This is a genomic window from Bradyrhizobium sp. KZN70725 (assembly GCF_055264925.1).
Window position 1 is genome coordinate 57672 of sequence record NZ_JBUYWT010000026.1, and the last position, 52354, is coordinate 110025.

General features: G+C 57.3%; 39 protein-coding genes and 2 pseudogenes. 20 read left to right on the forward strand and 21 right to left on the reverse strand.

Going from position 1 to position 52354, the window contains the following annotated elements; genetic code table 11:
* Positions 1–953 precede the first annotated feature (953 nt).
* Positions 954–1670 carry an AAA family ATPase gene (locus ACZBJS_RS23735; RefSeq protein ID WP_463439324.1) on the forward strand — a complete coding sequence of 239 codons (717 nt, stop codon included), beginning with the start codon at positions 954–956 and terminating at the stop codon, positions 1668–1670.
* Between the two features lie 147 nt (positions 1671–1817).
* Here ACZBJS_RS23735 and ACZBJS_RS23740 read toward each other — a convergent pair whose 3' ends face one another.
* Positions 1818–3332, reverse strand: coding sequence for an ISNCY family transposase (locus ACZBJS_RS23740; RefSeq protein WP_463439325.1), 1515 nt, complete (start codon positions 3330–3332; stop codon positions 1818–1820).
* A gap of 405 nt (positions 3333–3737) precedes the next feature.
* On the opposite strand from ACZBJS_RS23740, the gene ACZBJS_RS23745 reads away from it, so the two are divergent.
* Both ACZBJS_RS23745 and ACZBJS_RS23750 read left to right on the forward strand, forming a co-directional pair.
* Positions 3738–4682 (forward strand): hypothetical protein, encoded by a 945-nt coding sequence (locus ACZBJS_RS23745; RefSeq protein ID WP_463439326.1) that lies wholly within the window; start codon positions 3738–3740, stop codon positions 4680–4682.
* Positions 4679–6274, forward strand: a complete 1596-nt coding sequence (locus ACZBJS_RS23750) for a S8 family serine peptidase (protein ID WP_463439362.1) — start codon at positions 4679–4681, stop codon at positions 6272–6274. Before ACZBJS_RS23745 ends, ACZBJS_RS23750 begins: the two co-directional genes overlap by 4 nt.
* A gap of 453 nt (positions 6275–6727) precedes the next feature.
* Here the strand turns inward: ACZBJS_RS23750 and ACZBJS_RS23755 are convergent, their stop codons facing one another.
* The 8 genes from ACZBJS_RS23755 to ACZBJS_RS23790 all read right to left on the reverse strand — a co-directional run bounded on the left by ACZBJS_RS23755 (position 6728) and on the right by ACZBJS_RS23790 (position 18190).
* A complete protein-coding gene (locus tag ACZBJS_RS23755; RefSeq protein WP_463439327.1) occupies positions 6728–7420 on the reverse strand; it encodes an HAD family hydrolase in 693 nt (230 codons plus the stop codon).
* Positions 7421–7430: 10 nt separating this feature from the next.
* Positions 7431–9002, reverse strand: coding sequence for an amidophosphoribosyltransferase (locus ACZBJS_RS23760; RefSeq protein WP_463439328.1), 1572 nt, complete (start codon positions 9000–9002; stop codon positions 7431–7433).
* A gap of 1211 nt (positions 9003–10213) precedes the next feature.
* Positions 10214–11113 (reverse strand): hypothetical protein, encoded by a 900-nt coding sequence (locus tag ACZBJS_RS23765; protein ID WP_463439329.1) that lies wholly within the window; start codon positions 11111–11113, stop codon positions 10214–10216.
* Positions 11110–12078, reverse strand: coding sequence for a toll/interleukin-1 receptor domain-containing protein (locus ACZBJS_RS23770; RefSeq protein WP_463439330.1), 969 nt, complete (start codon positions 12076–12078; stop codon positions 11110–11112). Before ACZBJS_RS23770 ends, ACZBJS_RS23765 begins: the two co-directional genes overlap by 4 nt.
* Positions 12079–12257: 179 nt before the next feature.
* On the reverse strand, positions 12258–14363 hold the full coding sequence (locus ACZBJS_RS23775) for a hypothetical protein (protein WP_463439331.1): 2106 nt from the start codon (positions 14361–14363) through the stop codon (positions 12258–12260).
* Positions 14364–14596: 233 nt separating this feature from the next.
* Positions 14597–15484, reverse strand: coding sequence for a hypothetical protein (locus tag ACZBJS_RS23780; protein WP_463439332.1), 888 nt, complete (start codon positions 15482–15484; stop codon positions 14597–14599).
* A 231-nt stretch (positions 15485–15715) separates the two neighbouring features.
* Entirely contained in the window at positions 15716–17032 is a 1317-nt protein-coding gene (locus tag ACZBJS_RS23785) for a phosphoribosyltransferase (RefSeq protein ID WP_463439333.1), read from the reverse strand.
* A 3-nt stretch (positions 17033–17035) separates the two neighbouring features.
* Positions 17036–18190 (reverse strand): hypothetical protein, encoded by a 1155-nt coding sequence (locus tag ACZBJS_RS23790; RefSeq protein WP_463439334.1) that lies wholly within the window; start codon positions 18188–18190, stop codon positions 17036–17038.
* A gap of 296 nt (positions 18191–18486) precedes the next feature.
* Here ACZBJS_RS23790 and ACZBJS_RS23795 point away from each other — a divergent pair.
* Positions 18487–18822: pseudogene (locus ACZBJS_RS23795) on the forward strand (hypothetical protein); the annotation flags it as partial.
* A gap of 129 nt (positions 18823–18951) precedes the next feature.
* Here ACZBJS_RS23795 and ACZBJS_RS23800 read toward each other — a convergent pair.
* From ACZBJS_RS23800 to ACZBJS_RS23810, 3 genes are all read right to left on the reverse strand, one after another.
* Positions 18952–19821, reverse strand: a complete 870-nt coding sequence (locus tag ACZBJS_RS23800; RefSeq protein WP_463439335.1) for a hypothetical protein — start codon at positions 19819–19821, stop codon at positions 18952–18954.
* 327 nt (positions 19822–20148) lie between these two features.
* On the reverse strand, positions 20149–20388 hold the full coding sequence (locus ACZBJS_RS23805) for a hypothetical protein (protein WP_463439336.1): 240 nt from the start codon (positions 20386–20388) through the stop codon (positions 20149–20151).
* A 31-nt stretch (positions 20389–20419) separates the two neighbouring features.
* Positions 20420–21229, reverse strand: coding sequence for a hypothetical protein (locus ACZBJS_RS23810; protein ID WP_463439337.1), 810 nt, complete (start codon positions 21227–21229; stop codon positions 20420–20422).
* 399 nt (positions 21230–21628) lie between these two features.
* Here ACZBJS_RS23810 and ACZBJS_RS23815 point away from each other — a divergent pair, with 399 nt between their 5' ends.
* Positions 21629–21832: a P-loop NTPase fold protein gene (locus ACZBJS_RS23815; protein WP_463439363.1), complete on the forward strand. Its 204-nt coding sequence runs from the start codon at positions 21629–21631 to the stop codon at positions 21830–21832.
* Positions 21833–22648: 816 nt separating this feature from the next.
* The gene (locus ACZBJS_RS23820; RefSeq protein ID WP_463439338.1) at positions 22649–26326 is read left to right on the forward strand and encodes an SIR2 family NAD-dependent protein deacylase; all 3678 of its coding nucleotides are present in this window, start codon (positions 22649–22651) and stop codon (positions 26324–26326) included.
* Positions 26327–26430: 104 nt separating this feature from the next.
* Here ACZBJS_RS23820 and ACZBJS_RS23825 read toward each other — a convergent pair whose 3' ends face one another.
* Together ACZBJS_RS23825 and ACZBJS_RS23830 are read right to left on the reverse strand one after the other, a co-directional pair.
* Entirely contained in the window at positions 26431–27348 is a 918-nt protein-coding gene (locus ACZBJS_RS23825) for a nucleotidyl transferase AbiEii/AbiGii toxin family protein (RefSeq protein WP_463439339.1), read from the reverse strand.
* Positions 27335–28192: a type IV toxin-antitoxin system AbiEi family antitoxin domain-containing protein gene (locus ACZBJS_RS23830; protein WP_463439340.1), complete on the reverse strand. Its 858-nt coding sequence runs from the start codon at positions 28190–28192 to the stop codon at positions 27335–27337. The genes ACZBJS_RS23825 and ACZBJS_RS23830 overlap by 14 nt, the downstream gene beginning before the upstream one ends.
* A 159-nt stretch (positions 28193–28351) precedes the next feature.
* On the opposite strand from ACZBJS_RS23830, the gene ACZBJS_RS23835 reads away from it, so the two are divergent.
* The 3 genes from ACZBJS_RS23835 to ACZBJS_RS23845 are packed head-to-tail and all read left to right on the forward strand — an operon-like array spanning position 28352 to position 30929.
* Complete coding sequence (locus tag ACZBJS_RS23835) at positions 28352–29281, forward strand: hypothetical protein (RefSeq protein WP_463439341.1); 930 nt, start codon at positions 28352–28354, stop codon at positions 29279–29281.
* On the forward strand, positions 29278–29823 hold the full coding sequence (locus ACZBJS_RS23840; RefSeq protein ID WP_463439342.1) for a hypothetical protein: 546 nt from the start codon (positions 29278–29280) through the stop codon (positions 29821–29823). Before ACZBJS_RS23835 ends, ACZBJS_RS23840 begins: the two co-directional genes overlap by 4 nt.
* 20 nt (positions 29824–29843) lie before the next feature.
* Positions 29844–30929: a hypothetical protein gene (locus ACZBJS_RS23845; protein WP_463439343.1), complete on the forward strand. Its 1086-nt coding sequence runs from the start codon at positions 29844–29846 to the stop codon at positions 30927–30929.
* A 493-nt stretch (positions 30930–31422) separates the two neighbouring features.
* Here ACZBJS_RS23845 and ACZBJS_RS23850 read toward each other — a convergent pair whose 3' ends face one another.
* The 5 genes from ACZBJS_RS23850 to ACZBJS_RS23870 form a co-directional block, all read right to left on the reverse strand.
* On the reverse strand, positions 31423–31890 hold the full coding sequence (locus ACZBJS_RS23850) for a hypothetical protein (protein ID WP_463439344.1): 468 nt from the start codon (positions 31888–31890) through the stop codon (positions 31423–31425).
* A 71-nt stretch (positions 31891–31961) separates the two neighbouring features.
* A complete protein-coding gene (locus ACZBJS_RS23855; RefSeq protein ID WP_463439345.1) occupies positions 31962–32153 on the reverse strand; it encodes a hypothetical protein in 192 nt (63 codons plus the stop codon).
* A 52-nt stretch (positions 32154–32205) separates the two neighbouring features.
* Positions 32206–33846: a hypothetical protein gene (locus ACZBJS_RS23860; protein WP_463439346.1), complete on the reverse strand. Its 1641-nt coding sequence runs from the start codon at positions 33844–33846 to the stop codon at positions 32206–32208.
* A 27-nt stretch (positions 33847–33873) separates the two neighbouring features.
* The gene (locus tag ACZBJS_RS23865) at positions 33874–37155 is read right to left on the reverse strand and encodes a DEAD/DEAH box helicase (RefSeq protein ID WP_463439347.1); all 3282 of its coding nucleotides are present in this window, start codon (positions 37153–37155) and stop codon (positions 33874–33876) included.
* Positions 37148–38002 (reverse strand): hypothetical protein, encoded by an 855-nt coding sequence (locus ACZBJS_RS23870; protein WP_463439348.1) that lies wholly within the window; start codon positions 38000–38002, stop codon positions 37148–37150. Before ACZBJS_RS23870 ends, ACZBJS_RS23865 begins: the two co-directional genes overlap by 8 nt.
* 292 nt (positions 38003–38294) lie before the next feature.
* Here ACZBJS_RS23870 and ACZBJS_RS23875 point away from each other — a divergent pair, with 292 nt between their 5' ends.
* The 5 genes from ACZBJS_RS23875 to ACZBJS_RS23895 all read left to right on the forward strand — a co-directional run bounded on the left by ACZBJS_RS23875 (position 38295) and on the right by ACZBJS_RS23895 (position 44768).
* Positions 38295–39116 carry a type IV toxin-antitoxin system AbiEi family antitoxin domain-containing protein gene (locus tag ACZBJS_RS23875; RefSeq protein ID WP_463439349.1) on the forward strand — a complete coding sequence of 274 codons (822 nt, stop codon included), beginning with the start codon at positions 38295–38297 and terminating at the stop codon, positions 39114–39116.
* Positions 39117–39124: 8 nt separating this feature from the next.
* Positions 39125–42289, forward strand: a complete 3165-nt coding sequence (locus tag ACZBJS_RS23880) for a nucleotidyl transferase AbiEii/AbiGii toxin family protein (protein WP_463439350.1) — start codon at positions 39125–39127, stop codon at positions 42287–42289.
* 354 nt (positions 42290–42643) lie between these two features.
* A complete protein-coding gene (locus ACZBJS_RS23885) occupies positions 42644–43183 on the forward strand; it encodes a hypothetical protein (RefSeq protein WP_463439351.1) in 540 nt (179 codons plus the stop codon).
* Positions 43183–43533, forward strand: coding sequence for a hypothetical protein (locus ACZBJS_RS23890; RefSeq protein ID WP_463439352.1), 351 nt, complete (start codon positions 43183–43185; stop codon positions 43531–43533). Before ACZBJS_RS23885 ends, ACZBJS_RS23890 begins: the two co-directional genes overlap by 1 nt.
* The gene (locus tag ACZBJS_RS23895) at positions 43530–44768 is read left to right on the forward strand and encodes a hypothetical protein (RefSeq protein WP_463439353.1); all 1239 of its coding nucleotides are present in this window, start codon (positions 43530–43532) and stop codon (positions 44766–44768) included. Before ACZBJS_RS23890 ends, ACZBJS_RS23895 begins: the two co-directional genes overlap by 4 nt.
* Positions 44769–45592: 824 nt before the next feature.
* Here the strand turns inward: ACZBJS_RS23895 and ACZBJS_RS23900 are convergent.
* On the reverse strand, positions 45593–47251 hold the full coding sequence (locus tag ACZBJS_RS23900) for a DUF6119 family protein (RefSeq protein ID WP_463439354.1): 1659 nt from the start codon (positions 47249–47251) through the stop codon (positions 45593–45595).
* An 876-nt stretch (positions 47252–48127) separates the two neighbouring features.
* On the opposite strand from ACZBJS_RS23900, the gene ACZBJS_RS23905 reads away from it, so the two are divergent.
* From ACZBJS_RS23905 to ACZBJS_RS23925, 5 genes and pseudogenes are all read left to right on the forward strand, one after another.
* Entirely contained in the window at positions 48128–48370 is a 243-nt protein-coding gene (locus ACZBJS_RS23905; RefSeq protein ID WP_463439355.1) for a hypothetical protein, read from the forward strand.
* A gap of 245 nt (positions 48371–48615) precedes the next feature.
* Complete coding sequence (locus tag ACZBJS_RS23910; RefSeq protein ID WP_463439356.1) at positions 48616–48996, forward strand: helix-turn-helix domain-containing protein; 381 nt, start codon at positions 48616–48618, stop codon at positions 48994–48996.
* Positions 48997–49768: 772 nt separating this feature from the next.
* Entirely contained in the window at positions 49769–50407 is a 639-nt protein-coding gene (locus tag ACZBJS_RS23915) for a hypothetical protein (protein ID WP_463439357.1), read from the forward strand.
* Positions 50397–50987 carry a nucleotidyl transferase AbiEii/AbiGii toxin family protein gene (locus ACZBJS_RS23920; protein WP_463439358.1) on the forward strand — a complete coding sequence of 197 codons (591 nt, stop codon included), beginning with the start codon at positions 50397–50399 and terminating at the stop codon, positions 50985–50987. Before ACZBJS_RS23915 ends, ACZBJS_RS23920 begins: the two co-directional genes overlap by 11 nt.
* Positions 50963–51154 (forward strand): annotated as a pseudogene (locus ACZBJS_RS23925) (IS481 family transposase); the annotation flags it as partial. The gene ACZBJS_RS23920 and the pseudogene ACZBJS_RS23925, both read left to right, overlap by 25 nt.
* A 249-nt stretch (positions 51155–51403) precedes the next feature.
* Here ACZBJS_RS23925 and ACZBJS_RS23930 read toward each other — a convergent pair.
* On the reverse strand, positions 51404–51841 hold the full coding sequence (locus tag ACZBJS_RS23930; RefSeq protein ID WP_463439359.1) for a PD-(D/E)XK nuclease domain-containing protein: 438 nt from the start codon (positions 51839–51841) through the stop codon (positions 51404–51406).
* A gap of 213 nt (positions 51842–52054) precedes the next feature.
* Between ACZBJS_RS23930 and ACZBJS_RS23935 the strand changes: the two genes are divergently transcribed.
* A partial coding sequence (locus ACZBJS_RS23935; RefSeq protein ID WP_463439360.1) for a transposase occupies positions 52055–52354 on the forward strand: 300 nt, incomplete at its 3' end.

Below are 52354 nucleotides of genomic sequence, written 5' to 3' on the forward strand. Positions count from 1 at the left end.
GGGTGATATGGCCTTGCACTTCAGCCGCGTCGAGACTGGCGATCTGAAAATTTGGATCGCAAGCAGCGACGACTATTCATTTGTTATAGCAACGAGAGCTGAAGTGGACCTGGGTTGCATGGAGCGCACTGCTTCGTTGCGTCACATCGCGCCAATTTTCTGAACAAGCCAGCAACTCAGGTGCCAGATCGCCCTTCGAGACGTCGCTGAAGCCGGGCGGGGCTGCAACGCGTTCCTCGGCCTGATTATTTGATTATTGAGGGAGACGACCCGAGCACAGGTCGAGTGCGGCCCGAAAGGCCAAGAAGCCAAATGTAAGCAACAAGACGGCGATCGGACGGCTGGAGCGCTGTCCGGATCGCTGCCTAAGCCAATCCAACAGCGGAAAGTCAGCCGCGGCGCCGGGAGGTGCTTCTGGCGCCCTGTCAAACGACAGCCGTAGATCGCGCCCTGATCCGAAGGACCGACAGGCCGCCAGAGGCAACACGTCAAATACAATGACGTCCGCCATCACCCGGGAGCTCGAGGGCAGGCAGTGCAATAAGCAGTTTGTTCAACAAGGCCGCCCTACCCTTCGGGTCGACCGTTTCTTTCATTCGACAAGATAGATGCCCCAGGGCCGCCTTCCCTGGCAAAGGCCACATACCGCTGCAATTATTGCCGCCGTGCGCCCAAATTTGGGTGGAAGTGCCGCTTAGGTCCGGCAGTCGGGTTCCGATCTTGAGGGCGCCTACCGGACGCCCGACGGCTCCAGCTAGGCCGACTCTAGCATGCCATGAGCGGCTGACATTTTTCCTATCATTTTCAATATCTTAATCTGGATCTATGATGCTCCAGTGGACGCTCAGCCGACGAATCAACTAGCCAGAAAGCCGGTCAGCGTCCGTTGTTCACAGGGAAGCGTCTTTCGTAGCGGTGTCGCCACGCTAGAATATCCATTTAGGTTGTCCACCATGGCCAAGAGCGACCTCCTCATCTCACTCGTGCGAGCCGGCGCCGCCGGCGATAAGCCCATGCTGCGTTCGACGGTCGAAGCGCTCGTGGCCGATGAGCGCGCCAAAAGCCATCACGCAGTCGCAGATAGGCTCGAACGGGCGTTACAAGCGGTCGCCGTTACGCCGCCGAGCTCGACCACATCTCAGCGATCCGCTCACGCCAGCGGCCGCGATACGATCTTGGAAGTCACAGCGCGCATTTCGATTGACGACCTGGTATTGCCGCTTCCGGCAAGGGCCGAAGGACTTCAATTAATCGAAGAACACGTACGTGCTGATGTACTTCGAGCCAATGGATACGAGCCGCGGCATCGAATTCTGCTATCTGGCCCTCCCGGAAACGGCAAGACATCCTTTGCGGAAGCGATTGCTGAAGGGCTCGCCCTACCGTTCTTTGTCGTTCGCTACGACGCGCTGGTTGGGAGTTACTTAGGCGAAACGAACGCGCGCCTTCGCACCCTCTTCGACTACGCGCGCACTCAACCGTGCGTCCTGTTTTTCGATGAGTTCGATGCGATTGGCAAGGAACGTGGAGATGACCATGAGACTGGAGAAATCAAGCGCGTCGTTTCGTTCTTATTGATGCAAATTGATAAGCTTCCAAGCTACGTCGTTACAATCGCGGCAACCAATCATGCCGAATTGCTCGATAGTGCGCGGCGGCGATCAGGGTGAGACTTCGTATTGCCTCACATGTCGATGCTCCCGAGTGCGATCGGTTGCCTCATTTATTTTGCTCCCGGCTTGGGTTGAGGAGGAGGCCGGGTGCGGAGATGGCCGGGGTTTCGGAGCGCCCGGCCTCCTCCGCTGGCACCTGGCACATCATTGGGGTGTTGTGACCTCATACCCCGGAAGCGTTTCCTCCGTAGGAACGAACAGTAACGCGTTCGCTTGCTCGCTGCGCCAGGATTTAAGTCGACGTTGAAGCGTTCGAAGAAGCTTGTTCGGATAGGCTCCAGGATATTCCACCTGCAACCGGGAGAGCAGTTCGCTGCCAGTCCGCCAAGGTTCGACTTCAAACCATTTTCGCAAATCTGGCGTTGCCCTGATGAGCGGGTCGGGACGGCGCCGGCCTCTCTTCGCTTTCACGATCGGCCGATCCGTCGGTCGCATAGCTCCGTCCTTCCAGGCGGTTCGTAGACTTGCCAGAAAGAGATCAATCGATTGCGATGCCGCAGCAGGATTGACGATTGGCTGGGTATCCGCAAGCCCCGCGAGGCGTTCCTGCGCGCCGCGGATATCGCGCAACAACGCGACCGGGTCGAGAGCAGCATAGATTTCTTGGAGTTGGGCGCGAACCGCGTCGGGCGTGCGGGCGTCGGCGGCCAAGCGCTGGTGTGGTGTTGCCGGCGCGCTGTATGTCTTGCGCACACGCGCACCGTCGCGCTGCTTGGCTATCAATTTGAACGAGGGTTGGAAGAAGTTCACGAACAGGCGCGCCGATCGATAGAGTTCAGCCAGCAGCTTGGCCGCTTCCAGGCCCTCGAACCGACGATAGCCGACCATCCTACGCACGACGGCGCCGTTCTTCTGCTCGACGAACGCCTGGTCATTCTTTCGGTAGGGCCGGCAACGCGTGAAGACGATGTCGGCCGCCTCGCAGTAGGCTTTCAGCGTCTCGTTCATGAACACGGTATCATTGTCAGTATCGAGGCCGAGCAGCGCAAAAGGCAATTGTTTGCGCAATTCCGTCAGCACCGTGCTCAACAGCGTCTGTTCGCGCACGATCAGAGGAGCGCACTCCGTCCAACCGGTAGCAATGTCGGTGAGCACGAGGGTCTGGATGAAGCTGCCGCGCGCAGATGGACCGCTATGCGCGACAAGGTCGGCCTCGACGAATCCCGGCGCCGGATCATTCCAATCTGCCGACGTCCTTATTGGAACACTGCGACGCAACGAGTGCGTCGCGTGCCGCCGGCGCTTGCGACCTAATTCTTCTCGGACCCGCACCAATGCGCGGTCGATCGTCGCAGCGCTCATCGCCAAAAGTTTGTCGCGGATCTCGGGGGCAAGGTCGAGGTGGCCGTGCCGTTCCATCGCCTCAATCAGCGCAGGCACTAACGCCTTCAGCCGCTTCCCGCAGATCCGGTCTGACGCCTCCCAAAGGAGCACGAGCGCGTTGTGTTCTGCCTCATTATAGACTCGACGTCGCGCCCGTCGGCCTGGGCGTGCGTCTTCCTGACCTCGAAGTAGTCGCATCGCATGCTTGCGATGGAATCCGGTGATGTCGACGAACTCGTCCAATATCCGCGCCTTCTTCGCGCGATCCGAACGCCGATAGCGCGCGCCTGCTGCCGCCGTCAGTTCCTTCCGCGTTGCCATGCTTAGCCACCCCATCTTCGCCCCCGCTCGTTCCCGATCCAAGGGAGCAATTTACGTGAGGCAACGGCTCAGCATCCGGTAACAATTAGGGCGAGGCAATGCGCGCTCTCATCCTGATTGTCGCGCTATACGATAGGGCCGTCTGGCGTCGCTTTCAGTTGAAACTCTCATTCCCAGCGCCGCAGATTGCGGAAATCGCTCGTTTTATAGAACGCGTCGTTGCGGGCTGGCCGGAGCAGCCAACAATGACAGCTAGCGAGCTCGCGCAAAGAATTGAAGCGACCTCATACGCCGAAGTGTTGGATTTCCTCCAGAATGTCAGGCGCCGGCAAATCTTGGGTTTGGGGGAGGTCTCAACAGACTCTGCGCTTTCATCCGAGTTCGAAAATTGGTCATCACGAGTAAAGCCAGAGAACATTTATGGTGGGCGATCCAACGAAGCCGTTGCTGCGGCTCCAGCCGGGCAACCAAGAAGCAAGACCGACCGGCAGACAACAGAACATACCTAAGCCCGCCCCCTTTTCTCCGGCTGCTCAGAACGCTGTGTTCGGTCCCCGTTTCCGGCGGCTTGAGCAGATGCTCGCCAGAGACCCATCTGGGCTGACGGTACGTGCTGATCCATCCGCGTTAGCACCGGAACGACTGCTGGTGTTCGAAGTTCGAGGTGCCATCGCAAATTTTGCGACCGCAATTCGAAGGGTGCCCGGTCTCGAACTGATTGACGAAGAAGAGCTTGAGGGCGACGACAAAGACAAGTCTCCGGAAGCGTATCTGCTCGTGCCGGATACCGCGGCGTTACACAACATCCTCTCTCTTTGGAAGCGATGGACCGCTGGGCAGGAGCTCGGTACCGGATTTGCTCCGTGGCGCGATGTTTTCGCAACTCTTCGAGAAATCAGAGTTTGGGGTCCGAGCGACCGTGGTCAAGAGGGCGATCGCGAAATCTTAGCAGAGGAGATTGAATTGATGGGAGAAGACCAATCTCTCGTCATCGAAATCGAGCTGGTCTTTCGCGCGTCAGAGGAGCTGGCCGCAAACACGGAACAGGCTGTGCTCGGCGAGATTGCCGCGGCTGGCGGTACGCTTGTATCGAGATGCCGCATCCCCGACATCGCTTATCATGCGATCCTTGCGCGTCTACCCGTGGCTGCGATCCGACAGATCGCGAACCGCTCTCCAGCCGGCATGAGTGGCTTGGATGCGGTGATGCATATTCGGCCACAGAGCGTCGCGCTGCCGGTCGATGTAGATGACGCTGTCGAACAAGCAGGCCGCATTCCGCCACTGCCTAGCAACGGAGAGCCAATCCTGGCAATCTTGGACGGGTTCCAGTTTCAGAGCATCCGCTGCTTCGTGGCCGACTGAGTGTCGACGACCAGTTCAATCTTGAACCGCTTGCGGTCGTGCAAGAGAGAACTCATGGCACAGCGATGTCTTCGCTAGTTGTGCATGGCGACCGTAACGTTGCTGAACCACCTTTGGGACGCCGCATTCATTGCGTGCCGGTGCTCGGTGAAGCTGATCAGTTTCCTCAGGATCGGCTAGTCGTTGATTTGATCTATCAGGCTGTAACGGCAATGCGTCGGGACGTCGACCCAACGGCTCCGTCTGTCCTGATAGTGAACCTCTCCCTCGGAAATGTGAGAACGCCGTTCCAGGGACGCCTTTCGCCATGGGCACGACTTATCGACAGAATGGCACACAGCTACGGAATTTTATTCTGCGTGAGCGCCGGTAACCATACCGATCGGTTCGATATCGCTTCGATGGCCACGATGGCCGATTACGAAGCGACGAGACAGCCCGATCGCGCAAAACGCACTCTTGAGGCGCTGTCTCAGTTGGTTACATCGCGGCGGCTGCTCTCGCCTTCCGAAACAGTCAATGGAATTACCGTTGGCGCAGCGAACATCGATGCCGTTAGCGACGCGCAACGCCGGGCCGCACGAGGCCGCGTCGATCCGTTTCACCCGATGGTAACCGCCAATCCATCCAGCAGCTTAGGCCCAGGGTTCGCAAACAGCGTCAAGCCTGACATACTAATGCCAGGCTCTCGTGAGCATTTGACCATGGTAGCTAGCGGAGCAGGATTGAGTGTCCGACCAGCAGCACCGGCTCGACCACACGGCCTCAAAGTGGCAGCACCGCCGCGAGGTGGCGCCGCCAGCATGGAGCATTATACTAGCGGTACAAGCGCTGCCGCAGCGCTGGCATCTCGAACCGCTCACAGAATTCATGACGCATTGGAAGCAGAATACGGCGAGCAGTTTCTTGCGCTTACTCTTCATCAACGGGCCGTCATCCTCAAGGCCCTGCTCGTTCATACTGCAGAGTGGCCAATGGATGGTGCAGGCCTCATAAGAGGCGTGCTTGGTCCTGCTAATCCTAAGCAGCATGTTCGACAGAGAGATAATATCCGCCGTTTCTTAGGCTATGGCGTAGTGAACGCGGACGATGCCATTTATTGCGCTTCCGATAGAGCGACCTTCTGGGCGGCCGGATTGCTGGCCCCAGAGACTCGGCGCCCGATTGTCGTTCCGCTGCCGGCTTGCATGAGCGGACAGGCTCTTCCGCACTCCGTAAGTGCGACCCTTGCTTGGTTCGCCCCTGTGCAGCCCGGCCGACAATCATATCGTTCGGTGAGGCTGTCGCTACTTACGTCCGAGGATATCGATCAATTTCGGGTATTACCTGCGAAATCACAGCCTGACACCCATCAGGCGAATAGAGGTACCGTAATTTCTCGACGATGGGAGGGGAGCAAAGCTCCCGCCTTGTCCGGAAATTCCAGAGTGGAGTTTGTTGTTCAACGCGAGCCTGATCGCGGCACCGGGATCGACGAGCTGGTTCCATTCGGCTTGGCCGTCACTGTGACCATGCCGAGCGTTGCGCAAGTATATAGCCAAGCCCGAGCAAGAGTTGCACCACCCGTCCGCGTTCGTGCGGCAACGCGCTGAACCTTAACTGTCAGATCTTCATCAAATGTGTTCCACAATCTACCCTCCACATCACTATAGTCGACCGCGCCCGTGGAGGCCAAGGAATTGATGACGCGGGCGGTTGCGTGCTCGGCTTTGATGGCGCCATGAGCAGCACATCGCGCGAAAGCAGCTATGGGCGAGCCATCTGGGCCAAGGCGGAGCGCGCGGCCGGGGCACGCCAAAGCCGCCGATCGGCGCGCATGGACGCTCCTATGCTCCCAAGCGCCGGCGCAGCAGCCCATTGCCTTGGGCGACGCACTCAACGCCGGCTAAGCCACCTCGAGCTGAAGCGCCTGAGCTGCGATACTTATCAAACGGTCGCGCTTGATATTGTTCCGCGGCCGCAGACGATGCCGTCCACGAACTGGAATGATACGAGCGATGCGAGCAGTGTTCCGAACAGCGCAGCTTCTCCTTCTTGCTGCCCCTTCACACATCTCCTCTATCCATTTGGAAAAAGCCGTACGCTTGAACGATTGGTATCAGCTCGTGATAGTTGTGGATGATGTGGTCCGGCTTCGCAGCCCGTAAGCGCGCCTCGGAAACAAATCCACCGGTAATGGATATGCTTATGAGTCCCAGATTTTTCGCAATGTTGGTTTCTACTGGCATATCCCCGACGATGAAAGTTGACTCAGGCTTCAGATCATTTTGCTCCATGTAGCGCCGAAGCCGCTCCCCTTTGCTCATCCTCTTATACTGCGTGGCACGGCTTTCAAAGGCCAGAACTTCATTGAAGCAGCGATCGATTCCAAGCCTTCTCAATTGAGCAAGAAGGGGGGCGACTATATGGTTGCTCACGATGATCGACGAAGCCGCTTCTTGACGGACAAATTCCAACATTGCGCGTGCGCCGACGCGTAGATCCGCTTTTTCGGCCAGCGGCTCGTAGGTGTCATGGAAGATTGCGCTCCCATCACGATCTACGGCTGCGACTTCCGATTCTGACATCCCGACATTTCGAAAAAGAATGGACAGTGGGACGTCGCAATGATCCTGGAGGCTGTCCAGATCGATCTTCGGGCGTCCGAATCGTTCCAAGATGGTATTCGTCGTTTGCAGTAGCGCATCGGCATCGTCGAGTAACGTGCCGTTCCAATCAAAAACAAAAGTCGGTTTCATGATTCGGTCCTCAGGCAGCGCCATGGCGGTCAGCCACTAGATTATGCAGGTCTCTATTTGCCCGCTTCTGCCCTGCAGGAGTTGGCATCTCGAATGTAAACGGTGACAAATCTATTCCTTCGCTTCCCCGCGGCAGCAACGACGAGAGACGCGGAAGGGGCAAGTAGGTCACAGTTGCCGCGTTGATCGAGGCCGCAATCTTTGCTTCGATTGCTTTGAGGACATGCGGTTCGATATCTTTAAATAGAAGGCTTTGTTGCCGCTGTTGAGCTGGTAGCCCTTTCCACGTCTGCCAGAAAGCCAATTCATCGATGGCTTCAATATTCACGCCGTAGTAGTTTGGAGCCACGACAGGCGGTGAGCCGATTCCCCAATGGACGGCCGTGACACCCGCAGCAAGGAGCATATTCGTCACGGTCCGACTGGTATCGCCACGAATGAGGGCCTCATCGGCGATGAGTATCGTGCGTTTGTCGACGTCAACTGAAGCCAGGCGATATTTGTGAGCAATACGATGCTTGCGCTCACGACTTGGGCCGATGAGAGTTCGCTCAGATATTTGAGTCTCGATGACTTCGCGGCGCTCGGCGCGAACCCCACGTGCCACAAGAGATGAAAATAGGCCGTCAGCGTAGGGCCCTCCGGTATGAGGCATGGACGAGACGATGATTGGAGCTCCGTCCTGCGGTGCGCAAATTCGCCGGGCAATAAGATCACCCAGCGAGAAGCCAATACTGTAACGGGTTTCGAGGTGAGATCGCCCCTGGATCGACGTCTCGGGACTTCCGAGGTAAAGAGTTTCATAGGCGCAAAGCTTGGCAGCGCGTCGCGAATGACTGACAGAGCGATTGACGCAATATCCCTTTTTGCCATCCACATATTTGATCGAGCCAGGAACGATTTGGCCTGCCTCGCCCTGAAGTCCGGAGAAGGCGCAATTTTCCGAAGCGAAGAGCAAGAATCCATCGTCCGTCTTCATGAACTCCAAAGGACGCAGACCATATCTATTGCGGAACGCAATCAGATTTCCTTCGGCGTCCAGCAAAAGCGCACTGATGGCGCCATCTATGCGCTCATCGATCTCGCGAAAGACGTTCTCATAGTCGACCCGGAGGCCTTGCCGCCAAAAATCCCTTTCACAAATGTGTTCAACCAGCTTGGGCAACGGTTCGGCATCCGGCCGACCGAGGTTGTGGCCTTGGGCAGCCAGTTCTGCTCTTAGCTCAGGGGCGTTCGCTAACGCTCCGTCCAAAAACATTGTCAGTTGATGCGTGTTGGCCTTACGACTGCGGGCTGGTTGATCGTCGCTCTCACCGTCTCTGCGAGTTCGACCGCGAACATGAGCGATGGCAACATGTGGATTGAACTCCAGCTCCTGGTCGTCATTGTCGATCGCACTCAGTTCGTCTGACGGCTGAGACACGCGTTTGTAGCGAATGCCTTTGTTGTGCATGAAGGCGGCGACGCCGACTCCCGCCTGTCCGCGGAGTGCGAGCTTCGGAAGCATGTGCGCTAGTCGATCATACACCGTCTGGTTGGAATTGCTCCAAGGCAAGAGAAAAGCGGCAGCGATACCTGACATGCTGGCTAACTTTCATGTAGCGTCCGTGTCCCGAGCCCATCATAAGGCGGACGTCTCCCACCGATCCGAGAAGACATGGTCCTGCTCCTAAGCAAGCTTCGTACCAGCGCTTAGCAATTCGACCAGACCATCAAGCAGACGGGTGCCAGGTCCGAGCTCTCTCAATCTCTATGGCTCGACAACTGAGCTGGTTGTTTCGCGACAATCTGTCTGAAGCGCGACGATCCTTGTGAGAGAAATAGCAAGCTAAATCGTGCATCATTCCTGTCACAGCGCGCGACGATTGCCGTGCCGCTCGCGCTGACCGATGCGGTGAGGCTGTGCACCTCTCTTCGCCTGAATGCCAATTTCCACAGCACTATCTCTGAACCAGGACCTCGATCGCGCCGGCAACAGGAGCTGAAAGCCCGTGACGCCGCCGCAAGCGCTGTTGTGTTGCTGTTAGGTTCAGCTGCGGTTCGGCTGCCTGACCAACAATCATTTTACTTCGTGCTTGCGCCGGAACAAGTAAGAAGCCGCCGGTCACGGATAAAGACCGCTGCCGAACTTCACCGACAGCGGCTCAAGTCTAGCGAGAAGGCACACGTACCGGTCTGCCAGCGCAGCGATCCAATTGGGCAGTCGATGGGGCAAGACCCTCTGAGTAAAATCTTGCTCTGCACGCTCAGATGTTCTTCGGGTTTGTGCTCGCCTTGCCTTTTGAGGCCGGAATCCTTTTTTTTTGCTCCGAACGGCACTTCGGGAAAGCCAAGTCCATGATGATTGATTGATATCATGCCGCATTAAAGGGGTCGCCCGCTCTCTTGGCTCACGAATTTGGTGTTGAGATATCCCTCGATAGCTTCGAGCCCGCCTTTTAGAACCTCCGTGCATCTTGCCGGGGTCTCGCGATGAGCTTCATGCGAGCCGGCCACTCCAGCCCGCTGCTGTAAAAGATCGCCAGGTGTCGCTTGACGACCTCGATACTGGCCCGGCCGTCCAGCTGGCCGGCGAGTATCTTCAATATTGACAATTGAAACCTCACGCGCGCACCCGAACGACTCAATGAAAGCGGACAATACTGACCAGTCCCGAAACAGCATATCGCCTTTCAGACGGAAACCTTGCCGGGTAAGGCTAACGAAGCGGTGAGGCTGGTCTTTCGCAGAGTTGGCCGCGAACTTTGCTGCTTGCAGCCTGGATCGCGTGGTTCGCCGTGACCGCTGCAGCGTTCAGTGCATAGGTGAGCGATCGATCGCTACCTTGTAGTTGCCGGAGATCTCTGCAAAGCGCTTGCTATCTCCGCGGAAGAAACCAGCTCTCAGTGGAGGCCAGGCATTCCCCGCGGCTCCCGCTTCTTCGATCAAGCGCGCTAGCGGACTTTCGGCACGCTGGTGTTTCCACCAGAAGCGTCCCGGAGGACCCCAGATGTGATCGCCGTCGCGTTTGGCGCGCAGATCCGCGAAGGTCAGCGCCAGGAATAGCTCGAAGCGGTCGAAAAGTGGCTCGTAGCTTTGGCCAAGAAAAAGCAAATCCTCCAGCAGAGGACCAATCAGTTGGTGGAGATGCTCGCTGCGCGGTACGTACTGTCGCTCGCGTCCGGGCAGCTTCTTGAACCAGTCTTCGATCTGTCGGAGCTCCCCGAAAACCAGCGTGATCATGTAGTCGTTGCCCTGCCTGATAGGGCCATCCATGGGATAGGCGGGCGTCGCCAGAAGTGCGTGCAGAATGTCATAGCGCCGGGCCGATAGCGCCGCGATGCCTGCGGCATACAGGATTGATGCGGTCGGATACCAAGCGAGACGCAGCCATACAACCGAGCCCCCGTGATCACGATTTGCACGGTCCACAAGCCGAGCAATCACCTTTTCGAGCAGCAGCGCGGCATCCCGGTCACCCCAGCGCGCCAGCAGGACAACTATGCTCCGCAGATCTGCCAGAGCTGCATCATACGCAGCGACCCTGGCAGTAAAATCCTGCTCTCCCGCGTTCCCTGCGACCGAAAACGTATCTGCTGAAAGCGCATCCAGCGTCTGGCGAAGCACTGCGGTCACGTGGTCGTCCAGAGCAAACCGCGTAGCCGGGGTTGCGAGCAGTTCCTTCGTGCGGTCCACGATTGTGTGAGATGTCATCGGATCCCTCGCTGCAACGGCTCGATGAAGATTGACCAATAGTATTCACCGGCTCCCTGCATGGACAACTTGTCATCGTCTCCTCGGGTTCCGCTCATGCTCATCCCGAGCGGCTTCAGGAACAATGCTTGTTCGTCGTTCTGGACCGACAGCGACTCATTGAATGCTGAGCGCGAATTGGCGATCTTGTTTGCGTAGGCGATCCCGCCGGCAAAGTGTTCCTGCCCCATGAAAATCGTGCATTCCGCAATGGCAGCGCCATCGCGATAGAGCACCGCTGTGAACGCGTTTGCATCGACCCGTCGTGTTTCCCCATCGATATCTTCGTGTCGCGCCTTCAGCTCGGCGATGGAGTTGCCGAAGAATTTAAGCAGGAATTCGAACGCTTCATGCCGAAAGTTGTCACAATCGCGATCGGAAAACCTGCGCGTGATACGAAGATTACTTGACCGCGTGCGAGCGGCCGCAGCCGCATCCGTTGACGGCATTGCAGCGACCGACGGAACGGCGGGCTTCGGTGCGCGGCCAGTGCGCGTCTTCACCAATTTCTTGATCCCCGTCGTGATATCGAGAAATGCCTCGTCGGCATTTGGCCATTTTGTCACCGGTTTGCCGTCGGTCGGAAGGGCCATCAAGGCAGCGAAGGGGGCGTCACGCCAATCGCAGGGACGCAAGATCACCGGGATCACCACACAAGCGCCTTCCCTGTGACGCACCAAAGCGCGCTGCATTTCACGTTCATAACAGTATTCGGATGCAAGGAAATCTGAACTCACGAGCAGCAGGACGATATCGGCCCGTTCCATTTGCGCATCAATGCTGGAATCCAGGGGTGTACCCGCGAGAATGCGGCGATCATGCCAGGCCTCGATAAACCCTTGACGCTGGAGCATCCGCAAATGCGTCTCCAACTGATCGCGGAGTCCCTCATCCTTGTGACTATAGGAAAAGAAAAGAACCGCCAAAGCGCTCTCCCGCTAAATGCTTTATATAATCTAAGTAGATAGGCCTCGCTCCCGACAGTGCCAGTGGCCCCGCCGCCAAAATTGACAAGACCTCGCCTTCCCGGTCCTTCAATAGATGCCGCAGCAAGGCCGAACACGAGCGCTCCCTGCGGACCCAATCCGATGCTGCACCTGCAGGATCAGTCGCAATTGCGATCTTTCGCATCCAGCAAAGCCGCAACCTTGCATGCCGATCCGTCATTGTCCGACACATAGGCACCAAGGCGGCCAAACTTGGTTCGCTCGTCAATATTACTTCCGCCTAAGTATGTGCCTGCCCTACGGATCACACCACTATGAAGTCTGACGATATCTCGTGTCGAAGGCGCGAGCAGCCAGCCAAGCGGCAAATCGTAGTCATAAAGGTTGAGCATGAAAGAGACCATGTCGACCCTTTTGCCGCATTCCGGATACGTGTAGCACAGCTCGGCAAACCGACTGAGGTTGCCCAAGGCAACGACGGCTCGCGTATCTCGCGCACTTAACATGGTTCTGATTGGCGAAAGAGCTTCCCCCAACCCAAAGCCGCCTGGGTGCTGCAGAATCTGAAGGTTTGTAACCGCAATTCCAAGAAAGCGTACGGGAGGTTTTCCCTGCCTCAGCCGGTCATCCTGATTATAGAATCGCGAAAGCGAATAGATCAGGTCGAACGCAGTTTCGGATCCCGAGTTCTCGACATACCCGCCATCGACCATTCGTGCGGAGCCATCCTGAAAGCGAATGCGCCCCGCCGGCATAATCCACGGGAAGCGGGCACTGAGCGACACCGCGGCCGCCAGTGAAATATCCCTCATCTGATCCGATGAACTGTCACCGGTGCGAACCCTGGCCAGAGTATGAAATTCGGCCAGGTTGGACAACGGAACGATGTTCCCGACCTCGCCCCAATCAATGATGGTGAATGGTGTGACTGCTACGCGGTTGCCGTGCTCGACATTGGTGAGGTTCAGGACCAGCGCAGGCGCGGACTTTTTCGGGTCCCAGTGGTCCAGGAACGGCTTGGACCACACATCGTCGACTGACTTTGATGGGACGTTGACCCAGGCATTTGAAATGCTTCGCTCGAAGGCGCGTGCCCGATCGAAGCGCGATGTCCATGCCGGCAAGAAGCGCTGCACCGCGTCGGGGAAGAGAGCCGCGGCAAGTACGGGGGACAAGAAGTCATGCCCCATAAAACGATCGGCCGTGGATTCAAACTGTCCTTGCTGTTGTGTCGCGAGACTGCAGTCGGCATGTGGGCCGTTCGGCGCCATTGTCTTGGCCATGCTTGAGAACACGGCGCCTCCGAGGCTTCCTCCCGAGACGCCGCTAATCACGAAGACATGCTGGGCAAAATTTGGACATCTATCCTGGATCCGGGAAAGGACCGTTGCGACGTGCTGCGCGGCATAAAGACCGCCACCAGATGCAGCCACAATGAACACGGGATAGGGAACTTTCTGGTCTTCGTACCACTTCCGATCCTCCCGAGCTTCATACCAATTCTCGAACTCCTTAACCGAGCGAGCGAGTCTTGGATGATCACTGGGCGAAAGCAAGACCTCGTGATTGTCGGCCAGGTCGAAGTAGGACAACACCAGCGCCGCGAGCACGATCACACCTAATAGCGGAACGCCAATGCGATCGCCGACTTTCGTGAGCCACGCTCCAACCGACGTTATTCCGATTAGCGACAGCAGAAATATTCCCAGCGGCCCGATCAATTGGGCACCCGAAACAGAGAACACCGAAAAATAGATCAGGCAGACCCCACTGAAGATCGCAAGGCCTCTTATGCTGGTGAGGCGCCCCGCAAGTCGCCTGTAAACTCGTGACAATCGAAGCCCCCTTCCGGGCAGTAAAAGCCAAACAGTCACAATTACGCAGATGGCAGCCTCAACATAGAGAACATTGGCCGCTTTGCGGAGGCTCTCGATGAGTGTCGCCAGCTCAGGTAATTTTGCCAAAGTCTCCGGCGGCGGCGAGCCAATAAGGGTCTCCCTTGCCGCGGCAAACATACCAACCGCAAGGCCGAGCGAGGGAAGGATTGAGCAAATGATCGGTAGTAGCTTTCTGAGCCACCGATTCCCGTCTCGGACATGACCGGCGCGCAAAAGTTCCCTGGCGCTCAGTGAAAAAGCCATTGAAGTTATTATCAGGAGAGGAAGAGCGAAAAGTAGTTGCGGGAGGTGAACGAGAAAATCCTCGGCCATCGCCCGGTAGACCTCTCGCACCTGGGGCACGCTCGACAGCATGTAGGTCGCCATAATCGCGATCGTGAACGGAACTCTCGTCGTCCGCACCGTCCGCAATATGGACGCGACTTGGTTTGCCGCGAGAGGCCATCTCGCAGCGCTGCCAGAGTTAACACCATCTGTTGGCATGTTGCGGGCCTCCGTGATGATGATGATGGTTCACGCCACAACTGACCGCTGTCGCTCTCTTGATCGGAACCTGTTCGGAAGGGGTCATACAGCACAGGACCGGAAGCCGACCGAAATCAGGCGAACGGCGCCCCTAATAACTCATTGAAACAATTCATATAAGCCGGCAACAATCGCGCGAGTCTATCATCTGCCGCTGCAACGAGTGGCCGGAGCGTATGAATCAGCAACTCATTGAATTTCTCAAGAATGCACTTGAGTGCAGTGTGTTGATCGCTCCCCTTTCTCCCGGCCTCTCTTTTCAAGAGCTGGGTGACACTGGAAGAGCCGGCTATCAAGACGGCGAGATCGATGATGCGCTTCGCCACGTCGGAGTCGGTCGCGCGGGCACTCGCCTTTTGATCCCCTCGCCCCAAGAAACTAGTTTCTGGAGGTTTTATTTCCACGAAGATCCTGACTATCGAAACTTCGATGCATTCGATTTTGTCGTCACGGAGCTTAACGGTCTCGTCCGATCGGAAGGAATTGCGAAAGCTGCGATCGAGCGGAGAGTCCTTGTTGAACGAGCAATCGCAGCAGGGCTTCCCCAAGATGACGTCCAAGTCGCCATTATCTGGCAGGTGATGGCGGGTCAGCTGCTCGACGCGGATGGCATCATCCAGTTCGCAAACTCCACAGGAGTTCAACAACTGCCCAGTGTCCAGCTGCGGTTCCATCCCCAGCGCCAGCGAAGACCGCATCGAGAGCGAGCCTATGGTTTCGTCAAGGATATCATAGCAAGAAGGACCGACGGCCGACCGAAACATGTCGAACCGCTGAGCGCTTTCGCCGATGAGCTCGACAAACTCGGCTACGCGCCGTTTCGTCTTTGGTGAACCCATACCTGCGCGGAGCTTCGAGTTCTCGATCCAGGTTTGGCGCCGGTAGCGGCGTCCGTGCTGGCCGCCGCACTGGTCGAGGGGGCATTGACGTTCGTCGTGCGCCACGCTCGCAAGAACGGTCAATTCCTTTCTCCTGACTATGAGAGGGATCCTCAAACGTGGAAGATCTAAAAGCTCGTCGCAAGCGCCGCGTCGGGTGGTCCTTCCGCTAACCGCGGCCATGGCTCAACAGAAGCCTGCCGATCATTTCAGGAGCGGTCCAAAAAACAAGCCCGCGCAGGCAAAATGGCAGGAAGCTATCGGATGATCTAAAGACTTGGGCGCGCCGCCTCGACTGGGTGCCCCGCGAGGCAGCTACCTGCTGAGAGCCGCCTGATATCGTTTAACAAGGCGTTCGAACATATCGCGGGGTACCTCGAGCACTTGCTCGGCGGCACCCAACACATAGGCATTTTTAGCTCGCTTGAACGCCGCATCCCCCTTGGTTTTCCAAGGCACCCGGACGGTCAGATTAAGCGCCAAGTTCGGCATATAAAGCGTCTCGCCCAATCGCTGCTTCGCCGGCGCGGTGCCGACGACTACCATTGCACGCACGTCCGCGGAGGGATACCTCGCCTTCACAAACGAACACGCTTCGGAAATAGCTTCTCCGCTGCGCGCAATGTCGTCTATGATGAGTATCCTGTTTGCAGACTTTGCGCCTCGCGTGTGATCCTCCGACATATTCCAGCCGCCAGATCTCGAGGCTGAAAAGTGCCTAAACCGCAGGTCCGAGCGGAATTGAGCATCCAACAGCTTGCCGACCACCTGCCCTCCCTGATCCAGGCTGACGAGCAGATCAGGTTTGTAATCAAGCAGCCGGCTTCCCAGCAAAGCCAATCCTTCTATGGCTCGGGTCTCAACCACCACATCCTCGTGCTCGGCAAGCAAATGCGGATCGTAGATGGCGGGCCTATGGACAATTTCATTTCGCACCTTGCGAAGAACAGACATGAAAGTCGCTTCAACGGCCAAGGTTTCGGGGTCCGCCTCGCGACTTCTGCGATCCAAAAGAAGATCCCAAGTCTCGAGCAGCATCGACGTGGTTCGAGCAAGAAGGAATTGCTGCACCGAGCCGGTCGCAGACGCCGTTTGAAGGAAGTCCCGAAATTGCTCCGCCATCGGTTCGGCGTCACCGAGACGCTTTTCAATGTCGAGCAAACTTTCAATGAGGAATGAGCCGAGCTGTTTAGACGCACTTTCGATGACTTCCTCGGATTCCCGAATTGCCTTTAGGTGGGCCGCAGCTCTCTCAACGTTGGGGGCAAACGGAGCGCCCCATCCTCGGGGCTTAGATACTTCGATTGCCTGAGCAACACTTTCACTGGCAGCGGCCTCCACGGCAGCTTGCTTAGCTTTGCGTTCATGTAGCAGTCGGTTTGCCTCAGCAAAATGAGAGCGAGCCGCACGGAGACGAGCCGTGCCCTCCGAGATGATTTTCTTCGTCTTGACCTCAGAGCTCTCCTGGCGAAGTACCTCGCGGGCGAACGCCGCCGCACCCGTTACTTCCTCGGCAAGCGAAGAAAGTTCTCCTTCCGACATGCTCTGGAGATTCTCACGAGCCTGCGCGTCCAGCCGACGGGTGGCCGGAACGTAGGTCAATATCGTGTCGATCAGCTCGGTCTTGGACATTGCTTACTGTGCCGATCCCTTTGCCGTCGCAAACAATCCCTCAATGATGCCCTCAAGGGCGAACGCCGACTCCGACGCTCCACGCAGCACCAATTCTCGCACTTCGTCGTTCGGTATAATATCTTTAAATCCTAACTTTAGCCTATCCAGGTCGGCTCGAGCGTCCCGGTTGAACTTTGGATCGACATGCTCAGCGAGCTCGGAAAGCTCCGAAAGACGCTTTTCCACCACGATCCCCTCAAACGCGGGGCTCGCCAAGTCTTCGATAAGGGCCTCCAATTCAGTATGCAATTCATGGTCTTGCTCGGCTCCTATCAGCAGGAGCAACGATAGTGCCCTCTTCATGGCCTTCAGCGAGTCCGCGGACCCGCCCCCGCGCCCGGATGCTAAATATTTGGACACTTCCTTGCGAAGAAACTCCAGATAACTGGAAATCTCCAAGATCCCGAAAACGTCGCGCGGCGGATCGCCGCGGCAGATCACGGCCTCCTGGTGCACGTGGGACCGCGCCAGCGCAACCCCATCGAAATTCTCGTTTACTTTCAATATCATACTTGTCGTCGGCATCATTCCAAATGTGGGAACCTGCCATAGAAAATCAAGCTTCACGTGGGTAACGGAATCGTTGGCCAACCGCTCCAGCGCGGCCTGCAGACCGTCAAAAGGCGCCAAAAATCTCTCCTCGTTCCAATTCACGCGTACGAGGAGCTTGTCCAACGAGACGCCGATCCGCTCAGCGATCAGTGGAGGCATCGAGACGATCGGCGAAGGGTAATACTCGCAGAAATCGAGATCTGAGATGGGAACGGACCGCCCCAAAAACGTAGCACTACCGCTAAGACAGATGGGATGTCCCTTACTCAGAACCATGGAAGTCGCGGTCTCTACGAGATCGTGCAAGTGGTCTTTCCCGGGAAAAACGCTTACGAGATTGAACGGGACATAAACCGTGATCCCATCAATCGAGCGCTCCAGGTAGCCGGCCCGAACCGGATCAGGGAGGAAGGCCGCGTCGACATCAGTCTTCGCAGCCAAGACCGCGCGAACTTTGACGATCGAGGCCAAAAAATCGGCGTCGGCCGGAGTAGGGTTTTCCTTGAGGGCGGCGCGCAAAAATTGAAGCGCCGAGATAGACTTCCGTTCGTCAGCAGGCGGCAAGACTTCGATCCAATATCTACAACGTCTGAAAATCGGCGCTCTGGCGGTTGCGCAATGCGAGCGCCGCCACAACTACACCTTGCAACCTCTGAGGACAATCCGAAATATATTGTTGGATCTGTCCGCCACCTTATCCCGCATTGCAGCGAGTGCCAGCTCTCAAGCTGAGCACTAGATTGAAGTGATCCCACGGTCGATGCGTCGGACAATGTGAGCCCCGGCCATAAAGAATACTGCAATCCAGCGGGCGGGTGGATTAATTCGTCCACAATTCCCGCCACGGCGGGCGCGCGTTCGAAAAAGCGGTGGCGGAGATATTCAGCTTAGCCGGCTTTCGAGTAACGCTCGATGCCAAGACGGCTCGCCCTCGTCAAACACATATTTTTGCAACGAGCAACGAAGTCGACTTGCTCATCGAAGGAAGGGACCGAAAGCGAAAGACCGACGTTGCCGACGTTGACTCGATACGTGCGCGCCTTTCGCGAGTCTCAGGAGATATTATCGGCGTTCTCTTCGCAAATTCTGGGATAACCAAGGGCGCAATCGAAGCCATCGAGGTCAGCCGCGGCGCGAGATTATCGTCTTCGTCCAGGAGGAAGTCGCGCGTCTTCGTGATGGCGCTCGCGATTTGAATGATCTCATCTCGCGGAAGCGAGAAGAACTTCGCGTCCAGGGGGCGCGCGTGGTTCCTCGCCCGTGAGTACCTCGCGCATCGCTGTTCTACGCTAAGCACAACGCACGCAGCGTCATGCGAGACAGCGTCAAATAGATACTGGGCGCGGAGCAATCCGGTTGATTGGAGCATAGACGGACGAGTCCGCGCTGATCTGGATGTCGCCGGCGCCTCGGCGCACGCGTGGCTGGGCGAGATGCCCAGCGAGCATGCCCTTGATTAGTTCGGTGTCGATGCCCAGAAATCCGATTGCTCCGGGCATGTCCCGCTCGAGCCTTCGCGCCATCCCGATGGACACTGGTAGGATGCCGCTTGGCCCAATCGGGACACCCAAATAGGTGGTCTCTGCTTCTCCATCCAAGTTGAGTGAAGCCCCCTCTGGAGGCCGGCTGGCACCGCTCAGTCGTCCGACAAGCAGCGGCGACGCCAGTTCGCCATAACCCATGCCGGCGAGGAGGTGACCCACATGTGAGCGAGCGACATCCTGGATCATCTCGTCTCGATCGTGATTTGACAGCGGCTCCCCTCGCGTCTCGGGATCCAAGGCGAAAAGGAAAGCATCGCGGGGTGGGAGTTCGGCGCCCCAGCGTGACATCACCGCCCATCCCTTCGTGCTGAGCGCTGTCCATCGCTTCTTGCTTCCGCTCCCTAACAGCTTCTCGATCACGACACCCTGGATCTGGCCTTCTGCGGTCTTGATGGGTCCAGGCTTTCCGCCTCCCGCGCCGGTGCCGGGTTGGCTCGTTCCCTTCGCCTCGGCAATCGCGAGGCGCTTCGGTCCCCCGCATACCCAATCCGGAAGCTCGCTGCCCCTCCCCAGCAAACGAGCGACGCGCATTCGCTTCGAGATCGCGGTGGGATTGCCGTCGATGGGCGAGAACCAGGCAAAGCCGTGATACCTCTCCAGGTAGGCTCGCGCGAAGAAGCGCCCGAACAGACCCCAGAAGGCTCGCCGCATCTCCTTGCCAAGCCCTGGCCCCTTACCCCTCCACACAAGTTGGTTGGTGCCCGGGGCGAGGAGTTCGTCAAAGAGGACCGCAAGCGGCCTGCTCGATGCTCCGCTCGTTTGAGTAATCTCTGCATGGCGCAAGCCGCCACGAAAGCGGTGTCGAACTCGCATGACGCGCCCGGCACTGATCCCGACTTGAGTTCGGCGGGACATGCGCTGGGAGGCCTCACGATGTAGCGAACCTGGTGCACGCCCATAGGTGCCTTCGCGACGAAATGCCGATTTCCGGATGAGGCAACGACGCAGTGTGTCGGCTTTCACCTTATCGGAGTAGCGCTATGCGCGTGCGGCCCGGTGTTTCCTGTGAATCCCAGCTACTTGCCCCGCGGGTCGCACGGCGGCATCCCGTGGCGGCGTGCGTTCGATGATCCGACAGTTGGGCTGGTTGTTCACCTCATCCCAATCGCACCTTTCCACCTGGTCGGGATGACCCGGCACATCGATAAAGATCGGGTAGTCCGAAGGTGTGAGCTTAGCCACCGCCTTCTTTTTTGCCTTCTTGGCCTTCGTCGCCATCTCAATTGCTCCTCTTGAAATTACGCCGCCACTAGCGCGCGGGGCTCAATCGATTTGAAATCTCCAGCCCGATGAGCGCAGCTGCAAATGCCGCCTGCGCCGCCTGCCCCGTGAGTCCTTTGGAATCGCCCGGGCCAAACACAATCGTCAGATCATGTGTGCGATCGCGAGAAGTCGAAAAAAGTGTACCGTTCTGGTTGATATTCGCACGCGTGAGCACCCAGGCTGGATTGATTCCTCCGCTGGAAAGAATCTCAAACCTGACCTCGTGGGACAAAACATTCTGCTGAAACGAGCCGACCTGAGTGGGATCAGCTTCGTGCGTCGCAACAGCACCGATGTAGTCGTTCAGCCACTCCACCGTCTTGAGATTATTCTGAATGAGAGGTGATGAAGCCGATCCACGCTGAATGCCGGGGGTGCAATAATGCCGATCCAGGAGTTGCGGTATCGTGTAATAGAAATTCAGCTTGTTGGTCCTCGTCGCGTCGGCCGACAAGGTGCCTGCGCCAGCCAGCGTGAACACCGAGGTCAACGGTGTGGGCGGCGTGAAGACCACGGTGGGGTTGAGAGTTGTCTTCTCCTCGACCGTGAGGCTCAGGGTTATCTGAACTCCCCACGTCGCGAGAAACGACGATGCCAGCTTCTTGTTCGGACGCCCCTTGAACGGATCATGCTCGACAACCCATTGGACGGCGTCGGCGACCTCGCAGTGTACACTTTGGACAATGTCCTGAACGAGTATTTGACCCGCGCCGGTATCGCCCGGCACCTCCTGGATATCTGGAACCCGGAGACCACATGCGCCGACCAGGCACGCGCAAAATATCGACGCGATCAATCGCGATCCAATCATCGCTTCCCCCGCAAAGAAATAAACTAGCGTCGAGTCAAAATTCCCGGTAAAGCGAGCATGAAATACGCTTCGACCTTTACGTGCAACAAGCACAGATAGAATACTCGGCTGAATGTTTCTTTATGTTGCATCAACGCAACATCGATCTCGTTAGGTACTCACCACCCACACCGCATTTCTTGCGGCTCCCTGCTTCGTGGCCCGGCGGAAAAAATTGCCTGTTCATTGTTCTATCTACCAGCCCGGCATACTTTAGAAGGACGGCCGCCTGTGCGGGTAGGCGCGTCAATTTGACTGCCAGGATTAATCACCAACGGGACAACCATGATCCCGACTGACAACGAGACGAAGATCGATCTCCTCAACAATGAGGCGATCGCCACAATGATCATCGAACTGCTGCGCGATCGTCCCGATCAACCTGTAAACGTTGGCGTCCACGGCGATTGGGGCGCCGGGAAATCGAGCGTTCTCGAGATGATCGAGGCGAAGTTTGAAGGCGAGGAAGAAATTCTTTGCTTAAATTCAACGGCTGGCGCTTTCAGGGTTTCGAAGATGCCAAGATCGCGCTCATCGAGGGGATCGTAACTGGTCTGATCAAGAAGCGCCCGGCCGAGACGCGCTACGTTGGCGAGGTCGGCTTGGATGCAGGCCCGCGTTTCTACATATCCTTCGAGCACCAGAAGCATGTTTTTCGTACGATCCTTGATAGCCGTACCGATGAGTGAACCCTTGGCGCTGAACCCGCAACGCGATTCTTGACTACATTTTCCCTTCGGGTTCGCCAGAACCCGAACTAGGCCCGTGCCAATGAGCGGGAAGGCAATCAAGGGCGCCGCTCGCGGCGCTCGTCTTGCCCTTGACGGGCAGCGGGATCGCAGACCCTCTAACGGCGTGCGCCAAAGCGCATCGCCCGCCAGAGATGGCACCAGGGCTGCGTGAGCATAGCGACCCGACAGGGCATGCGGGACGAGTGCAGCAACGAGACCGGTTAAAGGCGGCACCCGGGAGCGGGGCAGTGATAGAGCGGTCGCCGAGGGCGAGCCCCTTTTCCGAGTGCCCCCGGCGAGGAGCACATCAGATCTTTGCGCGATGGGATCGTGACCCGGATGGGCCGAGGCATAGACTCGGCAAGCGCAGCTTGTAGAGCCCGGTCCGGCTTCGCGGACGCGCCATCAAACTCACCCGGTCTTTTTTCGTTTTGCGGCGCATCTTCAATCCGAGCATGTCGCACCGCCCTCGGCTAGTAATCGAGTTGTCCCCACCCGCTGACTGTGCGGCTGGTGTTTACCTCTTATGGTTTCGCACCTCATATGCCGACCGATCAAGCGGTTAGCAAAATGCTTGCAAACGGAGCGTCGACAGAGGATGAAACTAGGCGTTGAAATTGCATTTTAGGCCGCCATGATTGAACCACCTTACAATATTGCCGATCTCCCTGATTATGCCGCTTTCCAGCAACTGGCCCGCGCGTTGTGGCGCAATGGCTCTGTTCGTGGCGCCTCAGTCTTGGTGGGCGCGGGGCTTAGCAAGAATGCTGAACGGCCTGGCGAGGACACGCCAGAACCGCCATTGTGGTCTGAGCTCATGGCGGAAATGATCGAGCGGCTTTATCCGCACGATACGGAAAGAGCACCCAAAAACCCTCTGCGCATCGCTGAGGAATATCGAACCTATTTTGGACAGGCTGGCCTCGACGACTTTCTGAGGACGCGTTTTCCGGATAAGTCGTGGTCGCCGGGACAGCTGCATGGCGCTCTGCTGAGTTTGCCGTGGGGCGACGTACTTACGACGAACTGGGATACGCTACTCGAACGCGCCGAACACGGCAGCGACCAATCCTATGAAATCGTGCGAACCGAAGCCGATCTTACCCACGCCCGATCGCCGCGTATCGTAAAATTGCACGGAACGATCGGCGATCCAGGTCCCCTCATCTTCGCGGAGGAAGATTATCGGACCTATCCCGTGAAACATGCGGCCTTTGTAAACCTCGCGCGCCAGATATTTATCGAGAATGAATTGTGTTTGATTGGCTTCTCTGGCGATGATCCCAACTTCCTGCAATGGGCTGGCTGGGTGCGCGATCATCTCGGAGGCAGCGCACGTCGTATCTATCTCGTCGGCAACCTGCGTTTGGAAAGAGCAACCAGAAAATATTTGGAAGCTCATAACATTGCGCCGATCGATTTTGCGCCTCTCGTGGAAAAGCTGGCGCAAGATCTTCAGCATGCCGCCGCAACTCGGATTTTTATCGACGAGCTCGGCAAGGCGAAACCGCCCCTCCAGAATGAATGGAAATTGACCCAGAACAATCAGTTCCCATTCATGAAAGCGGGCGGCGATGCACATCAACGTGTTCACAAAGATAACGAATTCGCTGCCGGCCTTTTGAGAGAGACAATTCCGCTACTTAAGGCCGACCGCGAGAACTATCCGGGATGGCTGGTTTGTCCGCTTCAACACCGCCGATTGATAGCTCACGCCGGCGACACGAATTGGTTGGGACGAAAGCCGGTGCTCGATCTCTTGGAGCCCAAGTTTCGCGCCGAAGCTCTATTTGAAATTCTGTGGCACCGCACCATCGCGTTTGCTCCTTTGGACATATGGCTTGCCGATGCCCTGGCTGAAATTGTTGACAATGAGTCGGCAGATATCGACCCCAATCTGCGTCTGCAGTTCGCCTTGGCTCTTATGCGTGACGCGCGTGTGTCGCGCGATGAAGCAAGCTTGACGCGATGGGCAGCGGTCATTGATGCCCGAGCTGCATCCGACGCGGCCGTGCGACAAGAGGCAGAATATCAATGGTGCTTGCGTGCGCGTGATCGGATGGATTTCGTGGCGCTGGCTACGCGCCTTGCCAAGCTAACGCTGGAAGACCCGATTTGGAAGTTGCGGCGTGCTGCCTTGCATAGCGAGCTCGGCGAATATGCAAAAGCAACAAAGTTGATCAGAGACGGAACAGCGGAACTAGAACGCCGCCACAGGCTCGATCGCAATTCATTGGTGGTCAAATCGCATTTGGCCTGGGCAAGTTGGATCAACACGGCGTGCGATATATGGGATGCCATCGGTCGGGCCGACCGCCCCCCTCTTCCTAGAAATTTCAAGCAACTCGACATCGACCCTCGGAGAGAGATTGAGCATATCGAAAATCGCGCTGCCGAGGTCGCGAAGAAGCGCAGCGAAGACGCCGTGGCAGTTCAGCCGGCATTTGAGCCCGGCCATTATCGCGAGGGATCTGCGACGATACACATGGGTTCAGACTCGGGTGTCGAATTGCTCTACGAGCTCGACCAGCTGATTGAACATACCGGCCTACCTCTCCGGATCAATCGGGTTGATCTTTGTGCATCGGTGGCACGCTCTGTCGTTGAGGCTGCACCTCAAGTCGATCCAGAATGGTACGTCTGGCTTTTCCGTGCGCTGCAGTCTCATTCCGACAAATCATTCGAGCGGCATTTCAGTCGGATCGCGACAGCACGAATACCGGTTGCAACAGTCTCAACGCTTCTTTCGACCGTCGACGCTGCCGTCACGTTGTGGGCGCTCCGGGTCAAGGAAGCGCGCAGCCCAGAGCTTCGGAACGATCTAGGCTACGCGATCGATGCGCTACGCATGATGCTGATGGTCCTATCGCGCCTGACGGTTCGGATGATCCCGGATCAGGCAGCTCAAGCATTGCGTAGAGCGATCGAACTGGCGAAAGAGCCTCTTGTCACGCATCCCTGGTTGGTTGAGGCCATCGGAGAATTGGCGAAGTACGCCGTTAAAGCTATCCCTCCTGCACAGCGAGGCGCCTTCGCATTGACCGTGCTCGAGTTTCCGTTGCCTTCGGAGAAAGGTGTTGCTGAGAACCATCGCTGGCCGCAGGTTGTTTTTGACATTTGGAATGTACCGCCAACTCGGGGAGCTGGTGATACCCGTTGGGATCATCGTGTGGGTCAACTCTTGACTCTCGCGCGAAAGGGCAACAGCGACAGGGAGCAAGCCATTTCGCAGCTCGCCTATCTCGCCGTCAGAGGGGCACTCAAGCCTGACGAAACGACAGCGTTTGGAGACGCCCTTTGGTCAGATCTCGATGCGCAAGAGGGCCTTCCCGCAAATACAGTCTTGAATTCCGGTGCGTTTCTGCGGCTACCTGCGATGAAAGGTATTGACAGACAAGCGAGGGTGTCGGCTCGGCTGCTTGGCATGAATTTGCGCGAAGTCATGCGGCTGTCAGCGCAGATCGACACGCGCGAATTGAACCGGAAGACTGATCATTTTGCGTCAATCGCTAATGCCGCACAGTTCGGGCTCGTCATCCCCTCCGATCAGGCGGTGGAAATGTTTGACGAGATCGTTGCTTGGGAGCTCCAGCAGGTAAAGGACAACAGAGACCCGTTCGCCATATCGTTTGCCAAGAGTTTCAACGATACCATTCGGCTAGCGGCGGGCAATTTGTTGACCGTTGCCGTAGTGCCCGCCATGCGCGCCGATCAACGAACAGCCGCGCGGGCGGAAGCCCTTATCTCTTTCATTCGACGCGCACAGTCTTGGAGCAGCATGCAGGCGTTACCGCGCTTTCTTCCGGCTGCGGCAGAGCTTACGACTGATGTGATTTCCGTCCTTCGTACGGGATTGTTAGCTCCAGATTCCCAACAAGTGGGGAACGCAGCCGAGGCCATCGTTGGCTGGGCCGAATTAGTCCGCAGCGGCGCACTTCCTCAGCTGCCGCAAGCTCTGATCGAACGGCTTATGGCAACGATCGAAGTGCGTCGCTCGATTGGCCTTACAGCTATGCTCGCTGCGGCACTCAAGCTCCTGAACCTTGAGTTCCTTGGAAAAGATGACATTAAGCGCCTGACGGAGACGATCTCAGAGATTCGCGGCGTGCGTTACGAGGATATCGCGCTCAACACGATGGAGGCTGTCACTGCGTCCCTTGTGCGCGCAGAGTGTGTGAAATTGGCCACAGTGTTAAAGGAGCGTGTTGCGGACGATGGATCCTTGCAGGCTTGGATTGATGAAGCGAAAAACGATCCGTTACCGGAAGTCCGGTTTAGCCTTACGGAGCCCCACCAAGACGACACCGAATGAACGGCAGATGCATCGATCTCCAAATCGCCGGCGATCCAAGATCGAAGGAGATATCGACTTGGCGACCTCGTCGTCTTGGTTGGATCGACAGGGTCAGCAGGGCACTACCCGTTTTCTGACAAGACCTCTTCAAGCCTAGCGACGAGAATAGCTCGCTTGTTCTGGGACAGTTTGTCCAGATTCTGCTGCCGCCAGTGCACGGCGGGCAAGTGGGCTGCGTCAGGTACGCCAAGCAAATCCCAATTGGGCTGACCTTTTTCAAAGGAGATGAGAAACTTGCGATGATCGTCAGGCATATCGCCGACTGTGGTCCTTATCAGCGCCGTCCTCGCCGCGAGCAAGTCGGCGAGTTCGACAGGATCCCGGGTCATGCCCATAAAGCCATGCTTGAAAGCATCCTCGATATTCTTGAGCGTTGGCGCCAGTACTTCCGACATCGGGCGGTCATAGCTGAGTAGGTAGACGATGGACGCCTTGCGTAGGTCGTCGCTGATACCTTCATTGGCAATCAGATCGCGCACGTCGAAGAGGTCACGGGGATGCTGACGGTCAAGCGCAGCAACGATCTTTCCACCATAAAGATCCTCGAAGGACACCGTTCGCGCCTCGGCAAATCCAAACCCCTCTTCGACAGCGGGTTGGACCTGAACGACTGTAGGCTCAAAGACGCAGCCACGTAGAACAGGCGTCACTTCAATCTTGATCTGAACGCCTTGTGAGCGGACGATCAGTTTGACGACGGTATTTTCGGTCTTGCTCTCGGTAATCTGCGCATCCGGAATTTTTGCTTTGATCTTACCGGCGATGCGTTTCATAGCGGCGTCGATATTGGCCAACGATTCCGGACGCGGCGCTACGGGCAAATAGGTGAGATCGATATCGACCGACAGACGTGGAAGGTCGCGAACAAACAAATTGATCGCGGTACCGCCCTTGAGAGCAAAACAGGCTGCTTCCGTCACGAAAGGCAGGGCGCGGATGAGCAGGGCGACTTGCCGCTTGTAGACATCAGCGAACGCCATGCAAATCCTCAGGCACCGTTATGTGGTAGGTTGGATCGAGAATACCGCCTTTGACAAGCATACGCTTGCCGCTGCCGAGATCGACATTCTCTTTCTTGACGTGCTTGAGCCATGGATGCTGATGCCGATCGGCAAAGAAGAAGAACAGCCGCTTCACCTTAACACTGGTGCAGTCATTCAGTAATTTCTGCAGGCGTTTTGGCCGCAAATTGCTGAGGCCGCCGAACAAGACGTCAACCTGATCGAAGTTTTCGTGGTGCGGCAGCTCATCGAGCAACTCAAGGGCCGCGCGTTCCGGCGTTGATAGTGTCAGGGGCCAATCCCACTGGCCCCAGGTGAGCTCAGTGAGCTCGCCGCCACGTAAGCTTGTCGCGTCGCGGGCCTCGCCTTTGTCGATGTTCCATCTGAAGCTGCCCAGACCCTTGGTCACCGGCTCGTTTTTGAAGAGCCGCTGGTCATTGTGATAGACGAAGCGGACCTTGAGCGGCAGCTTGGAAACCCAGTTGGGCGGAGCCTTTGGGCCATACAAATGGACGTTCGTGGCCGATGACTGCGCGAGATAGTGAGCGTAGCCCTGCAACTCGAGCGCTGTGCGCCCGCCCACGACGAGTGGTGAGTAATTGAGGATGGTCTGGAGAGAGATCACAACCTGCTGCCAGCTAAGGCTGCCGCGCGGCCGCCGAAACACACTGCGGGCTGGCTGCTCAAGCCAGCCTGATTTGACGTACAGATGTTGGAGCTGCGGCGAGTAGCCCTGAGCTGTAAGCCAGGCGGCATCCACAAGCATTCCCTCGGGAAGCTTGCTGGCGAGCTGGTTTAGGAGTCTCCCTTTTTCTCTAGTCATACTTGATAACATAGCATATTTTCAAACTACGCGCCTGTTTGAAAATGTCTATTTAAATCAAGCCTCTATTTATACTCTCGATAAAGTGTAAACCAACCGATCTGTTGATGGTCTCGGAGCATATATTGCCTCCCGAACAAATAATGAACGAAATGACGCATGACCGAGGAATCATATCAGCCAGCCCCAATCGCGGCTCCGTCGGCGACCGGCAATGCCGGACCTCAGTTCGAGGCTAAGGTTGGCGCATTTTACGTTCTGGCTCTGCTGTCCGGCGGCGAGCCGCGCGGCCTGCCGGGCTCGACCGTCCGTAATATCGCCTTTCAGCAGCGGGTCGCCGAACATCCTCTTGATGATGTGGTCATCAGGGCAGTCAATCGCGATAGCTCACCGGCAACGCTTGAGATTCAGGTCAAACGCACCCTCACCTTCACTGCCTCGGATAAGGAATTTCGCGAGGTCGTCGGACAAATCTGGGAAGCGGCGCAAAAACCTGATTTCGCGACGAGCCGTTATGAACTTGCGGTAGCGGTCGCGCGAACGACCACACGTATCGAGCACGCATGTCAGGAAGTCCTGCACTGGGCGCGTCAACTCCCCGATGGCGTGACCTTTGCGGCGCGTATCAGCCGGCCCACATTCGCATCGGACGGAATGCGCAGTTTCGTCGATGTCTTCCGCGCCAATCTCGCATTGGCCGGAGCGCCTACGGATGACCGGACGGTTTGGCGGCTGCTTTGCCGACTCCAAATTCTGGTCTTTGATTTCGAGTCCGTGGGTTCCGATTATGACCATCGAGCCCGCGAACATTTGCACTGGGTCCTTTCTCCCGATGAAGCTGACCGCGCCAACGAACTCTGGTCCATCATTATTGATCAGGTGGATGCAACTGCTCGCGCGGCTGGCGCAATGGATCGGGCCACGGTCGTTACGGCACTCCAGCAGCAGCATGGAATTCACTTCACGGCGCATGGCTATGTACGTCCGGTCTATGAGCGCCTCGCGGAATCTGCCGACCGTCTTGCGCGCAACACTCTGATCGATGAAGCGTACAGGCGGCGCGCGCAAATGCAGGCCTCCAGCGTATGAATATCCGGCTTCGGATACGGTCGGCGCTGCTTGAGCCTACCCAATCAACGCCAGCATTGCTGAAAACGGCGCTTGATTGGGCTAGAGCGCAGCCTTCGGAAGCTCAATCGACGTCAGATGATAAGGACGATAACTACGACGCCGAATGGGACCGGCGAGCCGTGGTGATGGCCGCGGCACTCGCCGGGCGTGATCATGAAGCTGTGGATCGTGCCGATGTGATGAGCTGGGCAGTACCCGTCTTGCTGACCGCATCAATGCAACCAGACAAGGAATACCATGGCAGTCAAATCGAACACAATACGACGGCTATCGCAACGCTTGGAATGGTGTCTCTCTTTCTGAGAGGCGAAGACAACATAACGCGGCGCCATGTTCTGCGCGCCGCAGGACACGACCACCCGGCTGTGCAGGAGGCGCTCGGTCAAAACCTGCAACGTCTCGGCCAGGTCGATGATCGGCTTCCGCGATCGATCGCACGCATCGTCATGATCCGTGCCATCCAACGCGCCGAGCCTCGAGCGTCGAGCAACAAGGGATAAATGACCGTCGTCATGGCGCGATGGTCGACGCTACTATCGACACCGAACTGCGTTGGCTCGACAACGAAGGCGACGAGCCGACATGGCCCACCTTGGCGCCTTGGCGAACAGGACCTCGGCGGGGTATTCGTCTTGGTGACGATGGGCATATCGAGGACGATGATCTGGAAGATCAGCCATCGAGCCACATTGTTGACGAAAGATCGATAGGTACACTTGTTGACCACCTTATCGGCTTCACAATCACCGGGGCGCCGGCCTGGGTAAAGGATCTGGCCATTCACTTCATGGCGTGGACTGACGAAGCAAATGGTCCACATGACAAAGATCTGCGCGAGCGCGACCATCGGCCGGACACCTGGAATATCCATTTCTTCGATTTTGTCGGGATTCTGAGCATCGCGCTGCCACATTCGGAAGTGGTCAGCCTGTTCTTGGACCGCATTGTGAAATTCAATGACGAGGCGTTCCATGATGTGATGGCATCGTTCCTTCGCGGGTATGATCGCGCGACGGTGGCAACCAACACTAAGAATCCCGAGAATCCGAGTGACGTTCGCAGATTGCTCGCGGGTCGCATCAAGCGCGCCTGGAACTATCGGCGTCTGGGGCGAGAGAAAGGATTTACCAGCGAAACGCATGCGGGTGATGCTCTGAACGCGATGTTCTACCAGCCGTCGCGGTGGGCCAACACGGGACGTCCAACGATTCCTGTCGACTGGCCCGGTTTGCCAGCAGCCATCGCAACACTAACGGACCTTGTGGTAGGAGCTCCGACGTCTGGTTATCTGGCGAGCCTCTTCCTGAACCTGGTCGAATCTTCGCACGATAAAATTCTGATCCCGTTTTTGATCCAGGCGATGGAGGCTTGGTGCTTGGCCTACGGCATTGATCGGAATTTTTGGGCGGAGAAGAATATTGGCAGCCGCGTTTGCGCGTGGCTCGATTCAGCTTTGGCAAAAGATGCCGTGGTGCATGCCGCTCTGGCTGAACGGGCTGACCAAGTTTTCAGGTGCCTTGATACTCTTGTTCAATCCGGCGTCGCACAAGCGCGCATCCTTGAGGAGAAGATCGCCAACGCTGGGGACAGCCGCAAGACCGGCTAGTAGCCAATCTTTCAGACGCCAATCTTGCGCTCGCGCTCTTCATGAAATGCCTTTCTAGCCTTCCGGAGTGTAGAGAGGACTGAAGATGCTGCTCAAAAACCATCTCCTTTAGATGAAAACCGCCAAGGTGAGGGTCACATTAAGCGCGTGCCCCGTGCCTTGCAGTCGATAATGAACATGTGATTTGGATTTGGGACGTTCCAGCTGTCCAGGTCTGATCTCAATATCTCAACTACATTTCCATCTGGCGCCATCAATCGGTCATGGATTAGCGGCGCGGACTCGCCTATCGATTTCTCGTCGCGCAGCACCAACAGGACATCCCAGTCACTGTCCATTCTGGGAGATTTCGAGGACGCGGGAGATCGACTTCCCGTAAGCCATGCCTCGACTATGCGATCCCCACAACGGAGCGCTCTTAATTCTGGCTTCACCAAGCTGCAAAACGCATCGAAGCTCATTTTAGACGCCCTCTTCACGGCGGCCGGAGACGCTAGGGTGCCTGGCTCGGTGGAAAGGAATAGAGTTCTTCAAACTCGCCATCGACGACTTGCCCGGCAGACCACTCGGAGAACAGCACAGCTTCGTGATCAGCCACAGAGGCGATCAACCCGCTGCCGACATCAAAAGTCTTGTGCTGGAATTGTGTTTCGTGCCCGCGAATGAAATGTTGAGCGCCAGCGCAAATCAGTCCGGATCCAATGGCATGAGGCGCGCGACTTGATTGCTTCGGCCGCAGCACGGCGTCGGGAAAGTAGATGAGCGGTTGATGCGTCAAACCGCCGGTCTGGATCCAGATGGTGTGGTTCTTGGAATGTGGCGTCGGAAGCGCAAGTGTCGCTCTCGTGCCGTTGTTGTCCGCGACGCAAATTCCAAATGATCCGTCCGAACTAAACTGGAAAAAGCCTCCAAGCGGGACGCCGTCAAAGCCGGTGATGACTCCGCTGAAATCGACTTGCATTGTAAGACCTCTCTGAAACGGAGATGATCTTACAACCAACGGTCGAGTGCAAGCGGGGGTTTCTACGGGGGTTATTCTTTCGACACCCAACGCGCATTCACAAAGGCGGAAACAATGCCTGCTGCTCCGAGGCCAGCCACGGCGATGGTGACATTATCGTGCCCTGTAGAGGCGAGATAAATGATGGCGCCAAGAATGCCGAGTAGTGCCAGTAGCCCAGCGGCCATACATAGATTGCAATAATTGGAATCGCTCTTGTCCACTCTAGCACTCGCCCCGAAGTGCACGATGAGCAGACGCAAGGACCGCGGCACCTCATATTTGGCTCACCTTCCTGACAAGCCGGTTATAGCTGATGACACGGAGATTCTCCGTGATAACCGGGAAGCGGCTGATCACATAGTGCTCGATTTTGGCCAGGCGGAGTTCGCTCAACAGCAGTCCTTCTCTATTTTTCTCCTTGGCGAGGGCCGACCGATAGTAGCGGTCGAGCGATCGATTATAGCGCGCGAGGAGCCGCCGGTCGGTCTCGAGCTTGCTAAGATCAATCCAATTATTCTTGCACTGAAAATTGTAGATCGTATCGCCACGAACGGTCACGACGTCGAACTCCGCACGGTTGATCCGCTTGATGCCCGTGACCGCGAATCCCAATTCGGACAAGTCAGCCGCCACCTTTTGCTCGAAAATGAAGCCTGCGTGGATCTGGAAGCGCTTGCGGCTACCCAAATGGACATTCTTGAACGCATTTAGGAAACGCGTCAGCAGATTGACGTTGCTCTCTACGAATTCCCCAAAGGGAAGAAACGGTATGAAGCTGTTGCTTGCTTGTTTGAAATCAGCATCGCCACCGAGCAACATGCCCTCGAGCTCTAATGACGGGAATACCGTCTGAGCCGCCAGCATCGAACGAAATTTTCCTACTTCGATTCTGATGAAGTAATCGTCCTCACAGTAGCGGGAGAACGCAGTCACAAGGAGCGACAAGGCCGAGTACTCATGGTCGTTCAGACCGAAGGCATCGTAGGCGGCCTGGATGAAGCGCACGTTGTTGCGAAGTTCCGGCGCCGAGAAGATCTTGGCAGGGTCCTGAGGTTCGGCGCGGGTCGGCGTCAGGTCGCCGCCACGTTGCTGATGTATGTCAACGAGGCTGACGCGCTCCGGCTCCAGGAACACGCCCTCCAGGGCATCATATTCGTGGCTGGCATAGGCTCCCCGTTTATCTGCAACCAGGGTAAAGTCCTTAAATACCTCTGCAAGAACGCCTTTCCAGCTCCAGCTTGTAAACGAGATGCAGCAATGCTCAACGAGCGGCAGAAGCTCATTGAACGCCATTTCCGGAGCAAGCGGCCGCGTCCCCGAACAGACCTCAGGCATCATGTACAGCAACGAGACGAAATGCCGACGGCGCGATTGGAAATAACCCGCGGCGTCGGCGACGCTATAGACTTGAGAGCTGTCGCCGAGACTACGACCATCCGATAGAAATCCAACCATCGTGCGAGTGACCCGCAGCATGGTGATCATGAATCGCTTTGCCACCGCCTCGCCGTAGTATGGCGCCACCAGGTCTCTCGCCAGAAGAGCCACATTCGGGTTTGCGGCCAGCCCGGCGCCGACCGGCAGGCGCATCAACCGAAGGGACTTCTCGTCATCGATGTCGCCGCAGAGAATGACATTGATGAATTCCTCGATGTCACGAATGGTTCCATGCCAAGTCGGCAGCGCACTGCGCGCATCATACTGTGCCAGATGCTTCCCAATTGCCTCGCCGTGAAGCTCGATTTGTTTGTCGATCAGTCGGATTGCCTCGTTCTGCTCGACTATTGCGGTGCGATCGCTCAGGACCTTCCCTCCCTTGAAGCCGAACGGCTTTCTCGTTGTCGGAAAGATAATCAGCGCATTTGAAGAACCGAATTTCGCCGCAAGGCAATTCGGCGAAGCGTCATCTTCCAACCGTTCCGCAACCCCTTCTTGAAATCTCTACTCCTCGCCGTTCAAGCCCATAAACGACCGAAACAACATCGCGGCCGTGACTTCATTTCTTACAACGTCCATTTCTGCGGATGGTCCAGCCTTGAAATGCCCGCGTAGCGCGAGACATGCCTCAAACGTTTCGACCCGCGAAGCGGCGGTTGTAATTTGCCTCAAGGCGGCATGATGGCGATCGTAGTCCCCGGCTCTCACCATTTGGGGCAGCATGTCGATGATCGGAAGCATGGTCCCTTCCCCTTTTGCAGCCTTATGGGCGACGATCTGTCCAAGCACGCCACAGAGGAAGCCGAAATCAGGGGCAATGCGTATGGCGAAACGGCGGGCACGCTGCGCCGTGGACGATTGATTTGCCTGTTGTTTAACCTCTCCCTCGTGCGTCCGAATGAAGGTGAGGAGCCAAGCCTCAATCTCAACAAGCGTGCGTCCTCCGCACCACATCGATACCAACGTCTGAAGCGCATCCAATATGCGCTTGGCTGTGGCTTTGGGCGTTGTCGTATTCGTGTAGGCTCGGCCGAAGACCGACTCGAGGGCTGCTTCCCTGACAAAGATCGTCAAATCCAAGGGTCGTTCAGCCACGACATCGAGCAACCATTTGATCCAGTCTTCGGTTGTGGTCTTGTCAACCGGTGCCTGATCAAGCGCCTCCCCGAATCGCTCGATGAGTCTTGGGGGAATACCGTTCCGGACAGCGATTTCCCGTTGCCAGTCGAGAACTGGCGGATCTTCCAGTTGCTCCTCGGCAGCCTTGAGCGCGCTACGGCAGCGTTGGAGCCATCTATCCGCTCCTTGAGCATCAGCTTCTTCTAGCCGGAAGAACCCCAGAGAGCGACGGACAATATCGTCAAAGCCGCTCTCGCCTGCCGTTGTGACAGCCGATAAACGCCGGATGATCGATTGCACTTTCGGATCGAAATCGGCGGATACCTCAATCTGATCGAGCAGCAACTCAACCGGATCATAGATTTCCTCACAGGCATCCTGCTCGGAAAAGACCGTCTTCAAGATTCCTTCGGCCGGTAGAGCAAGGTTCGATCGCTCTACACCAATCGGCTGTGCGGGTATAACGATTGCCAGACCAGTTGCAGCGTATGCTGCGCGCCCGGCCCTTCCGAGCGCGTTCAGTATCTCGTGAGGACGCAGATCCGTGCGGGGATTGCCACTTGGGTTATCAACCGCGCTCCTGTCCGTGCCTGCGAGGATCACAACATCGCACGGAAGGTTCAACCCTTGCGCAATGGTGGATGTCGCGGCGACCACATCAAGGCCCAGATCGTCACTTTCGGTATCCCTGCGAACCCGGAAAACGCTTTCCGTCAACCTCCGCTCCAGGGGTAGCAGATCGCCATGGTGCACGGCCGCCCTGCACCCAGCGGGATCGAATGCGGCGTCGGACGATCCGACATCTTTGAGAACTGACTTCCGCATCTCCTCCTGCGCCTCGTCCAACGCGATCGTGGCCCGTGCCAGCAGTCCATTGATCTGATCTGCAACGCTTCCACATGCCTTGGTATCGTTGCAGAATACAATTACACGCTTTCCGACGGACGCGTAGTCCGCTGCAATCTGCGCAGCGACGTCGTTCCTGTTCGACGTCAATTTGCCCCTGGCGTTTTTCAAAAGCGGCGGCCGTCGATCGGTGAGCGCTTGCACGACCAGCTTCTCTGGCCTCTTGGGGTGCCATCCGGAGATCAACGAGAAGAGTCCGAGAGGTTGCGCACGAACCCGGCTCCGTGCCGCCTTGGTTTTCTCCTTCGATGCCTCTTTCGCGGCCTGAGCAACGTCAGAGCGGTCATAGATGACACAAGAGCGAAGTTGTCGTGTTGGCTTCCAGGGATCGTCGAACGGCTCGACCTCCCTTCCCGTCACACTGCGCAGCCAACGCGCGATTTCAGCGCCGTTGGCGACCATGGCAGACAATAGCAGCAGGTCCGCTTGCTTGCGATGGCGGAGAAACGTCAGGAGCGCCAGCATCGCGTCGATCGCTCGCGCGCTCACCTTCGACGAGGTCTTCGGATCGTCCGCACTGATGAGATGAAATTCGTCGAATACAAGAAGCCCTACCTTGTCGAACAGCTCTGGTGCGAAGCCCAAGAGGGCCAGGCAGCGCTCCGGCGTCATTACAGAGAATGGTGGCAGCCTCTCCCCAAGCTCCTCGAGCGCAACGTCTTCAACAACGCTGACCGCCTCCAGCCCCCCGATTTGGGCAGACATGTCCGTTTCGACCTGATCGACCAGAGCATGCGTTGGCGCCAGATAGACGACGCTCTCCCCCGCAAACAAAGTCGCTGCAATTTTCAGGACAGATAGAGTTGTCTTTCCCGAACCGGTCGGAGACGTCATCACCATCGATCTGCCGCGGTTCAGGTATCCGGTCCTGACCGCCTTCAGATGATTGATCCATAGAAACGGGCGCGATTGCGCCTGCGAGAGGAGCCAGTCGCTCCAAGCCTTCGCCTGCGCACCAGACGGTGTCGGAAGCCGAACCAGCATTGCAGCCTGCATGCCATCAATGAGGCGGCTCAAGAGTGTTGCCAGATGATGCGGCCCTGCAAACTGGTGATGTACCGTTCCCTCAAGCCCAAGCTTGAACTCTAGTGCCGATGCCTCAGACAGGCGGATGACCCGGGTCAGCCTTGAACTGACATCTGTGTCAGGAGTGGCGCTCCCGCGCGCCTCCTGACCGAGTTCCTGAACAGCATACGTACATTCCCGCAGAAGGAGGTCGGTGGCGACTTCGCGGCTGTCTCCCTGTGGAATTAGGTCTTCGTCGAGGTCACGTTCTATCAGCGGGTTTAGATTGCCGGTTGCGAGCTCCCGAAGGCTGAGGATCAAAGATCGTCGGACCGCCCGCCGCTCGCCCCTGGCCCTAAGTTGACCTGCAACTTCCGCAGCATCGGCCGCCCGGTCGGCAATCAGGAACAGGAGCGTCGCCGAAATCGACGACCCAACAGCATCCCCCGAAACAAGCGTCGGCCGGTCTAATGCAGCTTCGCGGACACGGCTCAATATCTGATGAGCACTCGCTGCGACGAAAGCCGCGGCACGTGTCTGTTCTGGTCGAAGATTGAGTGCGACATAGGCCTCGAAGGTCGAAGCAAGGCGCCTCACCCGGTCGATCACATCGCTTGCGATCGCAGATGCCCCCAGAAGGCGGACTGTGGCCAGCTCTATGTGCGCGGCCGTAAGTAGTTCGTCCAATATTTCCGGGTCCAGACCAGGCAGGTCCGGTGCTTGACGTAGAAGAACGCGAGAACTTGGATCAAACACCGGCGATCTCCTCGACTTTCGCCATCACCTCGCCTGCGAGGAGGGCTAACCCGATCCGCACGTCGTCGAAGGGCAACACGCCGGCCGTACGTGACTCGAGCACCCCACCGGCCACGGCTTCAAAGCCGGCAACGATGTGCAGAAAATTCCCTGCCTTGCGCTGATCTTCGCCTGTCGCAACGGCAACCCTGAACTCGCGGGCGCCCTCCCAGAAGACGTCGTCAACCGCCGTCTCGGGATCGATGTTTGGGACACTCTTGAGCAGTGTTACGAGGTCGGCGAGGATCTCATCGTCGCGATCACCGTTCAGAATAGTCCCGATCTCGGGCCATACGCTGGACCTTATGAGGCTTCGGGGCGATTTCGAAGCCTTGTCCTCGCAAAGCACAATTCGCTTGATCTCGCGTCCATTCCCATCCAGCTCGACGATAAAACCGTCAAAGCCCTTATCCGCCTGCCGCACATGGGGAGCAGTCATATAGCCATTCGGAAGAGCCATTCTCGCGGCGACCCACGAGATATGTTGGAACAGGAGGCCGTCGCGATGAATAATCGACGTCTCGATCCGCTGCTTCGCCGCTTCCTTCTCTGCGTCGGTGCCCGACCGACGCAGCTCTACGTCTTCCGCATGCGGAGCCGTCAGCTTTCGTACGACATTCTGTACGACCTTGCCTTTTGAAGCCCGTCGGCGCGGCTCCAAGGCATTGATCACGCGCTGAGCGTTTTCTTCCTGTCGCAAATACAGGTAGGCGATAACTTCAACCAGCTTGGCACGGCTTTTCTTGTTAATCGACCATTCAGAAAAATTGCATTCGGTAGTAGTGGACGGCTTTAGCGAAAGCGGCATTCTAAATCGTTTCCAAATCTGCGAATATTTTCCTGTTCAATCTAAGCGCGCATTGCAACGAAGTCACCTGTCACAATGCTCATTGCGGTCTCCCGGTGGCCGCCAACTCGCGGCACGCGGATAACTGGCCTTCCGGGAGAAGCATTGTTGGCCGGCACGGGCTTGGTCTGCGATGGAGCGACTGTAAGTCACCGGAATTGGAACAGCCCCATGTATGAAAAACACCACTTTCTATGTATTTTACAACATATCATTGTGTTGAAAAATACCCACCTTATGGGTATATTTATACATGATGCTTCGAAGCCGCCGAACTCTCGCTTCCTATCTAACGGATCTGCTCGCCGGTGGACGGATCTCGTTTACGCGGGACGAAGCGATCGCCGAACTGGAGGTAACTTCGCGGGGCTTCCTGGCCGCCGCCAAACGCTTGCAGAAGAAAGGCCAGCTTCTTAACCCGCGGCACGGCTTTTACGTCGTCGTCCCTCCACAGTACTTGGTGCGCGGTGCTCCACCACCGCAGTGGTATATCGACGATCTCATGGAACACGAGGGGCACCCATATTATGTCGGATTGCTCAAGGCGGCTGAGATACACGGCGCGTCCCACCAGGCGGTCATGCAATTCCAAACCGTAACCGACAAACGGATGCCCAAAATCCGCGCCGGCCGCTCAATCCTGTCCTTTTTCTATCGAAAAGACATAGGCGCTCTTTCGGGAGCGATCGTCGACCACAAGACCGATACTGGCCGCTTCAAGCTGTCGTCGCCCGAACTCACCGGGCTCGACCTGCTGCGCTATATGCATGTGACCGGAACGATAGACAGCATTGCCACTGTCCTTTCTGATCTCGGGGCTAAAATGAAGGCGCACGAACTCCAGAAATTGGCACCCGCCTTTGAGCGGTCCGTTATCCAGCGCCTCGGATACCTGCTCGACTATGTCAAACACAGCCAGGCAGCCGAGTCACTTCACGCCTACCTGCAAAACGAAAAACTGCTGCCCTGGGTCGAACTCGATCCTTCCGAGCGTAGTAGCAAGACCCGCAAGCCGCCGGAACGTGACACACGCTGGAATGTGCTGGTCCATCGCCTTCCGGAGCTCGATCAATGATTCCAGCCATGAACATCGTTGCATGGAGTCAAAAGGCTCCACGGCCCGAAGATCGACAGGTCGAGCAAGACCTCATCATATCCAGGGCGCTCGTTGAAATCTTCAAGGATGATTATCTGGAGAAAGAACTGCGGTTCCTCGGAGGCACCGCTCTAAACAAGCTGCACTTCCCAAGCGCCTATCGGTACTCGGAAGACATAGATCTCACGCGCACGACGGAAGGCCCCGCGGGCCCAATTCTGGACCATCTCCGGGCTGTCCTGGAGCCATGGATGGGGCGGGCGCATTACGACCTCGGAGAGATAGGGCCTCGGCTTACTTTCACCATTAAGCCTGAAGATGAAAACGCCTCGCAGCCGATCCGCGTCAAAGTCGAGATCGCCACACGAGAGCGCATTGCTTATGACGGAGCAAAGTCGTTTCCGTTCGAGGTCCAGAATTCCTGGTTCAATGACAAGGCGGACATTGCATCATTCAGCCGAGAGGAAATCCTGGCAACGAAGCTCCGCGCGCTTCTCCAACGTGACAAGGGCCGGGACCTTGTCGACCTTGCCAAAGCTGTTGCGTTGTTCGACGAACTGGACGCCGCACGCATCGTGAAGCTGTTCGGCAAATATCTAGGTGCTTCCAGCCAAGCCGTTTCTCGCGCCGAGGCCGAGGAGCGCATGTGGGCGAAGCTGGAAGATCCATCGTTTTTGGCCGACGTGCGCCCGCTACTTGCCGCGGACGACGCCGAGGATTTTGATGCCGAAGCCGAGCGCGCCGCGTTCGTTACGGTCTTTACGGAATTTGTAAAACGTATCCCGGCGACGCCTGGGCGGAGACGCCCGCCATGGCGAAGAGGTTCGAAATGGCTGAGCTGGCCAGCACCTGATCCTATGACTCGTCCCAGTGCACCGACCGCCTTTGCTGCTCCGGCCACGTATGAACTGCATTCGCTAGGCTGGAAGGCGTTTCAGCAGTTGTGCGTTTCCGTGGCGTCCGAGGTCTGGGGCCAAACCGTTCAGGGCTTCTTTGACTCGCATGACGGTGGCCGCGACGGAGCCTTCTACGGCACCTGGACTTCGAGCAAGGGCGAGACATTCACCGGTAACTTCACGGTCCAGTGCAAATTCTCACAGAAGCCCGGCCGCAACTTGGCGCTGACTTCGCTGAAGGATGAACTCGAAAAGGCTACGCGCCTCGCCGCGCGAGGGCTTGCGGACAATTACTTTATCTTCACCAATATGCGGCTCACCGGTACCGCCGATGAATCAATTCGTGCTGCGTTTGAAGCAATCCCCGGGCTGAAACACTGCCGCATTTATGGTGCGGATCAGATCTCGCAGTTCATCAGGGAGTCGGCGCGCCTCCGCATGCTGATCCCGCGCGTGTACGGCCTCGGTGATCTCGGTCAAATCCTCGACCACCGCGCCTACGAGCAGGCGCAAGAAATCCTCAGCTCGCTCGGCGATGACATGAACAAGTTTGTCATGACCGACGCATTCCGCGCCGCTGCGCGCGCAATTGTCGAACACGGATTCGTCCTTCTTCTTGGCGAGCCGGCTTGCGGCAAGTCGGCGATTGCCGCTGCCCTTGCGCTCGGAGCCCTGGACGAATGGAATTGCTTTACGGTGAAAGTGCGCGAGCCGTCCGATTTCGTGGCGACATCGAACCCTCATGAGAAGCAGTTCTTCTGGGTTGACGACGCCTTCGGCGCCACTCAGCTCGACTGGCAAATGACGTCAGAGTGGAATGCAACGTTTCCTCATATTCGGGCGGCGATCCGGCGCGGCGCAAAATTTGTGTTTACGTCGCGCGACTACATCTACAGGAACGCGCGCAATTTTCTGAAAGAGTCCGCTCTACCCGTCATCCAGGACTCGCAGGTCATTATTCGTGTTGAGCAACTCTCGAAAGATGAACGAGAGCAAATCCTCTATAATCATATCCGTCTTGGCCCTCAATCTATTGCATTCAAGCGGCGACTGAAGCCGCATCTTGATGTGGTAGCAGCTCACGAGCGCTTCAGCCCGGAAATCGCAAGGCGCCTTGGCAACCCTGCCTTCACAAAACAGCTGTCGGTTAGTCCTGGCGGGCTCGATGACTTTGTCGCACGACCAGTGCCACTGCTGCAGGAGGTGATAAGGACTCTCGACGCCTCAAGCCGCGCCGCTATCGCGCTTGTCTTCATGCGCGGTGGATGGCTGCCGAGCCCTGTGGCTTTGCTGCCGGAGGAAGAGAATGCGATTGACCTGCTCGGCGCAAGCCCGGCCAGCGTTCGCGCTGCATTGGCGCCGCTGGATGGCAGCCTTCTCATCGAAGTCAAGCAAAAGGGGCAGTATGGATGGCGGGCAAAGCACCCTACCGTCCTCGATGCCTTCGCCGCGCTCGTGGCCGAAAACCGCGAGTTGATGGACATTTACCTGGCTGGAACGCCCGTCCCTGAATTGTTTTCCGAGGTGTCGTGTGGAGCCGACGGAATTGGCGGCACAAAGGTTGAGGTCCCGGCAGATCGCTACGAGGCGCTCATCAAACGCATCGTCGCCTTTCACGATAGCCGGCGTGAGAATCGAAGCCCGGTAAACAGCTTTCTCGCAAATCGCTGCGGCAAGGAATTCTTGCGACTCTTTCTTGAGCGCTGCCCTGAGTTTGTGGGAGAGCTGGATGTCATGTCCTATTTCTACGCGGTATCAGCGATCGACTTGCTGAATGTCATTCACGAATTCGGTCTGCTGCCGGAAGATCAAAGGCTGAGGCATGCCGCGACCGTCCGCAAATTGGCTATCCAAACGCCTGATCCGGGATTTCTTGACCGCCGCATCGTCTCGTTCCTGACGGAGGAGGAGATACAGCAAATCCTTGCCGATTTCCGCGACCACACGCTTCCCTTCATCGACATCGAGGTCGAAAACTGGAAAGACAATTATTCCTCGCGCGAGACACCGGGAGATTACTTTGAACCTCTCAGAAGCGCGCTTGCTGAATTTAGAATTGCTATGGCGGACGATATTGATGTTGCCTCCCGGATCGAGAGTGCTCTCGCGTACGTCGACGAGGCAATTTCGGCTCTCGACACTCGCGGATCAGATGAGCCCGAGCACGGCGACTACTACAATCGAAGCAGTGAAAACGTTACAAATCCAAGTTCGCGGTCGATCTTCGATGACGTTGACACCGACGAAGAGGAATGAAGCAGAAGGAGCTGCTTCACACCTTGATCGTCAATCGACCGAATTCTGACTAATTGCGGCTCGGGCCCGAGTGACGGGGCGAATTGTGTGCGCACCATGTGGTGTGGACGAGCATCGCAGCTGGATGCGCTGCAAGACAGCAGCTTAGCTTTGAAGGTCAGACGGCTGGCTTTTCGGAAAATCCGAGCCGCCGGTCCAAAGTACGCTTCAACCTCGCCGCCCAATTCCTCCTGCCGGAAAGTTGGGGAAAACCGCTCAGCGCGCCGGGTCACTCTTGACGGCACAAGGTTTGTTCATCATCTTCACTTGCATAAAGTGAGGATAATGAAATTGCGACACCGACTATTCGACCTCATGGGCGGCCAAACTGTCCTCGCGGGCGCCATTCCGGGACGCAAGCTGCTGAGTGCCCTGATCGCAGCAACGCCCTCGTCGGAAGCCCCGACGCCGGCGTTCCTGGATTTCGCACAGATCGAGATCGCCACTGCTTCCTTCCTCCGCGAGGCCGTGATTGGTTTCCGCGACTATGCCCGGCAGTCACCGCGCAATGTCTATCCTGTCGTTGCGAATCTCCAGCAGGCCGTCGCCGAGGAGCTTGATTTCTTTGTCCGGGCCCGCAGCGACGTCCTCTGGAGCTGCGAACTTGACGCGGGCGATACCGTCGTCCGTGCCCAGCTAATCGGCGAGCTCGATCCGGCCCAGCGCTCGACCTTTGATTTGGCGCTCGAACTCGGCACCATCACGGCTCCCGAACTTGCCGCCCGCTTCACCGACCAGCGGATCGGACCCACGGCCTGGAACAACCGGCTGTCCGCGCTCGCATCCAAGGGCCTGCTCGTCGAACGCAAGCAGGGCAAATCCAAGTCGTTCAGTCCCCTTCTGGAGATTGCCTGATGGGTCTCGACTACATCCGCGCGCAGACTGGCAAACCCTGGCGCAAACGCTGGAACGGGGGTCTCGACCGCCTGAAATTGCCGACATTGTTCGAACTGACCATGTCCGAGACGGCGCGCACGGTGACCGCCCAACTTGATGCCAGTTGCCCTCTCAAGGCGGGCGACACATTGATCGTCCAGACCGCGCCCGACGGCCTCACCGTCAGCGATGGCTTACGCGCGGTCGGACACGTCGCCAATCCCTCGTCCGAAATGATCGCCGCCATCGCGGATAGCGGCGGTTACGCCGAAGGCGTGATCCAGCGCGTCGGATTATTCGGCGATACCGCGGAGATCAGCGTAAAATGAACGATCGGCCGTCCCACGAACCATCACGTCGCTTCCCACATCCAGAGCGGCTTTGGGACGATACGACGCAGCACGCGCAGTCGTTGGGCTGCCCCACCTGCCTCGAACGCGATCGCTGTGGCGGCGTTCACACCGACGCGGGCATCCTCGACTGCCGTGACCTCTGCTCGTGCAAGGACAAGAGCAAGTGCGACATGGTCTGTCGCTTCAATCCTGGCCTTTTCGTCGCGCGCGTGCGCGAAGTGCGTGGCCTGGGTTTCGAGAACGCGCCGCGCGTTGCGGCGAACGGCGTTCCCGATCTGCCGACGGTCGTGCCCTTCGTTGATCATGGCTATCGGCGTGTGTCGCGCCTTGACGAGCCGGTGGTCGCGTTGTCGCTCTATGAGCTCATCAATCTGGCTACCGGCAAGCCGCATGCTACCTCTTTTGCCGACCTTGCCGATCGTTTCCGCATCATCGAAGGTGCGACAATTGTCGTGTCTGGTGTCGACAAGGATAATCCGATCGAACGCTGGTGGGAGCTGAAGGAACGTGGCGCGATTCTCGCAGCCCTGAAGGCGCTCGGTATCGCGCTCATCAGCACGCCGAACTACAGCGTGCTGACCGACGTGCCGCGCACCGACAATCTCCACGGCATGAAGCGGATCCTGCTCGCCTGGACGGAGATGGCCGCCGCAGGCCTGCGGACTGCGCTGCATATCAACGCACGCACGCGGCACGATTACGTCCGGTGGGGCAACCTTATCGCCGAACGTCCCGAGATCGAGATCCTCGCCTTCGAGTTCGCGACCGGCTGCGGTCGGGGCGAGCGGTTCGACTGGCATATCGCACAGCTTTGCGCGCTCGCTGACCGCACCAATCGTCCGCTCGCGCTCGTTATTCGTGGCGGCGGTCGCAGGCTCGGCGTCTTGCAGCGCCACTTCGACAAGGTCTCTCTGATTGAGACCGAGGCGTTTTCCCGCACCATGCGGCGGCAACGTGCCTATCTGACCGAATCCGGGCGCCTCAAATGGGCGAAGTTCCCAACCCCGAAAGGCGCGCCGATCGACGACCTTCTGGCACACAATGTCGCGCTCGTGCGCGCTTCCCATGAGGTATCTGGAAGGCCCCCACTACGTCCGCCGCCGCGCCGCATCCGGCGCGCAGCGAACGGAAATGGAGAGGCCGTTCAGCCAGGCCTTTTGCGACAACTCGACCTGCCCTTTGAGGTTCGGGGCGTCGCCCCAGAGCCGTAGAGCGTGATCGCCGCTGCGAAACCTTAGCTCGGCGGCATCGTGAGCCAGGGCGCGAAACAACTGACCGATCCCGTAGCCGTGACCCGTGCTGCGGTTGTGCCGCGAGGCACCGTCGGACGCAGCGACCCGCAATGCTGCGCCTGAGTCTTCGAGACCGGCAAATTTGGGATTTTCCCGCAGGCTCGCGAGCACCCCTCGTCCGGCGTCGGCAACGACGAATTCAAAGGCACCATCGCTGGCAGCGTAGGCTATGACGCCTGTCTCGGGATGGCCGCTGTGCTCGAACACATTGTCCTGAAGCTCGCCGAGAGCCCCCATCAGACCGGTGACCAGCCCCTTCGCCAGGCCCGCCGCAACCGCCGCGTTCTCCGCATGCATGGCCCACTGCTCCCATGCGACCTCGTCCGGACCGTCCCTCTCGCGTTTGAGACGCGACAGCGGAAATGCTCCGGCGCGATCACGCGCGCCGGCACCGCTGATCAAACCATCGCGCAGCGCCTGGGTTATCTGTTGAAATACCGGAGCCTCGACCGTGACCGCCCGATAGGCCTCTGGCACGGCGACCGTCGCCATCGCGAGCTCGAGGAGTGGCCCGATCCGCCCCGACCGAGCGAGCGCGATCGATCCGAGCTCCGGCAATCGGCCCGCAACTGCCTGCCACAGGAGATCATCGACAACATCGAAGTGCGCGCTGATACGCCGTGGCTCGTCCAAAACGGCTTCCCGCCCTTTCCTTCACGGCCATTCGACCGAGCGCTGGGGGTCGGACACCTCAGCGCTTGGCCGATTTAGAACGCGTTACCACCACTACAGCCAATGCAGCTTTAGTTTCGCTCCACAAGATGAACTTCCACCGGGAAACCCATCAGTTCAATGCGGCCCGCGATGGCTCGAAGACTCACTTTGCTAAAGAACGGAAGGCTTACCGTCCCGGACTTTTTGTATCGATCCCGCATGATCCCGAACACAACGGTAAATTCGCTCGGCACCGGCTTCGAACGCCCATCTGGCAAAATGACATCAAAGCCGGCCTTCTTCGACTTCGACTGGCGTTTCTTGACTTCTTTGCGCAACTCGATCCGAAACTGCTCATCTCGAACAAAGGACTCGGCCGACACGACACCCTGATTCCATAGATGACTGATCGGAGCTGACGAGTGCCCGTCCTTCAGATGAATGAATTGCCTAGCTGTCGAAAGAAAATCACAGGGCTCGAGATTTGCGCGAAGCGCGCCTGCCGGTGAGAGCTTCACCTGATCGAGATTAAGTAAGTTCTTGTGTGCATCGAGCTCCGCGATGAACTCACGCTCATTCTGGGTGCTGGTCGACGCTACGAACGGCTTTTTCGCCACGAGCTTGAGGAAATCATTCTCTACGGCCGTATGAAATGTCTTATCAACCGCGCACCAGTCGCCGGAAAACAGGACGTAAGTATCACCCTTATGCGTCAGTTCATAGACGAAGCAATCATACAGCTTGCGCTTTTGCCTTTTGTCTCCCTGGCCATCAGCAATGACGCGGATTTCGTGGCTCGCGCGGAGCTCGGCCATATCGGCTATCTCGGCGATTTGTCCGGCCTTGAGTTCCTCAACATAGTCCTCGATCGCGATTTGCCCGTAGGCTTGCTTACGACCCGATTTCAGCCCTATCCCGAAATACCCCACCTCGACGCTCTCTTCCGGGCTCAGTATATCCGGCAACGTGATGTGAAGGTCCGATGCATTCCCCTTCACCAGTTCCTGCAGCTCGGCAAAGACTGCCGCGTCGAGTTGCTCGATAAGATCTTGCCGGCGAATCGGAGTCACGAAGTCGATGAAGCCGAAATCCTCCCTGTAATCCGTGGCGTGATAGAGCTTGAGGGCCGTCTTGCATTTCTCGATCACGTCGGCGGGTGACGTCTTGGTATGCAGCACCAGAGCGTCTTTCCCAGCAAGTGATCTTGCGAAGGAATTGTCCCTCGGCGATCCCGCGGCAAGCCTCAAGAGGTCGCGGTCAACGTCAATGCCGAATCCTCGCAGGTCGGCGTCCCGACTTGCCTGGATGCGCTTTTGAAATGTTGTGGCATCAAGCGTGGCAATATCCAGGCTGCGCAGATTCGAGCGTGCGACGGCATTCAGAACAACTTTCAGGCCGAAGCTTCTTTCGAAAGCGTCGGGGTCAAGCGAATGATAAGCGGTTCCGAACGTGAGCGCTACGGTGCGCGTCGCCTTTCGTTTGTCCTCGGGCGGCACATCCAAGAACAACACAGCCGCACAACTCTGGTTTACCAGCGGTCGGAACTCCCCAACGGCAAACTCGCGGACGAATTTGAACCAAGTCGGCGGCACCGCCGGCGCCTGACCAACAAACAACCTTCCAGTTTCAGATGGCCGTTCCTCAAGCCCAAGGCCGTCTCGGAGCGATTCATCAATGCTTCGCTCCTCTCGAAGAAGCCTCACGGAAAGGCTCATCGACTTGCTCGCTGTTCCTTCCTCGTCAGTCATTCGCGCCCTGCCCGGTGCTCGCAGCGAGGACACCTCGATTGACCTGAAGTGAGTTGGAAGAATGGAGGCCTGCTCTTACTGATCTGCATTGACGGCCTTGAGCCCGCCCAAGCTGGTCGCCAGCTTCGGACGCGCATTCCTAAAAATATCGCGAGCTGCTACACAAAACTGCGAAATGCCCATAGAGATCCTTAGCGACGATTTTCACTCCGGCCTTCTTCCTGGGGTTGTCCATGGCGCGAACCAGCTTGTTCGCCTTTGCCATGCTGCACAATCCATTCAATATCAGACCTTAAACATACACAACTTACAGTTTATGGCTGGACAAGCGGCAAGTCAAAGCAAAGTTGCGCCACTCGCGGACCGGCTGGGCGAGAACTCTTCGAGCAATCGCACTGTTGGCCCACACACTTCTCTCAAGCCGGCCGGCCCGTTGTCAGCTACCGACCTTGGCCCGCACTCCATCATCCTCAGTGATTCCGCCAAAAGTAGCCGCGGACCGGCGCAGATTATCTGCAATTTTCTGCACGTATCGATTGAAATACGCAGCCTATCTGTGCCACGCAATCGCTGTAGTTGAACCGTGCGCGGGACGCGCATGTGCGATTTTTACACCGATGCGATTGATGCGATACGCGTTTTAACAGCATAGAGCCAATGGATGTTTCGGCGCTGCTTGGCCCCCGTGTGCGCAAGCTTTCACGGATGAAACCATCCGGATGCCGCACACGAAGCCTTCGCGAAACGCTGAGCCGATCAGCACTCGTCCCGAGTCCCCGACCAGCAACAAACATGAACGAGATCGAAGGTGCGGTTGAAGGTGACTCCTTGCTTTGCAATTCGACTTCGTGAGAACGCGACAGCTGGGGATGTCCCATGGAAGAGGAACTTACCAATCCACATCAGCAGCCTGCGGCCGTCGAAGCCGGCATCGCTCTGTCGCTTTCGAGCGGCGGATATCGCGCTATGGTCTTTCACGTTGGAGCCCTTTGTCGGCTCAACGAGGTCGGTCTTTTAGGAAAGCTGACGAGGATTGCCGACTACTGCATGGGCAAGAGCACCATCGACGTGGCCGCTGTGCTCGAAGCACTCGGCGTCGAAGTGGCCCGCCAGGGCTAGGCTGAACAGATGCGTGCCGCCAGCGCGCTGCGGTTGTTGGGGTATCACCGCATTAAGAAGCGGTTTGGATCGATGACGCGCTGGGTGTGGGTGAAGGCCGGGACAGATGCGGGACTAGACGATGACGAAGACCGCCTCTTCTAGCCGGTGTAGGAACGCTGGCGGGAACATCAATTCTCCAATGACGAACAGCCTGTGTTCTCACGTTCCCACTGTTCCCACCCTTCTAAAGACTTCTGTAAATAGTGCTGCAACAGGGCAGACAGCAGCCGGAGGAAGTTTTGAAAACAGGTGGGCACGCAGGAACAGCGGGAACATGGGAACACGCCGCCGATCTTCGCAAGCTGCTGAACACCATGCGCGACATCAATCGGCGTCTATTCGTCGGCGACCTGGGCGGCAACATCCGAGACTTGTTGATCGTGCTGGCTGTCAGTGCGGCATCAGAGCGGCGGCCTATGACTCACTCGAAGATCGCGGCGTACTTCGGTGTGGCCAGGCCCACGGTCATCAGGCGCCTGTCTCGCCTGGTCAGGCTGGGGCTGGTGATGCGCGACTCACGTGGACGCTACACGCTAACAGTCAAGGGGCTGCGAGGCGTCGGGGTATCCAACCCCTCGCCCTGAGCCTGATCGCATCGCCACGGGCTTGCAGGCGCCTCGCTGGGGATGGCCCGAGAGGGGCGCTGGCGGGGGTAGGCACCCCACCCCAAGGTGGCGGGTCCTTCCAGCAGGGGTGCACCAAGCGGGGGCAGTGTCCCGCCCCGTTTGATATCTGCGTGGCCCTGAAAACCCATCTTCCGTTTCACTGAATGAAATCATGAGCAACGAACCAATCTACTTCGCAACCGCCGAGGAAATCGGCGCCATGCTGCAATTCACGCCCCGCGCGGTCCGCATCTGGGTGGAGGCCGGCGAACTACCGCACCTAGACCGTGGCCGCTTTGATGCCGCATGGGCCACCTGGCTTGCGTGTGGTCGCAAGGTCGGTGCACGCTGGCGCGAGAAAGCATCCGCGCACGTTCCTGGTGGCCGCAGGCTGGCTGCAAGCGCATGGCCGCTCGCCGTTGACCGACGGCGACACCGATGCGCTTGGCAACCTGTTTCGACGCAACGGCCACAGCATGGCCGACCGCGATGCGCGCGCTGGGGCATGCCCAGGCGCGGATGGGGCGAGCGTGAGTAAACCCCTCGATAGCAGCATCCGCGACGTAGTTGGGTTTTTAGTAGGGTACGGCGCCGAATCGGCCGCAAACCCTTATGAAATCTAGTGCTCTGGACCGGGAATCCGGTTCGATCGGTTCATTGTCCGTTGCCGGAATAGGGCATCGTAATCAACAGGGTATTCATAAATTATCGTAATATCAGTTACTTAATTGATAATGTGCATGATTTTTAAATGAAATTCCTTGCACTGCGAATCCGTTTGGCCTATATTGCTGGCATGACGAAACTCGACCAGCTCAAACGCCATCTGAAGCCAGGCCAAGCCTATCGACGGGCGGATTTGGCCCGCTGGTCGACGGCTGTCGATCGGCATCTCAAGCAACTGGTTGAGAGCGGTACCCTCAAGAAGCTTTCGGGTGGCCTCTATGTCTATCCGAAGGAGACTGTGTTTGGACCGGCCCCGGCATCCGACAAGGAAGTCGTGTGCGCGTTCCTGAAGGATGACACGTTTCTGCTCGCCTCCCCGAATGCTTACAACAGCCTCGGGGTGGGGACGACGCAGCTCTATGACAAGACGGTCGTCTACAATCACAAGCGCCATGGTGAGTTTCAGCTCGGCAATCGCAAGTATGCGTTCCGGGTGAAGCCGCGCTTTCCGAAGTCACTGACGCCAGAATTTTTGCTTGTCGATCTCGTTAACAACGTCGACCAGCTTGCCGAAGCAAAGGAAGAAGTTCTGGAGCGTGTCGAGAGACGTGCTGCCTCGACCGACCGGCGCCGCTTGCTTCGCGCGGTTCGCGAGTATGGCAATGAACGAACGAAGAAGTTCTTCAACCGTGCACTAGGAGCGAACGAGCTACATGCCGGCTGATTTCCTCCACAACCATCCGCAATTTGCGGATCTGATCCGGATTGTGGCGGAAGAAAAAGGCATTGATCCGGCTTTGGTTGAAAAAGACTACTGGATTATGCATTGCCTTTACGGCCTTCAACAGCTTGGCTTTACCTTTCAGCTGAAGGGTGGCACGTCCCTATCGAAGGGGCATGGCATCATTGGCCGGTTTTCAGAGGACATCGATATTCTTATCGAGCCTCCGGCCGGCCAGAATGTCAAAACCGGCAAGAACCACGATAAGCCGGCGCATATCAAATCTCGGAAGGATTTCTTCGATTGGCTCGCCCAGACAATCAAGATTGACGGGATCGTAAAGGTCGAACGCGATACGGCGTTCGATGATGTCCCCGACTACCGCAACGGGGGCATCCGGCTGATCTACAAGAGCATCACCGAGCCCATGGAAGGACTTCGAGACGGCGTCCTGCTTGAGGCTGGCTTTGACAAGGTTGCTCCGAATACGCCAAGGGACATCAGTTCGTGGCTGTATGACAGGGCTGCGCCACCACGACGGAGGCAGTCCGTCGAGCAATACAAAATAGTCAAGAGAGCCTGAGAGCGCTCGCCAAGCGCTACGGGGTCAATCAGAAGACCGTCGCGAAGTGGAAGCAGCGCAAGACCGTCGCTGATCTCCCGACAGGTCCCAAAGATGCCAAATCGACTGTCCTTTCCGTCGAAGAGGAGGCGATCATCGTTGCTTTTCGGCGGCATTGCCCGGTACCGCCGCTTAGCCCGCTGCCAACGATGCAAAGCCATATTGTACCGATAGTTTTTTATGGCAAATTCGACCGCACCCAAATGGGAGCTATCATTCATTCCCTGAGTAGCCATCATTTCCCGCCTGAGAGCGGCAGCTATCAGCCAATGTTCGGCAGCCTCATAGCCTTTTCACGTCGACAGATTCAGCCGCGTAAATCGTGAAAGGGCGGTTCAATACTTCTGAAAGCTTGGATTGTAGTCCCGACTGAAAGCCTATCTAGGCACAATCATCACGCGAATGCTCATTTTTTCGTTGTCACCGCTCAGATCGCTCTCAACGCCACGGGGGTTTGAAATACGACCTGAAGGGTCATACACGACGCAGTAGAGGCTGCGGCGCGGCGGGTGCTGCTTGTGCTTTGCGATATCAACGATCAATTGCTCGCCAAGCTGCTTGGTCGTCAGAGATGGGCGCGTCATCTTGATCTCGACAACCGCCTCAACTTCCGGTAGCAAGAAGTCCATGCGTGAAGCACCCCCGGCATAGCTCGGAGACCACTCCTCTTTTCGTATGTCATCAAAATAGATAGTGAGTAGCGCGTGAAACAAGTCTTGCACGTCATACTCATCTTCGACTTCAAGAGTTGAGCGTTGCTCCCGCCTCTCCCGCAGTTGATGGATGATCGCATGGAGACGTTTGGCTAGCCGCAAGATAACATCGGGATCTTTCTAGCCGGCCGCGCGCGCTGCAGCTAGTCGTCCGTGAAGAATGCGGATTGACTTGAGAAATAAGCAGAATTGGTCTTGATGTAGTATTCGATTTTGCAGGAAAGCGGGGTATTGGACCTCGCTTTCTTGCGTTTTAGGTTTTGCTTTTGGGTGATTCGTGATTCCCTGACAGCGTCGTCGACATTGGGGAATGCGATGAGCAAGCCGCGGGATGATCGCCAGAAAGACCTGTTGCTTCCGGCGCTTGATCAGATCATCGACATGGGTCATCCGCTGGTGCGGTTGGCAGCGCTGATCGACTGGAACATCCTGAATGAGCGCTTCAGTTCGGTGTGCCAAGCAGGGTCGGGACAGCCGGGCTTGCCGACGCGGCTAGTCGCCGGCCTGTTCATTTTGAAGCACATGCACAACCTGTCAGATGAGGTGCTGTGCGCTCGCTGGATCGAGAACCCCTATTACCAATACTTCTGCGGCGAGCTGAGCTTCCGCCACCGT

What these genes read in the sequence shown, in the direction of transcription:
- ACZBJS_RS23735 (WP_463439324.1), top strand. Translation starts at nt 954, where the DNA reads ATGGCCAAGAGCGACCTCCTCATCTCACTCGTGCGAGCCGGCGCCGCC.
- ACZBJS_RS23740 (WP_463439325.1), bottom strand. Translation starts at nt 3,332, where the DNA reads ATGGGGTGGCTAAGCATGGCAACGCGGAAGGAACTGACGGCGGCAGCA.
- ACZBJS_RS23745 (WP_463439326.1), top strand. Translation starts at nt 3,738, where the DNA reads ATGGTGGGCGATCCAACGAAGCCGTTGCTGCGGCTCCAGCCGGGCAAC.
- ACZBJS_RS23755 (WP_463439327.1), bottom strand. Translation starts at nt 7,420, where the DNA reads ATGAAACCGACTTTTGTTTTTGATTGGAACGGCACGTTACTCGACGAT.
- ACZBJS_RS23760 (WP_463439328.1), bottom strand. Translation starts at nt 9,002, where the DNA reads ATGTCAGGTATCGCTGCCGCTTTTCTCTTGCCTTGGAGCAATTCCAAC.
- ACZBJS_RS23765 (WP_463439329.1), bottom strand. Translation starts at nt 11,113, where the DNA reads ATGACATCTCACACAATCGTGGACCGCACGAAGGAACTGCTCGCAACC.
- ACZBJS_RS23775 (WP_463439331.1), bottom strand. Translation starts at nt 14,363, where the DNA reads ATGGCGACCTACATGCTGTCGAGCGTGCCCCAGGTGCGAGAGGTCTAC.
- ACZBJS_RS23785 (WP_463439333.1), bottom strand. Translation starts at nt 17,032, where the DNA reads ATGTCCAAGACCGAGCTGATCGACACGATATTGACCTACGTTCCGGCC.
- ACZBJS_RS23800 (WP_463439335.1), bottom strand. Translation starts at nt 19,821, where the DNA reads ATGCGGCGAGCCTTCTGGGGTCTGTTCGGGCGCTTCTTCGCGCGAGCC.
- ACZBJS_RS23805 (WP_463439336.1), bottom strand. Translation starts at nt 20,388, where the DNA reads ATGGCGACGAAGGCCAAGAAGGCAAAAAAGAAGGCGGTGGCTAAGCTC.
- ACZBJS_RS23815 (WP_463439363.1), top strand. Translation starts at nt 21,629, where the DNA reads ATGATCATCGAACTGCTGCGCGATCGTCCCGATCAACCTGTAAACGTT.
- ACZBJS_RS23820 (WP_463439338.1), top strand. Translation starts at nt 22,649, where the DNA reads ATGATTGAACCACCTTACAATATTGCCGATCTCCCTGATTATGCCGCT.
- ACZBJS_RS23825 (WP_463439339.1), bottom strand. Translation starts at nt 27,348, where the DNA reads ATGGCGTTCGCTGATGTCTACAAGCGGCAAGTCGCCCTGCTCATCCGC.
- ACZBJS_RS23830 (WP_463439340.1), bottom strand. Translation starts at nt 28,192, where the DNA reads ATGACTAGAGAAAAAGGGAGACTCCTAAACCAGCTCGCCAGCAAGCTT.
- ACZBJS_RS23835 (WP_463439341.1), top strand. Translation starts at nt 28,352, where the DNA reads ATGACCGAGGAATCATATCAGCCAGCCCCAATCGCGGCTCCGTCGGCG.
- ACZBJS_RS23840 (WP_463439342.1), top strand. Translation starts at nt 29,278, where the DNA reads ATGAATATCCGGCTTCGGATACGGTCGGCGCTGCTTGAGCCTACCCAA.
- ACZBJS_RS23845 (WP_463439343.1), top strand. Translation starts at nt 29,844, where the DNA reads ATGGTCGACGCTACTATCGACACCGAACTGCGTTGGCTCGACAACGAA.
- ACZBJS_RS23850 (WP_463439344.1), bottom strand. Translation starts at nt 31,890, where the DNA reads ATGCAAGTCGATTTCAGCGGAGTCATCACCGGCTTTGACGGCGTCCCG.
- ACZBJS_RS23870 (WP_463439348.1), bottom strand. Translation starts at nt 38,002, where the DNA reads ATGCCGCTTTCGCTAAAGCCGTCCACTACTACCGAATGCAATTTTTCT.
- ACZBJS_RS23875 (WP_463439349.1), top strand. Translation starts at nt 38,295, where the DNA reads ATGATGCTTCGAAGCCGCCGAACTCTCGCTTCCTATCTAACGGATCTG.
- ACZBJS_RS23880 (WP_463439350.1), top strand. Translation starts at nt 39,125, where the DNA reads ATGAACATCGTTGCATGGAGTCAAAAGGCTCCACGGCCCGAAGATCGA.
- ACZBJS_RS23885 (WP_463439351.1), top strand. Translation starts at nt 42,644, where the DNA reads ATGGGCGGCCAAACTGTCCTCGCGGGCGCCATTCCGGGACGCAAGCTG.
- ACZBJS_RS23890 (WP_463439352.1), top strand. Translation starts at nt 43,183, where the DNA reads ATGGGTCTCGACTACATCCGCGCGCAGACTGGCAAACCCTGGCGCAAA.
- ACZBJS_RS23895 (WP_463439353.1), top strand. Translation starts at nt 43,530, where the DNA reads ATGAACGATCGGCCGTCCCACGAACCATCACGTCGCTTCCCACATCCA.
- ACZBJS_RS23900 (WP_463439354.1), bottom strand. Translation starts at nt 47,251, where the DNA reads ATGACTGACGAGGAAGGAACAGCGAGCAAGTCGATGAGCCTTTCCGTG.
- ACZBJS_RS23905 (WP_463439355.1), top strand. Translation starts at nt 48,128, where the DNA reads ATGGAAGAGGAACTTACCAATCCACATCAGCAGCCTGCGGCCGTCGAA.
- ACZBJS_RS23915 (WP_463439357.1), top strand. Translation starts at nt 49,769, where the DNA reads ATGAAATTCCTTGCACTGCGAATCCGTTTGGCCTATATTGCTGGCATG.
- ACZBJS_RS23920 (WP_463439358.1), top strand. Translation starts at nt 50,397, where the DNA reads ATGCCGGCTGATTTCCTCCACAACCATCCGCAATTTGCGGATCTGATC.